Raw genomic sequence first — 56,123 nt, forward strand, 5'->3', positions numbered from 1 at the left:
CGAGCATTTGCTCGCCGCAGAACTGGCGCAGGTCGACATCGGAGGCGGACATATCGATCAGCAGGACGTCGCGGGCGCGAAATTCCGATACCCCGTTGACGTTAACAATCACTCGACGGAACCGCCGCCAGCGCTCAACGCCGATGACGTTGGCACAGTAGCGCTCACGCAGCTTTAAATCATCCAGCCGCTGACCGATCATCGGCGAACCGGGTCGGATCGCCAGCCGGCGGGCGCGGCCGGTGAGGTGATATTCGCGAATCAAATCGCGGAAGGTGCTTCTTTTTCGTCCATCGCGCGCGGATTCGCCATTATCCGTCTTCAGCATAAAGCGCACCGCCAGCATATAGACGATGCCCAGGATCAGCACCACCAGGCCAATCGGCGTGACGCTGAAAAAACTGAAGCCGTGCAGCCCTTCGCGCAGCAGTTCGCTGTTGACCACCAGGTTGGGCGGCGTCGCCACCAGGGTCATCATCCCGCTGATAAGCCCGGCGAAGCTCAGCGGCATCATCAGCCGCGAGGGGGAGGTATTCATCCGCGCCGAGACGCTAAGGACCACCGGAATGAAAATGGCGACCACGCCGGTGGAGCTCATAAACGCGCCCAGCCCGGCGACGGTGAGCATCAGGTAGATCAGCATTTTGGTTTCGCTGTTGCCTGCTACGCTCACCAGCCAGGCGCCCATCTTGGTGGCTACCCCGGTACGCACGAGGCCGTCGCCGATAATAAACAGGGCGGCAATCAGGATCACGTTAGGATCGCTGAACCCGGAAAAAGCTTCGGTCAGCGTCAGCGTGCCGCTGAGGACAAAGGCGACAATGACCATCAGGGCGATAGCATCCATGCGCACCTTGCCGGTAGCAAACAGCACAACCGCGATGGCCAGGAGGGATAAAACCCAAATCAATTCACCGTTCACAACGTTTCCTTGTCACAAGTGGGAGTCGACATAGTGGCATAAAAAAGCCCCGACGACGCGGGGCGAAATCATGGGTTTACGCTTTAAGACGCACATTCACCACGCCGTCGGCCTGGCGTTCAACCAGCAGATCTTCCAGGCTGCTCAGCACGAGGTCGGCTTCATCCAGACGGGGGGCATCGGCAGGCACCTTGACCGCGATGGTGCGACAGCCTGCCGTCAGCCCGGAGAGCAGCCCCGCCGGCGCATCTTCCACCACCGCGCACTCCCCGGCAGGCAGCCCCAACCGCTCGGCGCCCAGCAGATAGGCGTCCGGCGCCGGCTTGCCGTGCTTCACTTGCTCTGCGGTGACAAACACCTCCGGCATCGGCAGGCCCGCCGCGCGGTGACGCGCGTGCGCAACCGGAATCGAGCCGGAGGTGACAATCGCCCACGGGATCCCAGCCTCATTGAGCGAATTCAGCAGGGCTAACGCCCCCGGCAGGGCAACGATGCCTTCGATATCAGTGGCTTCCATCTGCTCGAGATAACGGAATTCGGCCTGGATATCCTCCTCGCTGCGACCCGGCATAAAATGGCGAATGGAGGTAATGGCCTGTTTGCCGTGAATAAAACTGAGAATTTCATCATGGTCGATGGCGAAACGATCCCCCCACTTGCACCATGAACGCTCCACCACCGGCAAGGAATCCACCAGCGTCCCGTCTAAATCGAACAGGAAACCTTTACACTGCACGGGCACCTCCCTCAGGCATTGATGATTTGGTTAATTTCGTTACTGCTCAGATGATACTGGCGCGGGCAGGCGTGCCAGACGCTCAGCATCCGCTGATATTTCTCCCACATCGGGGTCTGCGAGTTAAAGCCATGGGTGCCGGCGTCAAAGTGGCTGTAACGGCCTTCAACATTAACCATAAAGCGCACGTAGCCGAGAAAACGCGCTTCGGTGGCGGCATCAAAGCCGAGGAAGGTAACCCGACGCTCGTCGATACCCTCCGCGTCTTTCAGGTTGGTCCAGGAGACGTGTAGCGCGTGGTACATCTCCATGATGTCGATAACGGTACGGCAGGTTTCTTCCGTCAACTGGCCGAACTCGCGGTCCAGTTCACGCATCTGCAGCCCATACCCACGCTCAATGATGGTTTGCAGACGACGGTAGCGCTCCGCATTGTCCGGGTCTAGCATCGTCATCATTTTGTACTGATTGGATAAAATCAGACGCTGCGCATTGGTCATTTCCATGTTGTGACTCCTGTAGCACGGTAGGGCGTGAAATAAAGAAGGCGCATAAATCATGCGCCTTCTTTTATATGCGTTTTCCGTAGTGAATTACAAATCATCAAGGAAAGTTTTATCGAGTTGTTTGAAGGCGCGCTTAAGCGTGTCAGCCAGCGCCTGATAATCGGGCTTGCCTTCGACAGGCGCCAGCGCCTGCCCCGCCTCCTGCAGTTTGCCGCGTACTTCGTAGAACCAGTTAAGAATGGAAGGCGGCAGCGGCGTCACTGAACGTTTACCCAACCACCATAACCCCTGCATCGGCAGGCTCAATGCAAACAGCGCGGTGGCCACGGCGGGACCCAGCTGGCCGCCCAGCGCTATCTGCCAGCAGAGGGTGAAAATGGCGAGCGGCGGCATGATGCGGATGGCGTAGCGGGTGGCACGAATGATGCGGTTTTCGATAAATACCGGCGCGAGGCGCTTGTCGAGAGGCCAGGTCTTGGCGTAGTGCTGCCCGCGGTTGAACAAGCTAAAGAAGCTAACGGGGCGTTTCTCAGGGGTCGACATGGCTTTACCTCAACTTTACATATAAAACTTAAAAAATTCGTGCAAAACACCAACTATGCATGACATCGTTCAAAAGATTTTGGCAAAGGATGCCGCAATCAGGTATCCTGTGCCCGCCTGAAAGGGCGGATAGACTCTTTTGCCAGGCTAGTCAAATTATCGCATATTCTGCCATTGGCTGAAAATTATGCAAAATGGCATAAAATCAAATGTACTTATCTCATCGTGCCTGAAAACAGAACAAGGCATGATGTTAATCATAAATGTCGAGGTCATCCTGCGCTACGCTAATGACACACTGACGTTTTTTTAGCCACGTATCATAAAAAGGTACTTCCATGTCGAGTAAGTTAGTACTGGTTCTGAACTGCGGTAGCTCCTCTCTGAAATTTGCTATCCTTGACGCCGTGAACGGCGACGAATACCTGTCCGGTTTAGCGGAATGCTTCCACCTGCCGGAAGCCCGTATCAAATGGAAAATTGACGGCGGCAAACAAGAAGCCGAATTAGGCGCGGGCGCCGCGCACAGCGAAGCACTGAACTTTATCGTTAACACTATTCTGGCACAAAAACCAGAACTGTCTGCTCAGCTGACCGCAATCGGCCACCGTATCGTCCACGGCGGCGAAAAATACACCAGCTCCGTAGTCATCGACGAGTCCGTGATTCAGGGCATTAAAGACGCCGCGTCCTTCGCCCCGCTGCACAACCCGGCACACCTGATCGGCATCGCTGAAGCGCTGAAATCCTTCCCGCACCTGAAAGACAAAAACGTGGCAGTATTCGATACGGCGTTCCACCAGACCATGCCGGAAGAATCCTATCTCTACGCCCTGCCGTACAGCCTGTACAAAGAGCACGGCGTTCGTCGTTACGGCGCGCACGGCACCAGCCACTTCTACGTGACTCAGGAAGCCGCTAAGATCCTGAACAAGCCGGTTGAAGAGCTGAACATCATCACCTGCCACCTCGGCAACGGTGGTTCGGTTTCCGCTATTCGTAACGGCAAATGCGTTGACACCTCCATGGGTCTGACCCCGCTGGAAGGCCTGGTGATGGGTACCCGCTCCGGCGATATCGATCCGGCCATCATCTTCCATCTGCACGACACCCTGGGCATGAGCGTTGACGCCATCAACAAAATGCTGACCAAAGAGTCCGGCCTGCTGGGCCTGACCGAAGTCACCAGCGACTGCCGCTACGTGGAAGACAACTACCAGGAAAAAGCCGACGCTAAACGCGCGATGGACGTCTACTGCCACCGCCTGGCGAAATACATCGGCTCCTACACTGCGCTGATGGATGGCCGTCTCGACGCCGTGATCTTCACCGGTGGCATCGGTGAAAACGCCGCGATGGTGCGTGAGCTGTCGCTGGGCAAACTGGGCGTACTGGGCTTTGAAGTTGACCATGAGCGTAACCTGGCTGCCCGCTTCGGCAAGTCTGGCTTCATCAACAAAGAAGGCACCCGTCCTGCCGTGGTTATCCCGACCAACGAAGAGCTGGTCATCGCGCAAGACGCCAGCCGTCTGACCGCATAATTCCACACCGCCAGCCCTGACCCGCAATACTTCGAGCTGCAGGAAGGCGGCGACACAGCAGATCCCCGGCGCGTACAGCGCGTACGCGACCGGGGTGAGCAAGTAGAGCCAACGCACGTGCAACGTGGAGTATGACGGGTCGCTGGTGGTGCTGTTTTGTATCCCGCCTGATACTGGCGGTAACGAAAGAGGATATACCGTGTCCCGTACTATCATGTTAATTCCTACCGGTACCAGCGTAGGCCTGACCAGCGTCAGCCTCGGTGTGATCCGCGCTATGGAACGCAAAGGCGTTCGTCTGAGCGTCTTTAAACCTATCGCCCAGCCGCGCTCCGGCGGCGATGCCCCGGACCAGACCACCACCATCGTTCGCGCCAGCTCCTCCACCACCACCGCTGCTGAACCGCTGAAGATGAACCACGTTGAGTCTCTGCTCTCCAGCAATCAGAAAGATGTGCTGATGGAAGAGATCATCGCCAACTACCACGCGAACACTCAGGACGCGGAAGTAGTACTGGTGGAAGGCCTGGTGCCGACCCGTAAGCATCAGTTCGCCCAGGCGCTGAACTTTGAAATCGCCAAAACCCTGAACGCGGAAATCGTCTTCGTGATGTCGCAGGGCACCGATACGCCAGAACAGCTGAACGAGCGTATTGAACTGACCCGCAACAGCTTTGGCGGCGCGAAAAACACCAGCATCACCGGCGTTATCATCAACAAACTGAATGCGCCGGTCGACGAGCAGGGCCGTACCCGTCCTGACCTGTCAGAAATCTTCGACGACTCATCCAAAGCGAAAGTTGTGAAGATCGACCCGGCTCAGCTGCAAAACGGCAGCGCGCTGCCGGTGCTTGGCGCCGTACCGTGGAGCTTCGATCTGATCGCCACCCGCGCGATCGACATGGCCCATCACCTGAATGCGACCATCATCAATGAAGGCGACATCAACACCCGCCGCGTCAAATCCGTGACCTTCTGCGCGCGCAGCATCCCGCACATGCTGGAGCACTTCCGCGCGGGCTCGCTGCTGGTGACCTCCGCAGATCGTCCTGACGTGCTGGTTGCCGCCTGCCTGGCTGCGATGAACGGCGTGGAAATCGGCGCCATCCTGCTGACCGGCGGCTATGAAATGGACGCGCGCATCAGCAAGCTGTGCGAACGCGCCTTCGCCACCGGCCTGCCGGTATTCATGGTCAACACCAACACCTGGCAGACCTCCCTGAGCCTGCAGAGCTTCAACCTCGAAGTACCGGTTGACGATCACGAGCGCATTGAGAAAGTTCAGGAATACGTCGCCAACTACATCAACGCCGACTGGATCGAATCGCTGACCGCGACCTCCGAGCGCAGCCGTCGTCTCTCCCCGCCAGCCTTCCGCTACCAGCTGACCGAGCTGGCGCGCAAAGCCGGCAAACGCGTGGTTCTGCCGGAAGGCGACGAGCCGCGTACCGTGAAAGCCGCCGCTATCTGCGCCGAACGCGGGATCGCCACCTGTGTGCTGCTGGGTAACCCGGATGAGATCAACCGCGTTGCGGCAGCGCAGGGCGTTGAGCTGGGCGCCGGTATCGAAATCGTCGACCCGGAAGTGGTACGCGAAAGCTACGTGGCTCGCCTGGTCGAACTGCGTAAGAGCAAGGGCATGACCGAAGCGGTCGCCCGCGAGCAGCTGGAAGATAACGTGGTTCTCGGCACCCTGATGCTGGAACAAGACGAAGTCGACGGCCTGGTGTCCGGCGCGGTACACACCACCGCCAACACCATTCGTCCGCCGCTGCAGCTGATCAAAACCGCACCGGGCAGCTCGCTGGTCTCTTCGGTGTTCTTCATGCTGCTGCCGGAACAGGTTTACGTTTACGGCGACTGCGCGATCAACCCGGATCCGACCGCAGAGCAGCTGGCGGAAATCGCGATTCAGTCTGCTGACTCCGCGATTGCCTTCGGCATCGAACCGCGCGTGGCGATGCTCTCCTACTCCACCGGTACTTCCGGCGCGGGTAGCGATGTAGAAAAAGTCCGCGAAGCGACCCGCCTGGCGCAGGAAAAACGTCCTGACCTGATGATCGACGGTCCGCTGCAGTATGACGCCGCGGTGATGGCTGACGTCGCGAAATCCAAAGCGCCGAACTCGCCGGTAGCTGGCCGCGCGACCGTGTTCATCTTCCCGGATCTGAACACCGGTAACACCACTTACAAAGCGGTACAGCGCTCTGCCGACCTGATCTCCATCGGGCCGATGCTGCAGGGTATGCGCAAGCCGGTCAACGATCTGTCTCGTGGCGCGCTGGTAGACGATATCGTCTACACCATCGCACTGACCGCGATCCAGTCAGCTCAGCAGCAGAAGTAATCGCTCGCTGAGAGAAAAGCAAAAGGCAGCCAGATGGCTGCCTTTTTTTGTCAGGAGGCGAACAGCGTTTGCTGCCACGCGTTCGCGCGATTATTCGCGCTCGCTCTCTTCCGCGTCATCATACTCGTTACCGGCGTTGCGGGTCATCCACAGCGCCAGCGCTTTCAGGGAGTCGGGCGTGAACTCATCGCAGCGGGCGGTGATCTCTTCCGGCGTTAACCAGCACACCTCGCTTACCTCTTCTTCCTGCAGGGCAAACGGCCCGTGGGAAACGCAGCTGAACAGGCTTCCCCAGACGCGGCAGAATTTATCTTCGTAGTAGAACTGGCCGTGATCGGCGAACGGCACCCCGGCGATGCCTAACTCCTCTTCCGCCTCGCGGCGGGCCGACTCCAGCAATTGCTCATCAGCCTGCACGACGCCGCCGGCGGTGGCATCCAGCATGCCCGGATGAAAGTCTTTTGTCTCGGTGCGTCGCTGCACCAGAATTTTCCCCATTCCGTCGTGAACGACGATATAGGTCGCCCGGTGGCGCAGGCACTGCGCGCGCATCTGCTCGCGGCTGGACTGTGCTATCACCTCATTGTTTTCATTAACAATATCGACCCATTCTGTGCTTGCCAAATGATTCTGTTCCGCCATCAGGAAACCTTACTTTAAAAGCGCTCTTGCGGCGCGTCTTTATGATTGAGGGCTAAATTACGGGTAAACTGCGACCTCTGCAATAACCTGATTATCATTGAGTGCTAAAACCTGCAGACGCCCCTCATCCAGTAGCCCATAGCTGGCGGAATATCCCCCTTTCGGGATACTCACTGAGCCTGGATTAAACAGAGAGATCGCCCCGCCTTTTTCAGCAACCGGAATATGAGTATGGCCATACGCCAGGACATCGCCAGCGGCAAGTGGCGGCAAATTGTCCGGGCTGTAAAGATGACCGTGGGTCAGAAACAGGCGATAGCCTTCGCCAAGCACCTGCTGCCAGGGTGCGGTCATGGGAAAACGAAGCAGCATTTGATCCACTTCGCTGTCGCAGTTACCGCGGACGGCAATGATGCGCTCCGCCACGCTGTTCAGCCGCTCGGCCACCTCCGCCGGCGCATAGCCTTCCGGCAACGCGTTGCGCGGTCCGTGATTAAGCACATCGCCGAGGATGATCAGCCACCTGGCGCCACTTTGCGCGAAACGTTCAAGCACGCGTTCCGTGGCGGGCAGCGAACCATGAATATCGGAGGCAAACATCAGCTTCATAGGTTCCATCTCCACTGGTTACGATGCCTCTATGATAGCGGAAGCGCAGCGGGTTATCAGCCTCCGCGTTTGGCGGAAAGCGCCACGTAACGCTGGATTGAGGCACGCTGCCACTGGAACGCCGCATAATCCGCCAGCGCCTCCGGCACCTCATCGCCATTGAGAACAAGACGATTGAGCATCAGCGCCAGGTCGGCGTCGGCTATAGACCATTCGCCGAATAAATTTTGCCCGCCGTGGGCCAGCAGTGTGGTCGCGGTGGCAAACAGTTTTTCCGCCGATCGCTTGCCTGCCTCGCTGAGCGCCGGCATTTTCACTCCGCCAAACACCACGGCGGTGGATCGCTCTTCACGAATGGGCACCAGATCGCTGCGCAGCCAGGCCTGGATCTGCCGGGCGCGGGCCCGCTTTTGCAGATCGTGTGGATAAAGGCGCTCCCACTCAGGCGGCGCGAAACGCTCATCCAGATATTCGGTAATCGCCGAAGACTCGCTCAGCGCGAAATCGTCAACCTCCAGCAGCGGTACGCGACGGGTGGCGGTATAGCCCGTCCAGCCGGCCTGCAGATGTTCGCCGCGGTTCAGGTCGATGGTTTTAAGGCTAAAAGGCAGGCTCTTTTCCTGCAGCGCGACATAGACAGACATCACGTACGGTGAGAAAAAATCGGCATCGGACCACAGGGTAATCACAGGCTGGCTCATAGCTTCCTCAGGGTTGGTAGACAGGGCAATAAACCAACATAGCCTGTCTTACAGGCGATGTCACTGCTCGCCCGCTGCGTGGCTGGCGACAGACCGACGCGCCGCTCGCGGATTTTCTCCCGGGTCGCGCAGCTTCACCTATACTCGATCAGTTTGCGACCCACGACGGCGGGAAATATTATGATCGATCTCTACTATGCGCCCACCCCAAACGGCCACAAAATCACCCTCTTTCTCGAAGAGGCGCAGCTGGCCTATCGGCTAATCCGGGTCGATATCGGTAAAGGGGAGCAGTTTCATCCGCAGTTTCTGGCGATTTCGCCGAATAACAAAATTCCGGCTATCGTCGACCACATGCCTGCTGACGGCGGCGCGCCGTTGAGCGTCTTTGAGTCCGGCGCCATTCTGCTCTATCTGGCGGAAAAAAGCGGCAAGCTGCTGAGCGGGGAGCTGCGGGCGCGCTATACCACCCTGCAGTGGCTGTTCTGGCAGGTCGGCGGCCTGGGACCGATGCTGGGGCAAAATCAGCATTTTTCCCACTCAGCGCCGCAAACCGTGCCCTACGCGATTGAGCGTTTTCAGGTGGAAACCCAGCGACTCTACGGGGTACTGAATCACCGCCTGGGATCCAGCCCGTGGCTGGGCGGGGACCACTACAGCATCGCCGACATCGCCGCCTGGCCCTGGGTGAACTGCCATGTCCGCCAGCGGATCGATCTGGCGAACTATCCGGCGGTGCATAACTGGTATGAGCGCATTAAGCAGCGGCCGGCGACGGTGGAAGCGATGCTAAAAATTCAGTCTTATTAACCCCCTGCTCGCCCGTCGCGCTTTGTTGTATGATTGCAGGACTTACACCACGGAGGAAGCCTGCAATGTCTCAACCAGACGCCATTATTCGTATTAAGAACCTGCGCCTGCGGACTTTTATTGGTATTAAAGAGGAAGAGATCGCCAACCGCCAGGACGTGGTGGTGAATGTGGCCATTCACTACCCTGCCGATAAAGCGCGCGACAGCGAGGACATTAATGATGCGTTGAACTACCGCACCATTACCAAACGCATCATCAGCCATCTTGAGAATGGTCGTTTTTCACTGCTGGAAAAATTAACTCAGGATGTGCTGAATATCGCATGCGAACATCACTGGGTCACATATGCTGAAGTGGAGATCGATAAACTTCACGCGCTGCGCTATGCCGACTCGGTATCCATGACCATGAGCTGGCGGCGCTAACCATGTCAGGGAGGTGGTATGAAGATCCTGCTTACTGGTGGTACCGGCCTGATTGGCCGACATCTGATACCCAGATTGCTGGAGCTCGGGCATAGCGTCACGGTCTCCACCCGGCATCCGGATACCGCCCGCGCCCGTCTCGATCCGCGCGTCACGCTGTGGCGCGATTTCGAGGGCCATCACCACCTCAATGACATCGATGCCGTCATCAATCTGGCGGGCGAGCCCATCGCCGATAAACGCTGGACCGCCGAACAGAAACACCGCTTATGCCATAGTCGCTGGGATCTCACTCAGCGGTTGGTGGGCCTGATCCACGCCAGCGACACCCCTCCCTCCGTGCTGATCAGCGGGTCAGCCACCGGCTATTACGGCGACCTCGGCGAAGTGGTGGTGACCGAAGAAGAGCCGCCGCACAATGAGTTTACCCATAAGCTCTGCGCCCGCTGGGAGCAAATTGCCTGCGAAGCGCAAAGCGAGCGCACTCGCGTCTGTCTGCTGCGCACCGGCGTGGTACTGGCGCCGCGGGGCGGTATTCTCGGCAAAATGACCCCAGCCTTTAAGCTCGGCCTCGGCGGGCCTATCGGCAGCGGCAGACAGTACCTGGCCTGGATCCATATCGACGATATGGTTAACGGCATTCTGTGGCTGCTGGATAACGATCTGCGCGGCCCGTTCAATATGGTTTCGCCCTATCCCGTGCATAACGAGCAGTTCGCCCACGCGCTGGGTCATGCGCTCAATCGACCGGCGATTTTCCGCGTCCCCGCCGCCGCCATCCGCCTGCTGATGGGCGAATCGGCCGTCCTGGTGCTCGGCGGTCAGCGCGCGCTGCCTAAGCGGCTGGAAGCCGCCGGCTTCGCCTTCCGCTGGTACGATCTCGACGAAGCGCTAAAGGATGTGCTGAGTTAATGGCTGACACGGGGGAGCATTGGCTCCCCTGATTCCATTCTGCTGGCTAATGCCCCACGCCAGGATGGTCTCAGCCTGGCGCTGCAGCGTCGCCCTATCCCGGACAACCCGCGCCCTGAAGCGCCTGAGTTCATCGCCAGCGGGCCGGTTCGCCGGTGTTAACAGGCGGAGTAAAGTGCTAAGGTAGGCCTTTCCTTCTTTGTATTGACTGCTTTATGACGACCATCACCACGCCTCGCCTTTCGCTTACCCGCTTTGTTACCGATGACTGGCCCTTTTTTCTGCGCCTGCGCCAGGATCCGCAGGTGATGCGTTTTATGGGCGAAATGTTAAGCGAGGAGGCGTTGCGCAGCGTGTTCGCCAGTCGCTGCGCCGATCCCGGCGTGTATGTTCTGCGTAATCAGCGCGGCGATGCGCTGGGCGATATTGGGCTTCGCGTCAGCCCTAAAAATCCGCACGAGGCCGACGTCGGCTATGCGCTGCTGCCCGAGGCTCAGGGAAAAGGGTATGCCAGCGAAGCGCTGCGGGCGATCTGCGATTATGGTTTCAGTACGCTGGGGGTGCGGGCTATCAATGCCTGGGTTTTGGCAGAGAATCGTGGCTCATCGCGCCTGCTGGAGAAGCAGGGCTTTGTACGCACGCAGGTGCTGGAGAAAGCCTATCATCTGAACGGCGTCGATTACGATGACTGGATCTACCGGCTGGAGCGTGGATCCCACCCGGCGCCCGCGGACGCCGGGTGAGCCGTTTATTTTAGCGAACCTTTCAGAAACTGCTGCAGGCGCGGGCTTTTCGGCGCGCCGAATAACGCGTCCGGATGCCCTTCTTCTTCAATTTTTCCCTGATGCAGGAAAATGACATGCGAAGAGACGTGGCGGGCAAAGCCCATTTCGTGGGTCACCACCACCATGGTTTTCCCCTCTTCCGCCAGCTGCTGCATAATGCGTAACACTTCGCCCACCAGCTCCGGATCCAGCGCGGAGGTCGGCTCATCAAACAGCAGCACCTCCGGCTCCATCGCCAGCGCGCGGGCAATAGAGACACGCTGCTGCTGGCCGCCGGAAAGATGCACCGGGTATTTCGCCTGCTGACGTTCGTCTATCCCGACCTTGGCCAGGTATTTTACCGCCCGTTCGCGCGCTTCCTGTTTGCTTAAGCCCAGCACCTGAATCGGCGCCTCCATGACGTTCTCCAGCACCGTCATATGGCTCCACAGATTGAAATGCTGAAACACCATGGTCAACCGGGTGCGCAGCAGGCGCAACTGGTTCTTGTCGGCTACCTTCAGCTGGCCGTCTTTATCCCGTACCAGGCCAATATTCTGGCCGCTGACGACGATCGTGCCTTCGCTCGGTTTTTCAAGGAAGTTAATACAACGCAAAAAGGTACTTTTCCCGGAACCCGATGAACCGATGATACTGATAACGTCCCCGGCTTTCGCCTGCAGCGAGACGCCCTTCAGCACCTCGTGTTCCCCATAGCGTTTATGCAGATCGATAACGTTTAATTTATTGTCGGACATGGCGTTCTCAATGCGTTGAAGAAGGTTTGATATGCTGCAACCAGCGCTTTTCCGCTTTGCGGAACAAGCTAATCAGCACATACGAGATAATTAAATAGAGCACCGCGGCGATGCCGAAGGCGGTGAACGGTTGATAGGTGGCCGAGTTGATATCGCGGGCGATTTTCAGCAGATCCGGCACCGTGGCGGTAAACGCCAGCGCCGTTGAGTGCAGCATCAGGATCACTTCGTTACTGTAGGCCGGCAGCGCAATCCGCAGCGCGGAAGGCAGGATGATGCAGCGGTACAGTTTGACCGAAGAGAAGCCGTAGGCCCGCGCCGCTTCAATTTCGCCCGCCGGTACCGAGCGGATCGCGCCGGCGAAAATTTCGGTGGTATAGGCGCAGGTGTTCAGGGTCAGCGCCAGCACCGTACAGTTTAACCCGCTGCGGAAAAAGGCGTTCAGCAGTTCAGTGCCTTTGACGATTTCCAGGGTGTACATGCCGGAGTAAAAGACCAATAGCTGCACGTACAGCGGCGTGCCGCGAAATATGTAAGTAAACAGCCAGATGGGAAACTGGATGAACTTATTGCTCGAAACGCGGCCGATTGCCAGAAAGACCGCCAGGATGCCCCCCATGACCACCGAAGAGATCAGCAACCATAAGGTAATCGCCACGCCGGTAAAGCGATACCCGTCGGTCCACAGCAGTGATTTCCAGTACTCCTGAATAATTTCAATCACAGGTCAGCCCTCTTCACGCCAACGGTATAGCGGCGTTCGAGCAGCAGCAGTACGCCATTAGACAGGGTGGTAAACACCAGATAAATCAGACCGCAGACGATGGCGAAGTAGAACGGCTGCCAGGTGCTTTTGCCCGCCAGCTGCGTGGCTTTGACCACATCCTCCAGCCCCAGCAGCGAGACCAGCGCCGTCGCCTTGAGGATAACCTGCCAGTTGTTGCCGATCCCCGGCAGCGCGTAGCGCATCATCGCCGGGAACAGGATGCGCCGGAACGTCTGCCCGCCGCTGAAGCCAAAGGCGGTGGCCGCTTCGATATGCCCCTTCGGCACCGCCAGGTAGGCGCCGCGGAAGGTTTCCGTAAAATAGGCGCCATAGATAAAGCCAAGGGTAATTATCCCGGCGATCATCGGGTCAATATCAAACTGCGACATGCCCAACGCGTCGGTGACGCTGTTGAGCGCAATCTGCAGGCCGTAGAAAATCAACAGCATCAGCACCAGGTCGGGGACGCCGCGGATCAGTGTGGTATAGCCTTCAAACACCAGCGCCAGAGGACGGTTGCTCGATAGCTTTGCGCCCGCGCCCGCCAGCCCGATCAGGACGGCGAGAACGACCGAGCTGAGCGCAAGCTCCAGGGTGACGAGCGCACCCTGCAAAATAACCTGTGAAAACCCATACAGCATGCTGCCTACCCTGTCTGTCATCCACCACTGCGCGTGAATCGGACGCGCAGTTGTGAGGCGTGAGAATTATTCGCCGTATACGTTAAAATCGAAATATTTTTTCGCCAGCTTGTCGTAGGTGCCGTCCTTACGCATCTCTGCAAACGCCTTATTCAGCGCTTCACGCAGTTCGTTGTCTTCCTTACGCAGCCCCATACCGGTGCCGACGCCGAACAGCTTTTCGTCTTTAATCGACGGACCGCCAAACTGGTAATCTTTACCGATAGGCTGTTTCAGGAACCCTTCGCTGGCCGCGACCTCATCCTGGAAAGCGGCATCAATACGGCCGGCGGTCAGGTCGGAATAGATATTGTCCTGTCCCTGATAGGAGACAATCTCGATACCTTTCGGCGCCCAGTGCTCATTACCATAAGTTTCCTGCGTCGTGCCCTGCAGCACGCCCACGCGCTTCCCCTTCAGGGTGGCGAGGTCCGGCGTCACGGGGCTGCCCTTTTTCACCACCAGACGCGAATCAGCCGCATACAGTTTGTCGGTGAAAGCGATTTCCTGCTGACGCTTTTCGGTAATCGACAGCGAAGACATAATCGCGTCGATTTTCTTCGCTTTTAAAGAGGGGATCAGCGCATCCAGCGGGTTTTCCACAAAGGTACATTGGGTATTAATACGCTTACACAGCTCTTTTGCCAGATCGATATCAAAACCCACCAATTCCCCCTGCGCATTCTTCGATTCGAAGGGAGCATAAGTCGGATCGGTACCGATACGAATTTTTTGCGGAATAGCGGCAAAGACCGTGGAAACGCTGGAAAGGGCCAGCGCTAAAGAGAGAGACAACGCCAGTTTTTTCATAACTATCCTCGACAGACTGTCATTCTAACGGGTTTATTAGAACTATTAACACCAGTTATCGTGCCATTATTCGCCCCTTGAGGGCAAAGATTTATGCACCAGAAAGGCCATTTTTTTGCATCACAAACGCTTAACTATGCATTTTTTAGCCACAAAAGCGGCCGCCTTTGCACTAATATGATCCACAGCGTCTGGCGATGCACCTTTTCAGGGCTTTTACACGAACATGGCGGCAGGCCCACCCGATAGCGCGGGCCTGCGGCAGTCTTAGTCGCCGTAGACGTTAAAATCGAAGTATTTCTTCGCCATTTTGTCGTAGGTGCCGTCTTTGCGCATCTCGCCCAGCGCTTTATCAAACGCGGCTTTCAGCTCGACGTCGTCCTTACGCAGGCCGATACCGGTGCCGTCGCCAAAGTACTTTTTGTCTTTAACCGACGGACCGGCGAAGGCGAAATCTTTCCCGGCGGGCTGTTTGAGGAAGCCTTCGCTGGCGGCGACTTCATCCTGCAGCGCCGCATCCAGACGACCCGCGGAGAGGTCGGAATAGATCAGGTCCTGGTTTTGATAGGCCACCACGTCAACGCCCTGGCTGCGCCAGCGATCGTTAGCATAGGCTTCCTGCGTGGAGCCCTGCAGCACGCCGACGTGTTTACCTTTCAGCGCTTCCAGCGTCGGCTGGATCGGCGAGCCTTTGGCCGCGATCAGACGGGAGTCGGCGGCATAAAGCTTGTCAGAGAAGGCGATCTCTTGCTGGCGCTTCTCGGTGATGGAGAGCGAGGAGATGATGGCGTCAATTTTCTTCGCCTTGAGGGAGGGGATCAGGGAGTCAAAATCACTGCCGACCCAGGTACATTTCACCTTAATACGGGAGCACAGTTCATTGCCTAAATCGATATCAAAGCCAACAAAGTCCCCTTTCGCGTCTTTCGACGAAAACGGCGCATAGGTCGCGTCAGTGCCAATGCGAATGCTCTGCGGCAGAGCAGCGAACACGCTGGCCGTGCTGCTCATTCCCACGAGTAAAGAGAGAGCCAGAATCGTCTTCTTCATACAGTACCCTTAAGTGTCGTGATGTGGTGTGTTGCTTGTTATGGTGATTGCCGAGCAATCCTGCAGTTTTTGTGCCATCTTCCCGGTGCGTGCCGGGAACAGGGTTAAATTTGTTAAAATAAAGTTGCAGGATTGTCTTAAAAGGGAAGATACCAGCATTACTGGCGAAACCGCAGCGCCTGAGCGCAAAAAGACGAAATAAATGTCGAGGATTTGATCGGGGCGACAAATTTGCACCACCGCAGCGCAAGCGTACATTTCACGCACCTATTTAGTGCAATCCTGTGCCCCTTGCCAGCGAGTAAACAAGTCTTGTTCCAGGCTAATGTCGAACTGATCGAGCACCCGGTTGACGGTCTGGTTGATAACATCATCCAGGCTTTGCGGCCGATGGTAGAAGGCCGGCACCGGCGGCATAATCACCGCCCCCAGCTCCGCGGCCTGCACCAGCAGACGCAGATGGCCAAGATGGAACGGGGTCTCCCGCACGCAGAGCACAAGCGGACGACGCTCCTTCAGCACCACATCCGCCGCCCGCGTCAGCAGACCATCCGTGTAGCTATGGACAATACCCGAGAGCGTTTTCATTGAGCAGGGTAAAATCACCATCCCGGCGGTTTTAAACGAGCCGGAGGAGATGCTGGCGGCGATGTCGCGGGCATCATGCACCACATCAGCCAGCGCCTGTACTTCACGCACGGTAAAGTCGGTCTCCATCGCCAGCGTCTGGCGCGCCGCCTGGCTGAGGATCAAATGGGTTTCAATATCCGGCACATCCCGTAGCACCTGCAGCATCCGCACGCCATAGATGGCGCCGCTGGCGCCGGAAATGCCAATAATCAGTCGTTTCACGTTCAGTTACCCCTTGCGCGTCGTGCCGCAGACTTTGCCGGATTATAGCCGTTGGCGCAACCATTGACGCACGGTTGCCGGGCGAAAAAAAGGCCCGCCGTCCATCAGAAACGGCGGGCCCGCGACGCGCGAACGGCTTAACCCTCGTTGTGCATCTCGAGGTTTTCGACTTCGTTCTGCAGCTGGACCGCTTTGGCATCATCGTTACGCAGGGAATCGAGGTAATCGAGGTACTGCTGGTCGACATCCCGGGTGACGTATACGCCGTTGAACACTGAGCATTCAAACTGCTGAATATCCGGATTTTCCGCGCGCACCGCTTCGATCAGATCGTTGAGATCCTGGAAAATCAGGCCATCGGCGCCGATGATCTGGCGGATCTCATCCACTTCGCGGCCATGGGCGATGAGTTCGTTGGCGGTCGGCATATCGATACCGTACACGTTCGGGAAACGAATTTCCGGCGCGGCTGAGGCCAGATACACTTTTTTCGCCCCTGCTTCGCGCGCCATCTCGATGATCTGCTCCGAGGTGGTGCCGCGGACGATGGAATCGTCCACCAGCAGCACGTTCTTATCGCGGAACTCCGCACGGTTGGCGTTGAGCTTGCGGCGCACAGACTTACGACGCAACTGCTGACCCGGCATGATAAATGTGCGGCCGACGTAGCGGTTCTTCACGAAGCCCTGACGATAAGGCTTGTCAAGGATGCGGGCGATCTCCAGCGCGATATCGCAGGAGGTCTCCGGGATCGGGATAACGACGTCAATATCCAGATCTTCCCACTCGCGGGCAATCTTTTCGCCAAGCTTAGTCCCCATATTGACGCGGGCGCTGTAGACGGAAATTTTGTCGATAAACGAGTCCGGACGGGCAAAATAGACATACTCGAACAGGCACGGGTTGCTGACCGGGTTATCGGCGCACTGACGGGTAAACAGCTGGCCCTTCTCGGTAATATAAACCGCTTCGCCCGGCGCCACATCGCGCAGGAATTCAAAGCCAAGGGTGTCAAGCGCCACGCTTTCCGAGGCCACCATATACTCGGTGCGGCCATCGCCTACGTCACGTTTGCCCAGCACCAGCGGACGAATGCCGTTCGGGTCGCGGAAGGCCACCATGCCATGACCGATGATCATCGCCACGCAAGCGTACGCGCCGCGGATCAGGCGGTTGGTCGCCGCAATCGCGGCAAAGATGTTGTCCGCTTCCAGTGGGTAGTGACGGAAGTTATCCAGCTCACTGGCGAAAATATTGAGGAGGATTTCGGAATCTGAGGTGGTATTGATATGGCGGCGTTTTTCTTCAAACAGCTTTTTACGCAGCTCATGGGCGTTGGTCAGGTTGCCGTTATGCGCCAACGTGATGCCATACGGCGAGTTGACGTAAAACGGCTGCGCTTCGGAGGCGCTGGAGCTGCCCGCCGTGGGGTAACGCACGTGGCCAATCCCCATATTGCCCTGCATACGCTGCATATGGCGGGCTTCGAATACGTCGCTTACCAGCCCGTTAGCCTTACGCAACCGGAAGCAGTTGTTGGCATCAATGGTGATGATGCCAGCGGCATCCTGTCCACGGTGCTGGAGCACCGTTAGCGCATCATAAATCGACTGGTTAACCGGCATAACACCGGCGATACCGACAATACCGCACATACGTCTTTTCCTCGTTCAGCAACGACCCAAAGTCTATACTTTAGGCAAGAAACTTGACGAGCTTTGCAGGTATTCAAAAAACCATCTGATGACGGGGGTAAAATAGGGAATAAACTGCGACTGCTGCCAGTCATCGCTCTTCGCCATCCCGGTAAAGGTGTCAAGGAAGAACAGGATAGCGGCGATGATCAGCACCCCACGTAGCGCGCCGAAGCAGATCCCCAATACCCTGTCGGTACCTGACAAACCGGTCTTCTCCACCAGCTGGCCTATCACATAGTTCACGATAGCGCCAACGATGAGCGTCACGATAAACAGCGCCGCAATAGCAATCCCATTTCGAACCCGTTCATCCTCAAAGCCCGTAAACCAGACAGACAGGTCAGCGTAGTAGTGGCTGGCGACATAAAACGCGCAACCCCACGTGACTAACGATAAAGCTTCGCGAACGAAGCCGCGGATCAGGCTGACCAGGCAAGAAAGACCCAGCACCGCCATAATGGCGTAATCAATCCAGACCATATACGTCCCACGATTTTACGCCCTGTCGTCCAGTTCGGGGCGCATTCTAACAGAAAAAGAAAACGTTTGCGTAGGGATTTCCTTGCCCTACAGAAATAAAAATGGCGCTGAAAAAACATTCAACGCCAGACTGCCTTTCGCCTCTTCAGGGCGGCTGAGACAGGGTTTGCGGGGCGTTTAGCCCCGCCGCGTTCTCTCCGCATGGCGGAAAAAAACCATCAGTTCGGGGTGAAGCCCATCACCACCCCGCTGAGCCCGGAGATCTGTTGCAGATCGCCCAACTGGCCCTTCAGCTTGTCTTTTGACGCATCCGGGCCGACGAGGATACGGGTAATTTTACCCTGTACCGGCGTCGAAGGCGACGTATAGACTTTGAAGCCCGATGCCCGTAGCTTACCGACGATCTCGTTCACCTTATCGGCGTTCTTCAACGCGCCCAGCTGGACCACATAGGCCTTGCCGGTCGGCGCCGGCAGGGCCGCCTGCTGCTGCGGTGGTTGCTGCTGCTGAGGCTTAGCCGGCGGAGGGGTAGGCGTCGCAGCCTGCTGTTGCGGCTTCGGCTGCGGCTTCGGCTGGGGTTTAGGCTGCGGTTTCGCGGCAACCACCGGCTCCTGAACGTCATCGAAGCTGTTGCTGTTCACCGGGATACGCGACGGATCTAACGATGGCGCAGCGGCATCGCCAGCCCGCACCTCCTCCGCCGCCCCTTCCGGCGGCTGCGAAGGCAGCGCCTGAGTCGCCGCCGGCAGCATATCCGGTTCATCGCGATCGCCGGGTTTCGGCACCAGCGGGATCGCGGCAAACTCATCCTGATAATGCTTTTTCTGCCCGTCCAGCAGCCCTGGCAGGATAATCACCCCCAGCGCCACCAGCACGATTGTCCCGACTAAACGGTTCTGAAACTTACTCGCCACCGATTCTCCCCGCGTCAATCTCTTCCATTACCTGCGCTACCGTGTGAAATGAACCACACACCAGCACTGTATCTTCCGCTTGAGCGTCAGCCATGGCCGCGCGCCATGCCTGCGCCACGCTGCTATAGACTGTGCCGCCACGCAAATGTTCCACCAGCTGCTCCGCCGTCGCCCCGCGCGGACCCTCCAGCGGCGCGCAGTACCAGACGTCAACTTCCGGCGTCAGATTGGCCAGCGTACCGGCGATGTCCTTATCATGCAGCATACCAATAACCGCCAGCACGCGTCCCGTTTTCGCTAACGTTTTGAGACGCCCGGCGAGATAAGCCGCCGCGTGCGGGTTATGCGCCACATCGAGGATCACCCGCGGGGCGTCGCTGATTATCTGAAAGCGTCCCGGCAGCATCGCGTCGCGGATCCCCGCGCGCAGGATAGCGTCATCCACGGCAAGGCCGCTGGCGCGCAGCGCCGCCACGGCCGTGGCGGCATTCGGCAACGGCACCTGAGGCAGAGGCAGGCGGCTTAACGCCCCGCCCGCGTCGCGGAAGGACCATGTCTCGCCTTCCACCTCATAGCGCCAGTCGACGCCGCGGCGCTGGAGCAGCGCGCCCTTCTCGCGCGCCACTTCAGCAATGGTGTGCGGCATATCCGGCTCCCCTACCACCGCCGGTTTACCGGCACGGAAGATGCCGGCTTTCTCCCGGCCGATACTGTCGCGATCCGGTCCCAGCCAGTCGGTATGATCGAGGGCGATGCTGGTGACCACGGCGACGTCGGCATCCACGATATTGGTGGCGTCGAGACGGCCGCCGAGGCCCACCTCCAGGATCACCACATCCAGCTGCGCCTGCTTAAACAACCATAGCGCAGAGAGCGTGCCGTACTCAAAATAGGTCAGCGAGATGTCGCCCCGCGCCGCTTCAATCTCCGCAAACGAGGCCGTATGCGCTGCCTCCGGCAGTTCCGCGCCCTGAATGCGCACGCGTTCGGTGTAGCGCACCAGATGCGGAGAGCTGTAAACCCCCACTTTATAGCCGGCCGCCATCAGGACCGTTTCCAGCGTGCGGCAGGTGGTGCCTTTGCCATTGGTGCCCGCGACCGTAAAGACGAACGGCGCCGGTTTGACGATATCCATCTGCCGCGCGACCTCGCTGACGCGCGCCAGCCCCAGGTCGATGGTTTTACTGTGCAGATGTTCCAGATAAGAAAGCCACGTAGCCAGGGGCGACGTGGCCTGAGGAATAGGATCTTTTTCCATGATGCCCGCAAGAATTGACGGTTAACGCGTTTGAATAAAAAAGGGCAGCGCCGCCAGGCCCTGCCCTCTGCTTTATCAGGCCTCGGGTTCCTGATCCGGTGCCGGCGGCACCACCACGCCTTCATGAGGCGTTTCCGAAGCGGCAACCGGCGCCGGCAGGTTCATCAGCTTCGCCAGAATGCTGGCCAGCTTGAGACGCATTTCCGGACGGCGAACGATCATATCGATCGCCCCTTTTTCAATCAGGAACTCACTGCGCTGGAATCCCGGCGGCAGCTTCTCACGTACGGTCTGCTCAATGACGCGAGGACCGGCAAAGCCGATCAGCGCTTTCGGCTCGGCAATGTTCAGGTCGCCCAGCATCGCAAAGCTCGCCGATACGCCGCCCATGGTCGGGTCGGTCAGCACAGAGATGTACGGTAATCCGCGCTCCTGCATTTTTGCCAGCGCCGCGGAGGTTTTCGCCATCTGCATCAGCGACATCAGCGCTTCCTGCATACGGGCGCCACCGGAGGCGGAGAAGCAGATCAACGGGCAGTTATCTTCCAGCGCCTGCTCCACCGCGCGCACAAAGCGTGCGCCAACGACGGAACCCATCGATCCCCCCATAAAGGAGAATTCAAAGGCCGCGGCCACCACCGGCATCGCGTAGAGCGTACCTTTCATCACCACCAGCGCGTCTTTTTCGCCCGTCTCTTTTTGAGCGGACGCCAGGCGGTCTTTGTATTTTTTTGAATCGCGGAACTTCAGCACATCTTTTGGCTCAAGTTCGCTACCCAGTTCCACCAGGGAACCTTCATCCAACAGGCTATGCAGGCGATTACGCGCCGACATGCGCATATGGTGATCGCACTTAGGACAAACCTCCAGGTTGCGCTCCAGCTCGGCGCGGTAGAGTACCTGACCGCAGCTGTCGCACTTGGTCCATACACCCTCAGGAATGCTCGCCTTGCGGGTGGGAGTGATGTTGCTTTTAATTCGTTCAATCCAGCTCATTGATAACCTTTCTGCCTGAACCTGGTCGATGCCAGTTTTGTCGTAAGGGGCGCATAATGCCATTTTTGCCTCTTACAGACCATGAATGTTGCACATTAAATCATATCATCCCGGAACATGGGATAAAAAAGTGGTCAAACCGCTGCGCGTGACGCTCGTGCACCGTCACGCGCAACGCAGGCTAAACTACTTCGCCTGCTTCGCCGCCGCCCGCTTATGGCGAATAATCTCAATCACGCCCGGCAGGACGGAAAGCACGATGATCGCCACGATCAGCAGCTTCAGGTTCTCCTGCACCACCGGCAGATCGCCAAACAGATAGCCGGCGTAGGTGAACAGCAGCACCCACAGCAGCGCCCCGACGACGTTATAGGCCGCAAAATGACGATAGGACATATGCCCCATTCCCGCCACAAACGGCGCGAAGGTTCGGACTATCGGCACAAAGCGCGCCAGGATAATGGTTTTTCCGCCGTGACGTTCGTAGAAGCTATGGGTTTTATCCAGATAGCTGCGACGGAAAATCTTCGAGTTCGGGTTGCTGAACAGCTTTTCGCCGAACAGCCGGCCAATGGTGTAGTTGACCGCATCGCCGACGATAGCCGCGATGACCATCAGCAATACCATCAGGTGGACATTCAGATCGTTGGTGGGCAGGGCCGAGAGCGCGCCCGCGACGAACAGCAGGGAATCCCCCGGCAGGAACGGCGTTACCACCAGCCCGGTTTCGCAGAACAGAATCAAAAACAGAATGGCATAAACCCAGACGCCATACTGGGCGACCAGCTCGGCCAGGTGCACATCAATATGCAGGATGAAATCAATTAAAAAGTGAATCAAGTCCATGTTTGTCTTTACCCTTAATGACCCTATTAGTCCGCCAGAAACAGCGGGCCCATTGGCAGCACCGGTAAATCATAATGGGCCGGGTAATCCACCGACACCAGATACAACCCTTCCGCTTTTGCCGTTGCCGCAGCGAGCGTCCTGTCTTTTGCTGCCAGCAGTTCTGCCATCCAGCTCTCCGGCTGGTTTCCGGCCCCGATTTCCATCAGGCTGCCCACAATATTCCTGACCATATGATGTACAAAGGCATTCGCTTTGATATCCACCACCACATAAGCGCCGTAGCGGGTAACGTTAATGTGCATTACGTTGCGCCACGGGGTACGCGACTGGCACTGCACCGCGCGAAACGAGGTAAAGTCATTCTCCCCCAGCAGACACTGTGCGGCACGCTGCATGCGCGCGGCGTCGAGCGGCTGGTGAAAATGCGTGACGCCCTGACTTAGTACCGCCGGACGCAGGCGATGATTATAGATGACGTAACGATAGCGGCGCGCCGTGGCGCTGAACCGGGCGTGAAAATCCGCCGGGACATGTTTGACCCAACGCACCGCGATGTCACCAGGTAAATTCGCATTTACCCCCAGCGTCCAGGCGGCATCTTTACGCTGCGCCCGGGTTTCGAAATGCACCACCTGGCCGGTGCCATGGACACCGGCGTCGGTGCGGCCAGCGCAAAAGACGGTAATGGATTCGTTCGCCACCTGCGAGAGCGCCTTTTCCAGCTTCTCCTGCACGCTGCGTACTTCGTTTTGCCGCTGCCAGCCGTAATATTTGCTACCGTCGTACTCGATGCCCAGCGCGATTTTACAGACCGGCTGTTGCTCCATCTCAGACATCAGTACAGGTACTCCTCAATCAACTTCTCGGCGATCTTCACCGCCATCAGCGCGCCGCCGAAGCGGACGTTATCCGCCACCGACCAGAACTGGACTTGCTCCGGCATGCCGTAATCATTATGCACGCAGCCGATGGAGAGACGGGCGTTGCCGGAAGCGTCGCCAACCTGAGTGGGGAATTCGCCCTCTTCAGAAAGTTCGATCTCCTCGCCGCGGGTAAAGGCGTCACGCGCCTCTTCCGCCGCCAGCGGACGCATCGCTTCAAAGTTCACCATCTGCGCATGGCCGTAGAAGACCGGCGACTGGACGACGCTGGCGGAGATCATCAGCCCGTCATCCTGAAGAATTTTGCGCGCTTCATCGACGATACGGCGCTCTTCGCGCACGCTACCTTCACGATCCGGCAGCAGCGGCAGCATGTTGAAGGCCAGCTGGCGGCCAAAGAAATCGTCTTCATCGATGGGGATGCCGTTCAGCAGCTTGGCGCTCTGCCCTGCCAGCGCATCCACCGCTTTTTTCCCCTGCCCAGAGGCGGAGAGCAGGTTAGTGACGCTAATGCGCGACAGTCCACCCTGATCGATAAGCGGCTTCAGCGCCGTCAGCAGCTGGCTGGTCAAACTATTGGGCACCGCAATCAGATTGCGGTTGCGGTAATCGCCTAACACGAACGGGTTCACGTCCGGCACCACCAGCGGTACGTCCGGCTCCAGCGCAAACAGGCCGCTGAGATCGATAACCAGACATCCGGCGTTTGTCGCATCTTCGACATACGCTGCGCTGGCTTCGACGCCTGCGGCAAAGAAAGCCAGCTGGGCCTGGGTCCAGTCAAACTCGGCGGCGTCCTTGACGATCACCGACTTGCCACCAAAACGCAGATGTTCGCCCGCGCTTTCGTTGCGCGCCAGAGCAAAAATCTCCCCCACCGGGAACTGGCGTTCAGCGAGAGTTTCGAGCAGGGCTTCGCCTACGGCGCCCGTTGCGCCCAGTACGGCAATATTCCAGCCTTCAGACATGGTGGTTTACTCCAGAAATAAAGCGGCCCTGCCGGAGTATCCGGCAGGGGCATTAAGAAGACATTAACGAACAGGATGATGCACGGCGTTAAAACCGAGCTGGCGCAACAGCGTCGCCGCCTGCTCATCGCTGCACTGCACGTACAGCGAAGACCATTCGCGACGTTCCTGATAATTTTTACGCAGCTTGTCGAATTCACCGGCGACGCCCGCCACCTTCCGCAGCGGCGCATCATCGCGGCGCACATCATACACCAAATGAACCAGTCTTTTCAGCGTCGGCTGATCGAGCGGGCCATGCAGGGTGATGCGGCCAAACTCCGGGGCCGGCAGCAGGGTATCCAGCGCCACCTGCTGCGGATGACCGATAAAGGCGCTATAGGCTTCGAATACCTGCGTCGTCCCGCGCGCCTTCCCTTCAAGGGTATAGCCGGCGATATGCGCCGTGCCGATATCCACCCGCTTGAGAAGCGCTATGTTGAGATCCGGCTCCGGCTCCCAAACGTCCAGCACCACGCTCAGGGACTGACCGGCTTCCAGGCGTTTCAGCAACGCGGCGTTATCCACCACCGGCCCGCGGCAGGCGTTGATCAAAATCGTTCCGGGCTTCAGGCGGCTAATCAGCGCCTCATCCGCCAGATGTAACGTTTTATATTGTCCTTCTTTATACAGCGGGGTATGGAAGGTGAGGACATCGGCCTGCTGGACCAGATCGTCAAGGGAGCGGAAGTCGCCTTCGTCGCCGCGGTCAGCGCGCGGCGGATCGCAGAGCAGAGTTTTGATGCCCAGCGCCTCCAGACGCTTTTGCAGTCGCCCGCCGACGTTACCGACGCCGACAATCCCGACGGTGCGATCGCGCAGCGAGAAGCCGTCACGTTCGGCCAGCATCAGCAGCGATGAAAAGACATACTCCACCACCGCAATGGCGTTGCAGCCTGGCGCCGCGGAGAAACCAATCCCCGCCTGCTGCAGCCACGCCTGATCGACATGATCGGTGCCTGCGGTCGCGGTGCCGACGAACCTGATGGCCTTGCCGGCAAGCAATGCTTCATTGACCCGGGTGACCGAGCGCACCATTAAGGCATCCGCATCGGTCAGGGCATCGGCCGGGACCGGGCGGCCCGGGATCGCCTGCACGTCGCCTAAACGGCTAAAAAGCTCACGGGCATAGGGCATATTTTCATCAACGAGGATTTTCACAGTTCAGTACCTGTCTGAGAACGAGAGTTAACCGGGGAAGTGTGCCATAATCTGGCCGCCAGGCATACTCATCACCTGGTTCCAGCACCGCGATATCGAAAGGATGAATCATGACGCACCCCCTTGCAGATATGCCAGACCGTCCTCCAGGGCGAGGCCCATCAGGCACTGCCGCCACCGGCGAACCTTCGCTTTCCATGCAGCAACGCACCGTCCTGGAGCGACTGATCACGCGCCTGGTGGCGCTGACCTCGCAGCAGAATGCGGAAGTGTGGGCCTGCGTCAAACATGACCTCGGACTGAAAGGCGACACGCCCCTGCTGGCCCGCCATTTCAGCGCCGCCGAGGCCAGTCTCAACCAGCGCCTGGCCGCCGCGCAGGACAATCATCATCATCGCCAGACCCTGGCGCAGCTCAGCGATCTGCTCGGCCAGGGCAATAACCGCCAGGCGGTGAGCGATTATATTCGTCAGCATTATGGGCAAACGGCGCTGCATGCCCTCAGCCAGTCGCAACTGGAGAACATTCTGCATCTGCTGCAGCGCGGTCAGCTGTCGATCCCGCAGCCGCAGCAGCGCCCGCCGACCCTTCGTCCACTGCTGCCGGCCGAGCACAACACGCTCAATCAGCTGGTGACTAAGCTGGCGGCCGCCACCGGCGAACCGAGCAAACTGATTTGGCAGTCCATGCTGGAACTTTGCGGCGTCAAGTCCGGGGAGCTGATCCCGGCGACGCACTTCACGCCGCTTTCGTACTGGCTGCAGGCGCGGCAGACGCTCAGCGCGCAAAGCGCGCCCACGCTTACCTCGCTGCAGGGGGCGCTCAAGCAGCCGCTGGAGGCCGCGGAGTGGCAGAAGATTGTCGACTTTGCCCGTCGCAACTGGCAGGTCACGCCGCAGACCGCACTGAGCCCGGCGCAGATCCTGGCGCTGCTGAATAAGGTGTTTGTGCTGCGGGTAGCCCGCGCCCAGGAGACGCTGGCGATCCCGCAGGAGGAGCCCGCGACCCGGCGGACATGGGCCGCTAAGCCTTGGCAGCTGGCGCTGGGCGCGGTTGTCCTGCTCCTGGTGCTGTGGCTCCTGCTGTAGCCCAGCAGGCACTGGCGGCGTTCACGGCACCCTTTGATGCCAAACGCCGCAGTGTTTACTACGGCGGTTTCTGGTCTGACAACAACCTAGCGGCGAAATGAGATGAGGGTGACGAGGATCCCCAGCGCCGCGCAGAGGGCGCCGGCAAGGAAAACCGACGAGTAGCCCAGCGAAGTGGCCAGCAGACCGGTCAGCGGCCCGGTCAGGCCATAAGAGATATCCTGAAAGGCCGCATAGCCGCCGAGCGCAGTGCCGCGCACCTGCGCCGGGACGCGCTTCACCACCTCAACGCCAAGCGAGGGGAAAATAAGCGAACAGCCGCATCCGGTCAGCGCCGCGCCGGCCAGCGCCACCCAGACGCCGGGCGCCAGCCCCAGCAGCGTCAGACCGACCGCCTCTATCAGCAGCGAGACCATCGCCACTTTAACGCCGCCAAACCGATCCGGCATCCAGCCAAACAGCACCCGCATCAGCACAAAGGCGCCGCCAAACGCCGTCAGGGTAAATCCGGCCATCGGCCAGTTCTGACTGGCAAAATAGAGAGAGACGAAGGTGCCGATCGCCGCAAAGCCGACGCCCTGCAGGCCCAGGCCAATACCCGGCCGCCAGATCATGCCGATGACGCTCCACAGTGAAGGCCGCTCGCCGCCGTGCGCCGCCACTTTGCGCACCGTGCCGTTGATGAGCAAGGCGACAAGCGGTAGTCCCATGGTGACGCAGGCCAGGACCGCCACGCCAAAGTGGCTGTAAATTAACAATCCCAGCGGGGCGCCCACCGCCAGCGAGCCGTACATCGCCATGCCGTTCCATGACATCACTTTGCCGGAGCGGGCCGGCCCCACCAGCCCCATCCCCCAGCTCAGGTTGCCGGTCAGCAGCTGGCTTTCGCCAAACCCGAGGATCAGGCGGCCCAGCAGCAACAGGCCCAGCTTCGCGAACACCGGCAGCGGCAGCAGCGCAGCGGCCAGCCAGGCCGCGCCGGCCAGGGCGCAGGCCAGCATCCCTTGCAGGACGGAGCGTTTGGCGCCGTACTGGTCTGCCAGACGCCCGGCGTAGCCGCGGGTAAGAACGGTGGCGAGGAACTGGATCCCCACCGCTACGCCGACCATGGTGTTACCCAATCCCAGCTCCTGATGGACAAACAGCGGGATCACCGGCAGCGGCAAACCGACGGTCATATAGGTCAAAAAGACGGCGAGCGTAATGCGAAAAAGCGACAAATTCGCGGAAGAATGAGATGTTGTTTCAGTGACTGCGGACATGCATTACTCCAGATTCGCAGAGTAAGGCGAGCAAAGCGACACGCCCCCTCCACCTGACTATCAGGGTTAAGGCGCGTTGGTTGACGTTAAACGCTTACGCATTAGTGGAGAGACTAATGGATCCGCCAGCAGTGTGCCTGCGGGCTCTTACCCTGTCAAGATGACAAAAAAGGGGAGCCGGTGGCTCCCCTCAGTGCATCGCGTGCCGATTAGGCGTTGTATTTACGCATCACCAGCGTGGCGTTGGTGCCGCCAAAGCCGAAGCTGTTGGACATCACGGTGGTCAGCTTAGCGTCAGTCGGTTTGGTGACGATGTTCAGGCCGGCAGCCTGCTCATCCAGCTCTTCGACGTTGATGCTCGGCGCGATAAAGCCGTGCTCCAGCATCAGCAGGGAGTAGATAGCTTCCTGCACGCCAGCAGCGCCCAGCGAGTGACCGGTCATTGCTTTGGTCGCCGAGATAGCCGGGCTGTTGTCGCCGAACACTTCGCGGATCGCGCCCAGCTCTTTCACGTCGCCGACCGGCGTGGAAGTACCGTGGGAGTTCAGGTAGTCGATCGGGGTATCAACGCCGTGCATCGCCATCTGCATGCAGCGCACTGCGCCTTCACCGGATGGGGCTACCATGTCTGCGCCATCGGAGGTTGCGCCGTAGCCGACGATTTCCGCATAGATGTGCGCGCCGCGCGCCAGGGCGTGTTCCAGCTCTTCCACCACGACCATACCGCCGCCGCCGGCGATAACGAAGCCGTCACGGTTGGCGTCATAGGTGCGGGAGGCTTTTTCCGGCGTGTCGTTGTATTTGGTGGACAGCGCGCCCATGGCGTCGAACTCGCAGGCCATTTCCCAGCACAGCTCTTCGCCGCCGCCGGCAAAGACGATATCCTGTTTGCCCAGCTGGATCTGCTCTACCGCGTTACCGATGCAGTGTGCGGAAGTGGCGCAGGCGGAGCTGATGGAGTAGTTAACGCCGTGGATTTTAAACGGCGTGGCGAGGCAGGCGGAAACGCCGGAAGCCATCGCTTTGGTGACCACATACGGACCCACGGCTTTCAGACCACGCGGGCTGCGCATGGCATCGGCGCCGAAGACCTGGAATTTCGGGGAGCCGCCGCCGGAGCCTGCGATCAGGCCGACACGCGGGTTATTCTGGTATGCTTCCGGCGCCAGACCTGCGTCGGCAACGGCCTGTTCCATGGACAGGTAAGCATAGATGGAGGCGTCGCTCATGAAGCGCACTACTTTGCGGTCAATGAGGCCAGTGGTATCCAGTTTGACGTTGCCCCATACGTGGCTGCGCATCCCTGAATCTTTCAGCTCCTGAGAGAAAGTGATCCCTGAACGTCCTTCACGCAGAGATGCCAGGACTTCCTGCTGGTTATTACCGATGCTGGAAACGATGCCCAAGCCAGTAATCACTGCACGTTTCATTAAATACCTCTGTAAGTCGCACTATTTTAAGTTTCGTGTCGCACGATAGCGTACACTTGTACGCCGAACAAGTCCGATCAGACATTTTGTGTATAAATTTGCGCCCTCAGGCACACATCGCTAAGATCGCGCTACGCCTTGTGATTCGAGTAACTTACGTGAAACAAAACGCTATACAACCCGCCAACCTGGAATTCAATGCTGAGGGTACACCTGTTTCCCGAGATTTTGACGATGTTTACTTTTCCAATGACAACGGTCTGGAAGAGACACGCTACGTCTTTCTCGGCGGAAATCGCCTGCCGGAGCGCTTCTCCAGCCACCCTCGCCCGCTGTTGATCGTCGCGGAGAGCGGCTTCGGCACCGGGCTCAATTTCCTCACCCTCTGGCAGGCGTTTGACGTTTTTGTTCGCGATAACCCGGACGTTACCCTGCAAAGGTTACATTTCATCAGTTTTGAGAAATATCCGCTGAAGGCGGAAGATCTCCGCCTGGCGCACCAGCGCTGGCCAGAGCTGGCTCCATGGGCGGAACAGCTGCAGGCGCAATGGCCTTCGGCCTTCGCCGGATGCCATCGTCTGCTGCTCGACGGCGGACGGGTCACGCTCGATCTGTGGTTTGGCGATATCAACGAGCTGACCAGAGAACTGGATGATTCGCTGAATCAGCAGGTGGACGCCTGGTTTCTCGACGGCTTTGCCCCGGCGAAAAATCCCGACATGTGGACCCAGGATCTGTTCAATGCCATGGCGCGCCTGGCGCGTCCCGGCGGGACGCTGGCCACTTTTACCTCCGCCGGTTTTGTCCGCCGCGGCCTGCAGGAAGCCGGGTTTACCCTGCGTAAAACCAAAGGCTTCGGCCGCAAACGGGAGATGCTGACCGGCGAGATGGCGCAAACGCTGACCTTGCCGGCGCGCGGGCCCTGGTTCGCCCGCCCCGGGAGCGAGGCCCGCGAGGCGGCCATCGTCGGCGGCGGTATCGCCAGCGCCCTGCTCTCCCTGGCGCTGCTGCGTCGCGGCTGGCAGGTGACCCTTTACTGTGCGGACGACGCCCCGGCGCAGGGCGCCTCCGGTAATCGCCAGGGCGCGCTCTACCCGCTGTTAAGCCAGCACGATCCGGCGCTGGCGCGCTTTTTCCCAGCCGCCTTTACCTTCGCCCGCCGCACCTACGACGCGCTGCCGGTGCTGTTCGATCATCAATGGTGCGGGGTCACCCAGCTTGGCTGGGATGAAAAAAGCGCACACAAAATCAATCAGATGCTGGCCCTGGAGCTGCCCCCTGATATCGCCTGCGCGGTGACGGCGGAGCAGGCTGCGGAGCTGACCGGCGTCGAGACCGGCTGCGGCGGCATAACCTATCCGGCCGGCGGTTGGCTGTGCCCGCAGCAGCTCACCGCCGAGCTGCTGGCGCTGGCGGCGACTCGCGGACTGCACGTGCATTATGGTTATCAGGTCGAGACGTTGAGCGCGGAGGGCGATGGCTGGCTGCTCAACCGGCAGCGCTATCATCAGGCGGTCGTGCTGGCCAACGGCCACCGCATATCGGATTTTGCGCAAACCGCGCCGTTGCCGGTCTACCCCGTTGGCGGCCAGGTCAGCCATATACCCACCACCCCGCGGCTTTCCGACCTGCGCCAGGTGCTGTGCTACGACGGCTACCTGACGCCGCAGAATCCGCAAAATCAGCAGCACTGCATTGGCGCCAGCTACCATCGCGGCAAAACCGACACCACCTTCAGCGAAGAAGATCAGCAGCACAACCGGCAACGGCTGATCGACTGCTTCCCGGGCGCGGAGTGGCCGCAGGACGTGGATATTAGCGCCAGTGACGCCCGCTGCGGCGTGCGCTGCGCCACCCGCGATCATCTGCCGATGGTCGGCAACGTGCCGGACTATGCGGCGACATTGACGCAATACGCCAGCCTCCACGAACGGCAGGATAACGCCGGTAGCGCGCCGGTCTTCCATAACCTGTTTATGCTTGGCGCCCTCGGATCGCGAGGCATTTGCACCGCGCCGTTAAGCGCTGAGCTGCTGGCGGCGCAGATGAGCGCTGAACCGCTACCGCTGGATAGCGGCACCCTGGCGGCGCTGAATCCGAATCGGCTATGGGTGAGAAAACTGCTGAAGGGAAAAGCGGTGAAGTAACAGCGCAAGGGGAGAAAAATCCCTGGGAAGCGCGACATTCCCGGCCTCGTCCGGGGGACCAACGCGGTAGCCCGGAGAAGCACAGCGCAAACAGGGTAAATCCTGGTTGCGCCGTTAGCGTGTCGGATGGCGCTACGCTTATCCGACCTACATCATGGATCAGGCCTGATTTTTCGCCTGCTGATACAGGTTTTCCCACATGCCCTGCACCAGAATTTGGTCCGGCGGCGACAGTTCGCCAGCGCCGATGGCTTTCTCCAGGCTATGGCTGACTTTGCTGTGTACCGCTTCCGCTGAATGTTCGCCCTCACCTTCCAGCTCAGCCACCGCCAGCGTCAGGTGGCCGCGCAGATAACCGCCGGCAAACAGTTCATCATCACTGGCGTGGTCTACCATGTTGTCAATCAGCGCCAGAATGCGTGATTCAAACTCCGCGATCATCATCTTACCTCTTGTCATGTAATGTGTGGCCTTAGTGCAGGTCTTCCGGCCACGGAAAGTGTTCTGCCGTCAATGGCGGCGTTTGATAATAGTGTTGTAATGCGCGAATAAGACGCGCCGGACGTTCGGGGATCCCTTGCTCAAGCAGAGTCATCACCCGGGCATGTACCCGGCGCTGAAAGGCGATGCGATCGGGTTCAACGTCACCTTCCAGATTGTCGCAGCTGACGTTAAACGGAAATCCCGCCGCCACGCAGAACAGCCACTCCAGGGCCTGCGGTTTCACCTCTACGTCCTCAAACTGGCTTTGGGTCATCGCATCGCGGCCGTCCGGACAGTACCAGTAGCCAAAATCCACCAGCTCGCGGCGGGCTTTGCCGGCGATGCACCAATGGGAGATCTCATGCAGAGCGCTGGCAAAAAAACCGTGCGCGAAGACGATACGGTGATATGGCGTGTCATCGTCCGCCGGGAGGTAAATCGGCTCATCGTCGCCTTTCACCAGGCGAGTATTAAAATCTGCGGCAAAGCAGCTGTCGAAGAGGTCAATAAGCTGCTGATAATGGTGTTGCTGTTGCATTAATGAATTCCCAACCACTGCAAAATCTCAGCCCCGTGGCTGTCGTAGAGAAGTTTCGCGCTCATCACCGCCGAAACGATAACGATCATCGGTCGGATCAGCGATTGCCCTTTGCTCAGCACCAGCCGGGAGCCGGCGCGGGCGCCAATAAACTGGCCGGCCATCATCACAAAGCCGGTGGCCCAGATAACCTTTCCGCCGATAATAAACAGCAGCAGGCCGCCGACGTTCGAGGTGGCGTTGAGCAATTTGGCGTGGGCCGTCGACTTCGCCAGGTTAAACCCGGCCAGGGTGACAAACGCCAGCGCATAAAACGAACCGGCGCCGGGGCCGAAAAAGCCATCGTAAAACCCGACGCTGCCGCCGGCGACCAGCGCAAACGGCAGGCCGTAGAGCCGACGCTGTCGGTCCGCTTCGCCCAGTTTCGGCATCAGCAGAAAATAGAGACCGATGCCGATCACCAGCAACGGCAGGATCTGCTTAAGAATATCGGACTGCACGTGCTGGACCAGCAGCGCGCCGGCGGTTGAACCGATAAAGGTCATCAGAATATTCAGCTTCTGATCGGCGAGATTGACCACCTTGCGGCGGACAAAATAGAGGGTCGCCGACAGCGATCCGCCGCAGGCCTGCAGCTTATTGGTCGCCAGCGCCTGGGCCGGCGGCATACCGGCGGCCATTAGCGCCGGCACGGTCAGTAAGCCCCCGCCCCCGGCCAGTGAGTCAATAAAACCGGCCAGGATGGCGACAAAGAAAAGCACCACCAGCACCAGCGGCGATACGGAAAACAACTCAATAAAACTATCCATTACAGCACATGCTCATCCAGTAGCGCCTGGCAGGAAGGCGGCAACGGCGGCGGCGTCTTCTTCACAGGTGGGGTAGACCCGGGTTTAGGTGGCTCGAACCAGCTCTGCAGCTCCGCACCGCAGCCATCGCCGGCCGGCGGCGGCGCCTGATCTTCGCACTCCAGGCTGCCCGCCGGGCAGCGCAGACGGACGTGCATATGGGCGCGATGCTGGAACCAGGGACGAACTTTGCGCAGCCACTGGCGGTCGTTGCCCGCATCCAGACACAGCTGCTGTTTAATCGCCGGGTTGACGAAGATGCGGGTCACTTCGCTATCTTCCGCCGCCAGCTTGATCAGCTGGCTGATTTGCGGACTCCACAGCGACGGCACCACGCGTTTGCCATCGCTGGCGACCAGATCCAGGGCCTGCGGCTTCAGCAACTGGGACGAAGTCCAGCGCGTCTGCGGCAGCTGGAGGAAGATATCGACATCGAGGCCCGTCTGATGGCTGGCGTGGCCGCCGTTAAAGCGGCCGCCTGCCGGCATCCCCATGTCGCCAATCAGCACGGTCCCCATGCCTTTATTGTGCACCTGATTGCTCAGGCGCTGAATAAACTGAACCAGATCCGGATGACCGAAGTAGCGACGCTGATCGGTACGCATCACCTGATAGCCGGCGGCGTTCAGCGGCAGCGCCTCGGCGCCAACGATACAGCCATTGGAGAACGCGCCAATCGACTGCGCGCTGCCGCCGATTGGCTGGGATATCTTCTGCCATGGCGTGGCGGCCAGGCTGCCGGCGCTGGCCAGCAGCGCCAGCAGGGCGATAACGGTGTTTTTCATGGTTACCAGCGTGGAATTGTCGTCGTCACGTCGCCATTCTGCGCGCGCTGACGCATAAAGTGATCCATTAAGACAATCGCCAGCATCGCCTCAGCGATCGGTACGGCGCGTATGCCGACGCACGGATCGTGACGCCCTTTGGTGATCATCTCCACCTCTTCGCCAAAGCGGTTAATGGTATGACCGGGAACGGTAATACTGGAGGTCGGCTTCAGCGCGATGTTGGCAACGATCTGCTGACCGCTGCTGATGCCGCCAAGAATGCCGCCGGCGTGGTTGCTCTGGAATCCGGTTTTGGTGATCTCATCGCGGTTTTCGCTGCCGCGCAGCTTCACCACGTCGAAACCGTCGCCAATCTCCACGCCTTTCACGGCGTTGATGCTCATCAGCGCGTGGGCGATATCGGCGTCAAGGCGGTCAAAGACCGGCTCGCCAAGGCCCGGCGGTACGCCGTCGGCGACGACGGTCACTTTGGCGCCAATGGAGTCGCCCTCTTTTTTCAGACCGCGCATCAGTTCATCGAGAGCGTCGATTTTCTCCGGGTCCGGGCAGAAGAAAGGATTCTGTTCAACCTGATCCCAGTCTTTAATAGCCAGCGGAATGTCGCCCATCTGCGTCAGGCAGCCGCGAATGACGATGCCGAACTTCGCGGCGAGGAATTTTTTGGCAATCGCCCCGGCCGCCACGCGCATCGCGGTTTCGCGGGCGGAGGAGCGACCGCCGCCGCGATAGTCGCGCAGACCATACTTTTGTTCGTAGGTGTAATCCGCATGGCCAGGACGGAACAGATCTTTGATCGCGCCGTAATCCTGCGAGCGCTGATCGGTGTTCTCAATCAGCAGCCCGATACTGGTCCCGGTGGTGACGCCTTCGAAGACGCCGGAGAGGATTTTGACCTGATCCGGCTCGCGACGCTGCGTGGTGTAACGCGAGGTACCCGGGCGACGACGATCGAGGTCGTGCTGCAGATCGGCTTCGGTCAGCGGAATGCCCGGCGGCACGCCGTCAACGATGCAGCCCAGCGCCAGGCCGTGCGACTCGCCGAAGGTGGTGACGCGAAAGAGTTGTCCAATTGTATTTCCTGCCATCACGGCTCCATTCTTTGTCGTTATGTTGGCGTGTTGTTTTTTTTAGTCTTTATAAATACCGAAGTGCGCGCGAGCGTCAATCAGCTGCTGTTTGGTCAGCATAAAGACGCCGTCGCCGCCGTTATCAAACTCAAGCCAGGTAAACGGCACGTCCGGATACTGCTCCATCAGATGTACCATGCTGTTACCGACTTCACAAATCAGAATCCCGTCGTCGCTGAGATAATCCGGCGCATTGCCGAGGATGCGGCGCGTCAGCTTCAGGCCATCGCTTCCGGAGGCCAGACCCAGAACCGGCTCATGCTCATACTCTTCCGGCAGATCGGCCATGTCCTCTTCATCGACATACGGCGGATTAGTGACGATCAGATCGTATTGTAGCTTCGGCAGGTCGCGGAACAGGTCGGAACGGATCGGCGTCACATGATGGATCAGGCCATGGGATTCCACATTGTGCTCGGCGACGGCCAGCGCGTCCGGGGAGATATCCACGGCGTCGACTTCAGCTTCCGGGAAGGCATAGGCGCAGGCAATGGCGATGCAGCCGCTGCCGGTGCACATATCAAGGATATGCTGCGGCTTATGGGTAATCAGCCCGGCAAACTGGTTATTGATCAGTTCGCCGATCGGGGAGCGCGGCACCAGCACTCGCTCATCGACGTAAAACTCATGGCCGCAGAACCACGCTTTGTTGGTCAGATAGGCGACGGGAATACGCTCGTTCACGCGGCGAATCACCCGCTCTACAATGCGGTGTTTCTCGCTGGAGGTCAGGCGCGCAGTGCGCATATCTTCCGGAATATCCAGCGGCAGATACAGCGAAGGCAGCACCAGCTGTACCGCCTCGTCCCATGGGTTGTCAGTCCCGTGACCGTACCAGATATTAGCAGCGCTGAAACGGCTTACCGCCCAGCGCAGCATGTCCTGAATGGTATGCAGCTCATTGACTGCCTCATCAACAAAAATTTTATCCACGACATCCTCCAGGGCACACTCTGCTATAAATTCGGCGGCTAGTGTGCCATGAAGACGGCGATAAATCAGCATTCTTGCGTGGGGTGGCGGGGGAAAAAACAGGTTTTCCTTGCCCGAAGGGATATTGAGTCGGGTAAACTAGCGCAAAGTATTAATGAGAGCGGACAATGAAAAAGAAGACATTGCTTAGCGAGGAGGATCAGGCGCTGTTCCGTCAGCTGATGACCGGCACGCGGAAGATCAAACAGGACACCATCGTTCACCGCCCGCAGCGCAAGAAAATCACCGAGGTTGCCCCTAAGCGTCTGCTGCAGGAGCAGGCCGACAACAGCCACTATTTTTCCGATGAGTTTCAGCCGTTACTGAATACCGAAGGCTCGACAAAATATGTCCGCGCCGACGTCAGCCATTTTGAGCTGAAAAAGCTGCGCCGTGGGGATTATTCCCCGGAACTGTTTCTCGATCTGCATGGGCTCACCCAGCAGCAGGCCAAACAGGAACTGGGCGCGCTGATTGCCGCCTGCCGCCGCGAGCATGTGTTTTGCGCCTGCGTGATGCACGGGCACGGGAAGCACATTCTCAAACAGCAAACCCCGCTGTGGCTGGCGCAGCATCCGCACATCATGGCTTTTCATCAGGCGCCAAAAGAGTACGGCGGTGACGCCGCACTGCTGATTCTGATTGAGGTCGAGGAGTGGCAACCGCCGGAGCTGCCTTGACGGCGAGCTCCGGGGTCGTCAGATGGCGTTGGCCATCTTGAGATTGCAGGGGCTTTTCTGCCAGAGGTATTCACCCTTGCCGTCGGCGTCCAGATTAACGCAGGCGATAGCCGAGGTGGTGAACATCGGGGGCGTTTCCCCCGGGCACAGCTCTGAGACCAGGTACCCCACCAGCGGCAGGTGGGAGACGACCAGCGCCGTCGCCACGCCTTCATTTGCCAGCGCCTGCAGATAAGCGCTCACCATTCCCACATCGCCGCACGGCGTGAGTTCCGGCATCACGTCGACATGTTTCGGCAGGTTCATGCACTCCCCAACAATATCCAGCGTCTGTTCCGCACGCAGATAGGGACTGACAAGAACGCGCTCAATATCCACTTTTTGACCTTTCAGCCAGGTTGCCATCTGACGAGACTCATCACAACCGCATACGGTTAATGGACGAACCGAGTCGCTGGCTGCATCGAGGGCAGCGTCGCCGTGACGCATAATAAAAACTTGCATATTGCACCGCTTTTGTTAACCAGAAGCACCGTAGTTTGGCCTGCGAAGACAATACGCAGGTGACCCGGTGGCCGGGCATTGTGCCTGATCCATTCAACGAATGAAACGCTGTTTTTTACCTCAATGGCGTAAGTATAGTCAATGATTGTTTACAAAACAGCCAATCAACAGCGTCATCCGCAGCCGGATTTACCTTCTTTGACCATAACTTAGGTCATCCGTTCATCCGCTGGCCAAAAGGTGGTCCCCTGTTCGGCCATGCGTAATAAAGTGTCACAGGGTGTAAAACGTGGGCCGTACTGGGCGGCCAGGCGCTGCAGGATCGCGGCAACTTCACCCGCGCCGATAGTATCCATATACCGGAACGGGCCGCCAAGAAATGGCGGAAACCCTATACCAAATACGGCGCCGATATCACCATCGCGCGCGCTACGGATAATCTGCTCATCAAAGCAGCGCGCCGCCTCGTTAAGCATCATCATCACACAGCGCTCCGCCACCTGCTGCGTGGACAACCGCGACTGGGGGCGGTCGATGCCCAGCAGCGGATAGACTGCCGGGTCGGGCCGTTTTTTGCTTTTACGCCCTTTTGTCTCATAAAGATAGAAACCACGATTATTTTTTCTACCTTTGCGATCGTCCTTCAAAATCGCGTCAATGATGTTTGCAGGTGGGCTGAAACGCTCTCCAAAGGCATTCTCCAGCACGGGAATAATTTTGGTGCCGGTATCAATACCTACTTCATCCAGCAGTTGAACCGGTCCCACCGGGAAGCCGAATTTCACCAGCGCCTTATCAATCACCTCAACCGGTTCTCCCTCCACCAGCAGGCGCATCGCTTCATTTATATACGGCGCGAGGATGCGGTTCACATAGAAGCCCGCTTTGTCCGCCACCACGATCGGCGTTTTCCCCTGACGTTTAGCCAGTTGCACCACAGTGGCGATGGTCTGCGGATCGGTTCCCTTATGCGGGATCACCTCAACCAGCGGCATTTTCTCCACCGGACTGAAAAAGTGCAGGCCGATCACCCGCTCAGGGTGGCTGGCATGGGCGGCTATATCGCCTATCGGTAACGACGAGGTATTCGAGGCAAAGATAGTCTGCGGCCCGCCGTTTTGCTCCACTTCACTGACCATCCGCTGTTTCAGCGCCAGGTCCTCGAATACCGCCTCAATCACCACGTCGCGATGGGTAAAGCCCTGATAGTCGGTAGTGCCTGTGATCAGCGCCAGTTGACGATCGCGCTCGCTGGGGCGCAGTCGACGCTGGCGAACCTGTTTGTTCAGCAGATCCCAGCTGTACTTTAAGGCGTGGTTGATCCCGCCCGGCTGAATATCTTTGATTCGCACCGGCAGTCCGCCTTTACAGGCAGTCACATAGGCGATCCCCCCGCCCATCAGGCCGCCGCCCAGGACGGCAACGCTTCTCAGCGGAGCGGGTTCCGCCTCGGCGCCACGGTCTTTTTTCAGATCGGTACTGGCAAAGAAGATCGATCGCAGCGCCTGCGACTGCGGGGTCATCGCCAGTTCGCCAAACGCGCGGGCCTCTTCGGCGTAACCGCTGCTGCAGCCATGGGCCAGACCATTCTCGACGACCTGCAAAATTCGCTTCACCGCCGGGTAGTTGCCCTGGGTCTTGCGCTGCGTTTGCTTGCCGACGTACTGGAATAACAGATGGCGACCCAGGGGGCCCGCCAGCACGCGTTCGCGAACAGGTACCTCGCGGCTGGCCGGGCGCCCCTTCAGCGCCAGCTCCACCGCCGCCTGCAGTAAAATTGTCTGCGGCACCACCTCGTCCACCAGACCGGCCTTCAGCGCCTGGCGCGGCCGTAACTGCCTGCCGGTGAGCATCATATCCAGCGCCGTGCTGACGCCGATCAGCCGCGGTAAACGCTGCGTCCCGCCGGAACCCGGCAGCAGGCCAAGCTGTACCTCCGGCAACCCGAGTCGGGTTTTTTCGTCATCGCTACAAATGCGGCCATGGCAGGCCAGCGCCAGCTCCAGTCCGCCGCCCAGACAAGCGCCATGGATGGCGGCAATGACCGGAATCGACAAGCCATGGATCTCGGCCATAATCTGCTGCCCCTGGCGCGCCAGCGCTTCCGCCTCCTGCGCGCTGCGGCAGCGGGCAATCATGTTGATATCTGCGCCGGCGATAAAGTTATCGGCTTTGGCGGAGATAAATACCACGCCGCGCACCGACTTATCGTCGCGTATCTGGCGTATCAGTCCCCGCAACTGATTGCCGAACTCGGCCTTCAGGGTATTCATTTTTTCACCCGGGGCATCGATGGTAATCACCGCGATGTTGTCCGCACGGACCTCAAGCTTAAAAGCGGAAACCGTATCCATTATTCAGCCTCCACAATCATCGCCGCGCCCAGACCGCCTGCCGCGCAGGCCGTCACCAGACCAAATCCCCCTCCCCGTCGCCGCAGCTCATGCAGCGTCTGGGTGATCATCCGCGCGCCAGTGGCGGCAAAGGGATGACCGTAGGCGATAGAGCCGCCGAGGACGTTAAATTTACTCTCATCCACCTCACCGGTGGCTTGCGCACGCCCCAGCACCTCGCGGGCAAAGCGGTCGCTTGCCAGACACTGAAGATTGGCCAGCGTCTGCGCGGCGAAAGCTTCATGCATATCGATAAGCGTGAGATCCGCCAGCGTCAGGCCAGCGCGCTCCAGCGCCAGCGGCGTGGACCATGCGGGCCCCAGCAGCATATCCTGCCAGACGTCGATGGCGGTAAAGGCATAGCTGCGCAGATAACCCAGCGGCGTCAGCCCCAGCTCTTTGGCCCGCGATTCGGTCATCAGGATCACCGCCGCCGCGCCATCCGTCAGCGGCGTGCTGTTGGCGGCGGTAACGGTGCCATGTTTACGGTCGAAGGCCGGGCGTAACTTTTGGTAATCTGCGAGGGTTGAATTTTTACGGATGTTGTTGTCCTGCTCCAGCGGCTGGCGGAAGGGGGGCGCATAGGCGGTCATCACCTCCGCGGACAACTTTCCCTCTTCCCAGGCTTTAGCCGCCAGCTGATGTGAACGATGCGCCAGCGCATCCTGTTGTTCCCGGCTGATCCCCCAGCTTTTCGCCATCTGTTCGGCGGTATCGCCCATCCGTAAGCCGGTTGAATATTCCGCCACCGCCGGGGGGACCGGTAGCAGGTCGCGCGGCCGCAGGCGGGAAAACAGCTTCAGTTTCTGGCTCAGCGTGCGGGCTTTGTTCGCATCGACCAGCGCGCGGGCCAGCGTTTTGCTGACGCCGACAGGCAGCACAGAGGAGGAATCGGCACCGCCGGCGATACCGGCGCGGATGGTGCCGGCCATCAGGCTTTCAGCGACATTCGCCACGGCCTGGAAGCTGGTGGCGCAGGCGCGACTGACGCTGTAGGCGTCGGTGTGCACGCTCATTCCGGTACCGAGCACAATTTCCCGGGCGATATTCGGCGCCTCCGGCATCTGCACGACCTGACCGAAGACCAGTTGCTCAATGGCTTCCACAGGAATGTCGCTGCGCGCCAGCATTTCGCCAACCACCATTTTTCCTAAATCAACGGCAGGAACGCCATGAAATGCCGTCGCCTGACGCGCAAACGGCGTGCGTAACCCTGTGACAATGGCAATGCGATCGCCCTGACGGGTGATAAGCGGTAATGCCTGACTCATAACTCTCCCCTGTTAACCAAGACAACCAAGTGGTCTGACCTGATAACATTGTTAACTAATTTTTTACATTAAGCCAATCGGGGAAGCGAAAAATTGCGAGCCAAAACACATTGAACAGAAAAGATAACGCCCCGTTCACGGGGCGCTAAGCGGAGGGATTAACGCAGACCCAGCTGGAAGATGAGGGATTCGGCTTCACAGCTAAACACAAAATCGATATCCAGCTTTACGCCGCCGTCAACGTCGGCGAAGACGGGATTAATTTTGCACGGTTCAGATTCCACACTGCGGGCTTTTTCGCTCAGCGAGGCGAGCATTTGCTCTGCTTCCGCGCGGTTGGCGAATACGCGGCTGTATGAGGCGGTGCAGTCGGTGTTGTCGACAATGGTCCCAACATCCATACAGCAGCAAACCGGGGTTTCATCAGCGCTACATTTACTCATCGTAGATTTCCTCTGGATATGCACCTGCGGTGCCAGACAATTAATGTGCCTATTTTACGCCCGCCCTCCGGTTTGCCTCCAGCCGATAATCGCTATCACGGCGTTAAGTGACAGAAATCACACTTAAAAATGATCTAAAACAAAAATCATCTTTTCTCCGTCGCCTTCCCCCCGACAATTTTGCCAGCTGGATCGCGTTTCTGTTATCACAATTGAAAAACTTCATAAACAAACTTGCAACAACTCATCTGGTCAGACCTATACTCAGCGCACTGGTCTGATTTCTCTGTTGTACCGCAGACCCTACACTTCCGCGCTTCTGTTACGGCATGTAACATAGTTTAAAAAAAAATAACTCAATGAGGTTATGGGCATGAGCCAGAAAACCCGCTTTACCCAATCTGCCCTTGCAGTGGCTGTCGCACTTGTTTCCACCCAGGCCTGGTCAGCAGGCTTCCAGCTCAACGAATTCTCTTCATCAGGGCTGGGTCGGGCCTATTCCGGTGAAGGGGCTATCGCAGACGATGCAGGCAATGCCAGTCGTAACCCGGCATTAATTATGATGTTTGACCGTCCGACTATGTCGGCGGGCGCCGTTTTTGTCGACCCGGGCGTCAATGTCTCCGGCACTTCCCCCACCGGCAAAAGCCTGAATGCGGACAATATCGCCCCGACGGCGTGGGTACCCAACTTCCACTTTGTCGCGCCGATTAACGATCAGTTCGGCTGGGGGGCGTCCATCACCTCCAACTACGGCCTGGCAACAGAGTATAACGATGATTATGCGGCCGGCAGCATGGGCGGTAAAACCGACCTGACTACGGCTAACTTCAACCTGAGCGGCGCCTATCGCCTCGACAGCAACTGGAGCTTTGGCTTAGGTTTCGATGCGGTCTACGCTAAGGCGAAGATCGAGCGCTATGCAGGCGATCTGGGTCAGATTGTCGCTGGCTCTGGCGCGCTGCCGCCGGCGCTGGCAGGCCAGGTGGCGAAGATCCCAGCCGACACGCAGATCGCCCATCTTAACGGCAATGCATGGGGCTTTGGCTGGAACGCCGGTATCCTCTATGAGCTGGATAAGAATAACCGCTACGGTTTAACCTACCGTTCCGAGGTCAAGATCGATTTCGACGGTAACTATCGCAGCAGTCTGCCAGCGGCCTATAACCAGATCCTTGGCAACTTCGGTCTGCCGGCGGGTACTAACGGCCAGACCACCGGCGGTTCACTGACCCTTAACCTGCCGGAAATGTGGGAACTGTCGGGCTATAACCGCGTGGCGCCGCAGTGGGCGGTCCACTATAGTCTGACCTACACCAGCTGGAGCCAGTTCCAGGAGCTGAAAGCCACCGGCAGCAACGGCCAGACGCTGTTCTATAAAGAGGAAGGCTTTAAGGACGCCTACCGCGTAGCACTGGGGACGACCTATTATTACGACGATAACTGGACCTTCCGCACCGGTATCGCCTTCGACGACAGCCCGGTACCGGCCAACAATCGCTCCATTTCCATTCCGGACCAGGATCGCCTGTGGCTGAGCGCGGGTACCACCTACGCGTTCAACAAGGATGCGTCGGTTGACGTCGGGATTTCCTATATGCACGGGCAGCATGTGGAAATCAAGGAAGGCCCGTATACCTTCCGCTCCGAAGGGACCGCCTGGCTGTACGGCGCCAACTTCAACTACCGCTTCTGATAAGCAGCGCGCAACAAAAAAGGGTGAACATCATGTTCACCCTTTTTTTATTCGCAGATTACTGTGAATCGATATCTTTCAGTTCATCCTGAATGGCCTGGGCGTTCGGATTGTCCGCCGGGGTCAGCTTACCGCCGTTGGCGATAAAGTCATGACGCTGGAAGTAAGCCTCACGCACCAGAATGTAAGGATCGGAAGACTGACGCAGCAGGCCGTCGGAATCCAGCAGCTGAGCGCGTGTCTCAATCCCTTCTACCGCCCATTTGCCGATCGACATCGGCCAGGTCAGCCAGGAGAGCACCGGATAGAGGCCATCGGCCATATCGCCGCCTTCGTCACGCAGGGTAAAGCTGCCGTAGAATGGCAGTTGCACATACGGACCATAGCCGACGCCATAGTGGCCGAGCGTACTGCCGAAACGATGCGGTTCAACGCGCTGCAGCTGCGGATTAGCCATCCCGGCGACATCGATCAGACCCCCCATCCCGAGGATGGTGTTCAGGAAGAAGCGGGTAAAGTGGACCATACCTTTATACGGGTCGCCCTGCAGGAAGGAGTTCACCATCACCGCCGGCTCTTCCAGGTTGCTGGTGAAGTTGCTTAAGCCATTGCGCGCCGGCTGCGGAACATAGTCACGCCATGCCACCGCGACGGGACGAAGCACGTAAGGATCAACCACGTTAAAGTTGAAGTCAAACATCGTGCGGTTAAACCCTTCTAACGGGTCTGAGCGCCCCTGCGGCCGATCGCCAGAGCTGGAACTGGCACATCCCACCAGCAATGTGGCGCCAAGCGCAAGCGCCGACAGGCGATAATTCATAGATGTCTCCCTGGTTTTTATGGCTATCGCGAGTTGCCATCCATGACGGAAAGACAACGTTTCCGCCCGTACAGATGTGAGCGATTGTAACAGCACGTTGAACGATGTCTATATCACCCAAGTTGTTGATTTGATCATAGCCTGGGAATAACGAGATCGCGGGGCTCCTATTCTAGCGGAGCGACAAAAATCTGACGTTACCATTTTTGCGATTTCAGAGTATGCCCAGCCAGACGCCAGGTAAAGCCGCTACGCTATTACTATACAGAGTGATAGCGAGGGCCACGAAATGGATGAACTTGATGATAACAAATTAAAGCCAGCGGACGACGAACGTGAGGTTGAAAGTGAAGAAAAGCAGCGCGGGGAGGAGATAGAAGTGGATGAAGACCGTCTTCCCTCGCGGGCGATGGCGATCCATGAACATATTCGTCAGGAAGGGGAAAAAGAGATGGAGCGCGATGCGCTGGCCCTGCTGTGGTCTGCGATTGCGGCCGGTCTGTCGATGGGCGCCTCGTTGCTGGCGAAAGGGATTTTTCACGTCAAGCTGGAGGGGATCCCGGGAGGGTTTTTACTCGAGAACCTCGGGTATACCTTCGGCTTTATTATCGTAATTATGGCCCGCCAGCAGCTGTTCACGGAAAATACGGTCACCGCCGTACTGCCGGTGATGCACAATCCCACCCCCGGAAACGTCGGTTTACTCATGCGGCTATGGTCTGTGGTGCTGGCGGGCAATCTCATCGGCACCGCGGTGGCCGCATGGGCCTTCAATTATATGCCTGTTTTTGATGAGCCGACCCGCCAGGCCTTCGTCAGCATCGCCGAAGATGTGATGAAAAACAGCCCGACGGAGATGTTCGCCAATGCGATTATTTCCGGCTGGCTGGTCGCCACCATGGTCTGGATGTTTCCCCTCGCCGGCGCCGCCAAGATCGTGGTGATCATTCTGATGACCTGGCTTATCGCCCTGGCGGATACTACCCATATCGTGGTGGGCTCGGTGGAGATCCTTTATCTGGTGTTTAATGGAAGCCTGCCCTGGAGCGACTTCATCTGGCCTTTCGCCCTTCCGACGCTGGCGGGTAATATCTGCGGCGGGACCTTCATCTTCGCACTGCTGAGCCATGCGCAGATCCGTAACGACATGAGCAACAAGCGAAAAGCGGAAGCCCGCGCGCAGGCCGCTGCAAAAGCCAAAATGCCGACCGGGCATAAAAAAAGCGCTTAGAATGGCGAGGGTTTAAGCAGTCAGACGGTATAGCTCTTACTCAGGCGGGCGAAAAACGCTATACTCGTGCCGCCTTGTCCCCTTAGTTAAATAGGTATAGCAAATAAAAAATATAAGCAACTGTATTTTTTTACAAAAGAAGAGAAATAACGCTTCTTTTTGTACTCATATATATACACATATTTTGAAGGCTTTATATAACCGGGCATTCGTCATCATTACGACTAGTGCGGTTGATGACGAATGTCACTATTCCTATCACTATCACATCATCCAGTGCCTCATCTTCTAATGCTTCTTCGTCATCAGTTACCAGCGCGCCACCGAACAGTTTTGCGAACTCAGCGCGTTCGTCATAGCGAATTAGCACGGCGTCGCCGTGCTGCGGACATCTGGCCACTTAACCATCTGTCGTTTCTACAATACGCTTATTCGTGTCTATGTTGCAGATGTGATTCAATAACCAGCGAATGATTATCAATCTTAACAGTATTTAGCTATCTTTTCTATACTTACAGAATTTATAAAAACAACATCTTTTACTATAAAAATCATATTAACAGGATAGCTATCTAAAATCATCCATAAGATTAAAATTTATATCAATATTTTTTATAAGACATTACAAGTTCGTCACAATAAGCTAAATTTTAATTACGATAGCCATTAAGTGCGTTATATGGATAAATCACAATGCAAATTCAATATCACATCGTGAGCATAAAACTAAAACCACTCCTTATTTAATAGCGGCAGACAGTAGGAGGAAACATGTTACTTCGCTATTTATTTTTAATCATATTAATCACTTCTTCAGGACTCGGGCACACTGAAGTGAAACGGATAACGATTTATAATGATGGAAATGCATGCCCTGGAAACTGCGACGCACATGTAGTATTTCCAGACGTAATGAATGGCACAGAATATGCTCATGATCCTTTACGTAGTAGTAATGGTAAATACGAAAAATGTATAAATGGACATGAGTGCACAATTTGTTTAGAATCAGGTGAGAAACAATGTTTAGGCACTATATACAGAGGCACTGGCCCTCATGCTAATACTTTTGATTTTACTCCAGCATTTTACCAAATGGCTTGCAATACTGTTCCAAAACAATCAATATTGGCGAAACAATGTAATGTCATTAATAAAAATCAAAACTATCTCAAGAGAAAAACCAATTGCATTACCAATCCCAAAGACCAGAAATGCATCCTAATAATGAAAGAGGCTAATGCAGCCAAAGAACTTGATAATATCAAATACCAAAAATGCCTCAGTGAAGGTGAAAAAAAATACAACCCCACTGTCTCTAAAGATCAAAGACGGGATGATAATTGCAATTATGAATTGATGAGCACTGGTAGAAACAGCCGGGGTAAAACTTGGCAGAAGCTGTTACCGGCTGCTTGCGGAAACATGGCTTTCATGGGAAAAGGTGCGACAGATTGCTGCACCGGAAATACCTTTACAGATGGAGGTTTATTTACAGAATGCAGTCCTTTTTATCCATAAATAACCCCAATACAACATACCACATTAAATAACACACAGCCCGAAAAAAGAAGCTTTCAAATCCGCAGGTGGTTACCATGAGAGGCAAAGTAATAAAGGTTACATTTTTAATTGAATATCCAGACGGTAGCCAGAAAGAAGCATCCTTTAATGATGCCTCTGAAATTCAAGCTATCTATCTATCAGAAGATGTAATGGATGATAAAATGAAAAATGTATTCAACAGATCCACTAACTGGCATGACAATCCTACAATGTTAATACAAAAGGAAAATGAAATTTCCCCTCGATGTCACATTGATTATTGTAGGATACCATAATCAATGTATTTATTTCATACTTAAAAATACAAAAGGCTATCAGTAAGCGCTCATAGCCTTTTGTTCTATTTAAAGAGCATCCTGAACTTCGCCAACACCTTTAAACCGGTTATACATCAGATTCATTTCTGCATCCGTTAACTAGCGGTCTTAAAAAGCAGACCACATAAATGCCAGCGATTTTTTGGGGTAACGCGAGGACCTCACCAACCCTAATAGTAGACGCCCCGTGCATATTACTAACCACACCCGTCAGTGAGGAACCTGATTTCCCGTAAGTTTTATCCATAACTCGCTTGAGTCTCGGTGAGCCATTAATGCCAGTACCGTCATAGCAGCCAATAAAACAGTGCAAGAAGGTTGTAGCTTGCCTGAGGTCGGGAACAGACTACGATATAAAAGACTAAAAATTTCCCTGAGCAGGTATGTAAGCGCACCCGTTTTAGTTCCACGCACTTTTTGAGATTTCCGGGGTTTCAGCCATCAGCCGGTATTCTTCCGGCGTCAGGTTATTCAGGGATTCGTGGGGGCGCTCGCCGTTATATTCAGCCAGCCAGCGCTCTGTAATTTCCCGTGCTTCATTCAGTGTTCTGAACAGATAAAAATCCAGTATTTCTGTTCTGTATGTCCGGTTGAACCGTTCGATAAAGGCATTCTGCGTTGGCTTGCCGGGCCTGATAAACTCCAGCATCACACCATGCTCTTCTGCCCATTGTGCCAGCGTCAGCGAGACCAGTTCCGGACCGTTATCCATCCGCATCTTTAGCGGATATCCGCGGTTTGCCACGATCCTGTCCAGCACTCTCACGACTCGCTGCGCCGGGATATTCAGGTCAATTTCGATCGCCAGTGCTTCGCGGTTAAAATCATCCACCACGTTAAAGGTCCGGAAGCGTCTGCCGCACACCAGCGCATCATGCATAAAATCGATGGACCAGCTCTGGTTCATCGCCTCTGGCGTCGCCAGCGGAGCCGGATTACGCACTGGCAGGCGCTGTTTTCCCTTACGGCGAAAATTCAGTTTCAGCAGGCAGTAAATCCGGTGAACGCGCTTATGGTTCCAGCTTTTGCCCTGCCTGCGCAGCACCTGAAAAAGCTTTTTAAATCCGTATCGCGGATAGTGTTCAGCCGCCACGGTCAGCGCCATAATGACTGGCTCATCACGTTGCGTATCCGGCTGATAACGAAATACCGTCCTGCTCAGCGACAATATCCTGCATGCCTGACGTAAGCTCATGGCAAACTGCGCGGTCAGATAGCTGACCAGATCACGCTTTATCGCTGGTTTTAAAGCTTTTTTTCAATAACGTCTTTCAATGCGCGGCACTCGAGGCTCAGGTCCGCAAACATCTGTTTCAACCGGCGGTTTTCATCTTCGAGGTCCTTCATCTTTTTGATATCAGAGGCTTCCATACCGCCGAACTTCGCTTTCCAGTTGTAGTACGAGGCCTCAGAAATCCCGGCTTCGCGGCACACATCTTTGACGGTGCGTCCGGCTTCGACGGACTTCAGAACGGCAATGATCTGGTGTTCGGTGAATCGGGCTTTGCGCATGGCGATCTCCTCCAGGAACATAATCAGTATGCAGGAAGATCTCTAAATGTGAATGGTCCGCTTTACCGGGATACTTACAAAAGACGGGGAACCAAGGTTGCACATCAAAGAACGACCTCGTAAAAAAGTAGACCGCTGTGATGTTTGTACTGAAGGGGTTCGCGGTGGGTGTGGAACGTGTATTTTTAACGGTAATTTTGAATGAGGTGCTTATGACTTCTACAGACTTTATGGAAGAAAAAGAAGTATTCGAATTACTGGGGAAGAAAAAAACAGCTGTATGGCGTTTACGTAAAGATCATGATTTCCCAAATCCAGTTCTCACCTATCCTACGCGATATAGCAGGAAAGCCGTATTTAATTGGATAGAGGAAGGTAGTATTAACAGAATCAAAAAATAACATAAAAAATAAATAAAAAATCAAACAAAAATTCAAAGCCTTTTATAAAGAAGGCTTTGAATATCAAAAGCGAACTCGACCGGCTTTTATTCAACTCTATCTCTTTTACCAAACATATATCCTAAAGATAGAGTTAAAATCGGTGAGTATGTAGCCCATGTGTCTTTGATAATATTAACGCAATTAATACCACCGTACCTATATATATCATTCGCCATCATTATTGCAATAACTCCAGAATACATATAAAGTGTGTATGTTATTATTTTCCATACCACACTATTTTTTGCATTATCCCCCTCACCGATCACCTTAGCAATTGAATTAGAAAGTGCAGAACCTCTATTTGCATCACTAAAGGAAGCCTTATCTTTAGCTATCTCATTTTTTATAGTTCCGTTAAATTCCGACATGATAACTAATCCTTCACAATCGTATAGATAAGTGATCTGCTCTTATCTCCATTTGTCATCACCAATAGTGAGATATAATATTGAATGCCATTACTTTTATAAAAAGGAAATGGCTCCATAATCCCTTCACCTAATACATTATTAAAATTAATCAGTGTCATCGTGTATATTGCACCTGAATCATCTGCAGAGCCTGTATATCTTACTGTTTTATCTTCATTATCATAAGAAAAGATAATGATGATTTTTTTTGACGCATCAAGATGCAATTCAACCTTTGTAGTCTGTGGCGGAATTAAAATTGTTGTAGATTCTACTGCTGTCCGCTCTCCAATTTTAATCTCTTTTATTATTCCATTTTGATTTATACTCATCTCTACTCCTTACATCACCAAAAAAAATATTATTAACTCTTACCTAAACATGAATAACATGAATTATACACCAAAAAAAGGTTACCTACATCTTATCCTTTCCTGACTTTGCTTTAGATTTTATAAAGGTATCTAGATAAGGCGCTTAATATGCCAGAAAATCTTATCAGCATATAACTCATACGCATCTTTCTGTTCAACTAACCAATCGTGTTTGTTATACACCGCCATAACTCCTCCCAGTTCGTGCCCCAACATCTTTTCGGTGACGTGTGGCATAACCCCTTCCCCTGATAAATTCGTCACCAGCGAGCGCCTGAAGTCATGTGTTCGCCATTCTGGTATATCAATTTTATCCCTTAACTTTTTCATATAGAGGTTCGCTGAAGAACGATCTATAGGTTTGTCCAGTTCCTGGCCAGGAAACAGAACATCATTTCCAGCACTGAGGAGCCTCTCAACAAAAGGTTTCACCTGGTCAAACACCGGGCGACGGATAACGTTACCCATCTTGGAATGCTCTCCTGGCGTCGTCCAGATAAGATCATCCATATTGAATTCGCTGGCGGTAGCCAGACGCAGCTCTGATAGCCTGGCTCCCCAAAGCAAAAGCAGCTGATGAAGCACCTTGTTGGAGGTAACGATCTTGTTGTTCTCCAGCGCCAGCCAGATTTTTGCCAACTCGGTATACGTGAGAACACGGCTACCCACATCAGGTTTTTTGCCAATGGTCTTAACGCTAAGCTTCAGGACCTGGCACGATGGGATCAACTGGCGGCTGATACACCAGTTCATTACAGAACGTAGCTGTAGAAGAAGGACCCTGGCCTTTTTGCTGTTCTTCTTTTCCTGCTTATCAAAGAAACGTACCCATGCAGAAACAGGAATGTTTACTACCGGAGCGTCCGGGAATTCTGTGTACATCGTGTTGTACACAACTGACTTGTACAGCGTCTGAGTGTTCGGCTTCAGCGTTTCAACATACTTGCCCCACCACTGATCCAGGCACTCTTTGAGAGTCAGCTCGCCATCTTCTTTGGCAAAATAATTTTTCGGGTTTAGTCCCTTGAGGTACAATTCGCGCATCTCACCTACGACTACGCGCGCCTCCTTGAGAGACATAGCGGGATAGCGGGCAATGGAGAGGCGAACGGGCTTACCGTTCCAGCGATAACGAAACTGGAATGTGATCGTGCCTGTGGGAGTAATGCGTACACTCAGCCCGTCACCATCTGTGACCTCAGCTGCGCCGCTGTATGGCTTAGCATTGATGCTACGGAGTTTGGTATCACTAAGGGCCACGGCTCTGTATCCTGTACACACTGAAATCCTGCATTCTGTACTCAATGTGTACGCAATGGCAAGTGAACGAAGTGATTTTCTAAGCGAATTGATGCGAACGGAAGGAAATAAAAGGAATGAAATGCTTGATGATACGGGGAATGATAGGATAACATGCAACACAAGCTGAACGCTTAAAAATCAGTAAGTTCTATGTCCCCTTAGTTAAATGGATATAACGAGCCCCTCCTAAGGGCTAGTTGCAGGTTCGATTCCTGCAGGGGACACCATAACCCTCCTGCTTTATGTCGGATCCACGCCGACTTTTGATGGTTTTTCTGCAGCTCCTGTAGACTGTCTACTCAAGGTGGTACCAACCTGATCATCAATGCCCCCTTCCTGTTAACGCACAAAGTGATTTATTTATAGATATAAAACCCGTGGCGCCATTCCTCTTTTTAAAAAGAGGAAAACACCAGTTATAATTTTGCGACTAAAATGAACAACTCACAGGAAAAGACGAGTTGTAAAACGTAATGACATCGTCAGCAGCGACCGCACGAAAAGCATACTGCTCACTCCCGACAGACATTCAAAATATTGATATTCACGATCATAAAAACATAGTTTTCTTGCCCTGACAGGTATGACCTAATGAACAGGCCATCAGACTCATCTATTTTTACCGCAACGCGTTAACACTCACCTAAATCATCACCGCGGCATTAGTATTCAAGTTTCGTTCGCATCGCCTGCTGGCCTCCCATAATCACATTATTATTACCTTTGCCTGTGTAAGCCTGACCTTAGCTATCGTCCTGATTGTTGGATTTTCCTCAATACACCTGTATGAACCAACGATTCGCTTAGCCAGTAATATAATGGTTTACATATGGACGTTCTTTTTTTTCACGACGATGGCATTAACCCGCTTCAGAAATATATTCTGGACAGGAATCTATTTTTACTACTTCGTTTATATCTTAACCTTCTCTTTCTTAACAACCGCAGATGTCGCTAGCGAGAACATAGGGTATAAAGCGAGGCTTTTCGAAACGCTGGGCACTCTGATCTTTATTATCATTATCTTCCTTAATGCGTTTAATCTTTATCAATTATCCAACAATAAATATGAGAATGCCTATCAGAACTCGATTCGTGATTATCTGACGCAGCTGTATAACCGCCGTTATTTTTACCTTGTGCTGATAAAAAAAATGCAACGGGTCTCTGCGCAAAACCATTGTCTAAATTGTTATGCGACATCGATCATTTCAAGCGCATCAATGACAAATATGGTCACTTTCAGGGAGATCTTGTTATTCAGTATGTGGCCGGGGTACTTCAGGATCAGGTTCGCAGAGATGATATTGTGGCCAGAACAGGCGGCGAGGAATTTGCGCTATTACTGTCTGACGTGGGCCAACAGCAGGCGCAACTCATCGCCGAGCGGACCCGCCAGACCATTATCAACCCAGGCGACGTCAGCAGCAGGGTTAAACTGCCCGAAAGCGTCACGATCAGTATCGGTCTTGCCACAACGGAGGATCCTAAAACGGTATAGAATGAATGACTTAACCGTGCCGACGGCGCCCTGTACCAGGCAAAAAAAGCAGGTAGGAATTGCGTGGTTGCCTGGCAGAAGCCCTCCTGCACTCTATAGCCTCGACAATTAACCGACAGCAACACGCTTTATGCGTACAATATCGCGTGGCCTGGTCGTCAACCTGCCGCCCAGCCGACGCAACACTCTCTGGACAACAAAGGAGCCAGGCGTTGATATGAAACAGATCACCCTTAGCGATATGCAGCAGCAGAGCGAAGCGGCGGCCAGTTCCCCGCGCTTACGTGCCCATCGCAATTTTCACCCTGAGCTGAGCGACCCGGTGCAGCGTCTGGCTATCGCTATGGAACCCGGCACCTATATCCGCCCGCACCGGCACCGACATACCTTTGAACTTTTGCTGCCGCTGAAAGGTCGCTTTGTGGTGCTAAATTTTGATGATCATGGCGCGATCACTAACCGGGTGGTGCTGGGTGAAACCTGCACGGCGCTGGAAATGGAGCCTGGCACCTGGCATACGGTGCTCTCACTCGACGCTGGTGGGATGGTATTTGAAGTCAAACAAGGCGCTTATCAACCGCTTGCTGAAATCGACACTATGGACTGGGCGCCAGCAGAAGGTCAGCCGGGTACCGCGGAGATGATGGCCTGGTATGCCATCGCGCAGTCAGGAGATCGCTTTCCCTCTGTAACCCGGTAAGCTTGGCCGCCGCAAACGGATGCCGCGAGCATCCGTTTGCGTTATCCCTGTCGTCCAGGCATTGATCTCAAGAGCCACATTCTCTTCATGATGCGTTTCCTCTCGTCGAGGTCGTTAATAAAAAAACAAAAAAGTGTTGTATTCAGGCGCTAAGCAAACTATTTTTCTCGAGCGAAATAAATGATAGGATTACACAATCAAGTGAATGGCTGACGTAACAATAAGAATAATCATCTTATTGATATAATATTCTCAACATGAATGAATTTCATCAATCAGACCAGCGACGTTAACAAAAAAAAGCACATGACCATCAGATTTTCATTGCTAATACTGACCGCTATTTTTCTGCAATAAACAATCCTTATGAATATAACAGAACGGAATATCTGGAAATTAAATAATTTACCGCCAATGGAGTATTGTTCCCTTTCCCGGGCGCAAAAATTATTAAACTGTGAAATTGAAGACATTCTTCACTGGCATGATATCGGTGCGATCAATCTATGCCTGAAGCTTAACCCGACGCGGGGAACACTAAAACTCGCCGTCCTTTCTCATCAGGAAAAAGAGGTAACCAACACATTTAATCCACTCAATTCATCTGAGACGCTGGAAACCTACTGGTCGCCACACTCCCATATCCATAGCATTTTGCGGATTGATGGCGATATTCCCGTCATGGAAACCCAGAGCGGGAATACCGTCACACAGTTCAACGTCAAGGTCACAGCTTCAGGACTCTGGCATCCGCACAGCCGGAATTTAATGGCGTTGCTGGAGGCGCCTAACGATATTCATCGTGAAAACAGGTTCAGCATGATGCTGCCTGAGAAACCGTTTGTTTATTGTCACTTCATTCCGCAGGAAGCCGAAAACCCCATCCTGTCATTGAATCGGCTCTATATTACCAGTCAGGCAATTGAGAAAATATTTGCCCATAGCATTAGCGCCCGACCGATGGATGTCACAAAAAATCCGCTACGGCAACAAACCGGTTATATCCATCAGGAATTAACCTCACTTCCGCAAAGTGAGGTACTGCTGGAATTTATCCACGATCTTATTCTGTCCCATACTTTATTTAATGTGAAATTGCAGACCATGGCTGAGCCAGACAGGACCCAGCTCTTTCATCACGTGCTGGAAAGGCTTAAGGAGGAAGTCATGCTTAGAGAGAATGCCCTGCCCGACGAGGCCGACACCAGCAACGCAGCCCATCGTTAATCCTGGCTCGCCGCCGAGCGACGCACGCCTTCAGGCAGGAGGCAGGCGGTTTTCCTGCTCAAGCGTTAGCGCAATCTCCCGCGCCAGGGCGATAAATTCGCGTGCCGCGGCGCTCTGCCACGCATCCCTGCGCTGGAGCAAACAGGCCGTTCGCTGCAGCAGCGCGGGTTCCAGCTCAATCGCCACCACATCATCATACTGCCCGGCGATCGCCGCCGGCAGCAGTGTCGCAAGGGGCGTTCGCCGAATGACCGACAGAACGGCGCCGATAGAGTTGGCCTCCATCTGCACGTCAGGTTCGAGCCGATGACGACGACAATAACGATCGATCTGCTCCCGGGTGGCAAACTCGCTGCTCAGTAAAATCAGCGGCTGCGCGTCGAGCGCCTGCAGCCTGAGCGCGTTCTCTCTGGCCAGAGGATGCGTGCGGCTCACCACCAGCGCGAGGGTTTCCGTCAGCAGCGGCTGAACGACAATATCCGGGGAACGACTGTCGTCAAAGGCGATGCCGACATCCAGTTCATCCTGCAGCAACATCATTTCCATGCGCTCCTGGTTCATCTCCTGGATCAGCAATTTCACGCCGGGGTAGCGTCGATAGTAGTTTTCCACCAGCGGTCCCAGCATATAGGTGGTGAAGGTCGGCGTCATGGCAATGCGGAGTTTGCCGCGCTGCAGATCCTCAGCGTCATGCAGAGCGCGCCGCCCCTCCTCAAGATCGCGTAACGCCCGGCGGGCATACTCCAGCCAGATCTCTCCGGCATCGGTTAACCGGATATAACGGCCAGAGCGGTCGAAAAGCTGAACCTCCAGCATGGCTTCCAGCTGGCGGATCTGCTGTGACAGCGCCGGCTGGGAGACGTGCAGCGCCGCGGCGGCGCGGGTAAAGCTACGGTGTTCTGCCACAGCGATAAAGTAGGAAAGATGGCGCAGGAGCATCCGCTTACCTATAAGTAATTCAACTAGGGTTCATCATAAATAAGTCTTTTAACTTATGAAACAAGTTACGTACCCTCTACGCACGACCCGTTGCCTCTTTTACCTTGAACATCATCTTATGCAGGAGTGACTATGTCCGCTCACGATCGCTATCTCCAGCGCGCCTTAGCGCTGGCAAAACACAACACAACCCACGGTGGTCGCCCCTTTGGCGCCGTGATGGTGCGCCATAACGAGGTTGTCGCCGAAGCCGTCAACACCTTTCATCTGAGCGGCGACCCAACGGCGCATGCCGAACTGAATGCCGTTCGCGATATTGCCGCCAGGCTGGGAAGCGAAGTTCTGCGCGAATGCGTTATTTACGCCAGCGGACAGCCTTGTCCGATGTGTCTTAGCGCACTCTATTTAACCGGCGTGCGGGAAGTATTTTTCGCCAACAGCAATCAGGACGGAGAGCCTTTTCAGCTATCTACCGCCGCGATTTATCA

General features: G+C 56.1%; 61 protein-coding genes and 1 tRNA gene (2 of these 62 cut by a window edge). 20 read left to right on the forward strand and 42 right to left on the reverse strand.

From position 1 onward, the window contains the following. The 4 genes from QLG03_RS09205 to yfbV all read right to left on the reverse strand — a co-directional run. Positions 1-922 carry the 5' portion of an SLC13 family permease gene (locus QLG03_RS09205; protein WP_044524269.1) on the reverse strand. 911 nt of this gene lie to the left of the window's left edge, so 922 of the gene's 1,833 nt are visible here — the first part of the coding sequence; its start codon is at positions 920-922; its stop codon lies beyond the left edge, outside the window. A 76-nt stretch (positions 923-998) separates the two neighbouring features. Continuing rightward, positions 999-1,658 (reverse strand): sugar phosphatase, encoded by a 660-nt coding sequence (locus tag QLG03_RS09210; protein WP_023290514.1) that lies wholly within the window; start codon positions 1,656-1,658, stop codon positions 999-1,001. An 11-nt stretch (positions 1,659-1,669) separates the two neighbouring features. Further along, positions 1,670-2,164, reverse strand: a complete 495-nt coding sequence (locus tag QLG03_RS09215) for a YfbU family protein (protein WP_023290515.1) — start codon at positions 2,162-2,164, stop codon at positions 1,670-1,672. An 87-nt stretch (positions 2,165-2,251) separates the two neighbouring features. Next, positions 2,252-2,707, reverse strand: coding sequence for a terminus macrodomain insulation protein YfbV (gene yfbV, locus QLG03_RS09220; RefSeq protein ID WP_048297932.1), 456 nt, complete (start codon positions 2,705-2,707; stop codon positions 2,252-2,254). A 338-nt stretch (positions 2,708-3,045) separates the two neighbouring features. Here yfbV and ackA point away from each other — a divergent pair, with 338 nt between their 5' ends. After that, a complete protein-coding gene (gene ackA, locus QLG03_RS09225) occupies positions 3,046-4,248 on the forward strand; it encodes an acetate kinase (RefSeq protein ID WP_008803940.1) in 1,203 nt (400 codons plus the stop codon). 199 nt (positions 4,249-4,447) lie between these two features. Then, on the forward strand, positions 4,448-6,595 hold the full coding sequence (gene pta, locus QLG03_RS09230) for a phosphate acetyltransferase (protein ID WP_032453599.1): 2,148 nt from the start codon (positions 4,448-4,450) through the stop codon (positions 6,593-6,595). A 90-nt stretch (positions 6,596-6,685) separates the two neighbouring features. Here pta and yfcD read toward each other — a convergent pair whose 3' ends face one another. Genes yfcD through yfcF form a run of 3 tightly spaced genes read right to left on the reverse strand, consistent with a single transcriptional unit; the run spans position 6,686 to position 8,547 of the window. Then, a complete protein-coding gene (gene yfcD, locus QLG03_RS09235; protein ID WP_002913197.1) occupies positions 6,686-7,237 on the reverse strand; it encodes an NUDIX hydrolase YfcD in 552 nt (183 codons plus the stop codon). A gap of 57 nt (positions 7,238-7,294) precedes the next feature. Beyond that, positions 7,295-7,846, reverse strand: coding sequence for a phosphodiesterase (gene yfcE, locus QLG03_RS09240; protein ID WP_282473620.1), 552 nt, complete (start codon positions 7,844-7,846; stop codon positions 7,295-7,297). 56 nt (positions 7,847-7,902) lie between these two features. After that, positions 7,903-8,547, reverse strand: coding sequence for a glutathione transferase (yfcF, locus tag QLG03_RS09245; RefSeq protein ID WP_048336248.1), 645 nt, complete (start codon positions 8,545-8,547; stop codon positions 7,903-7,905). A 180-nt stretch (positions 8,548-8,727) separates the two neighbouring features. On the opposite strand from yfcF, the gene yfcG reads away from it, so the two are divergent. The 3 genes from yfcG (at position 8,728) to QLG03_RS09260 (ending at position 10,697) form a co-directional block, all read left to right on the forward strand. After that, positions 8,728-9,357 carry a GSH-dependent disulfide bond oxidoreductase gene (gene yfcG / locus QLG03_RS09250; protein WP_023290519.1) on the forward strand — a complete coding sequence of 210 codons (630 nt, stop codon included), beginning with the start codon at positions 8,728-8,730 and terminating at the stop codon, positions 9,355-9,357. A 65-nt stretch (positions 9,358-9,422) separates the two neighbouring features. Beyond that, positions 9,423-9,785 (forward strand): dihydroneopterin triphosphate 2'-epimerase, encoded by a 363-nt coding sequence (gene folX / locus QLG03_RS09255; RefSeq protein ID WP_002913200.1) that lies wholly within the window; start codon positions 9,423-9,425, stop codon positions 9,783-9,785. 18 nt (positions 9,786-9,803) lie between these two features. Continuing rightward, complete coding sequence (locus QLG03_RS09260) at positions 9,804-10,697, forward strand: TIGR01777 family oxidoreductase (RefSeq protein WP_255988986.1); 894 nt, start codon at positions 9,804-9,806, stop codon at positions 10,695-10,697. On the opposite strand, the gene QLG03_RS09265 is transcribed toward QLG03_RS09260, so the two are convergent. Further along, the gene (locus tag QLG03_RS09265) at positions 10,677-10,784 is read right to left on the reverse strand and encodes a hypothetical protein (protein WP_032429195.1); all 108 of its coding nucleotides are present in this window, start codon (positions 10,782-10,784) and stop codon (positions 10,677-10,679) included. The two genes, QLG03_RS09260 and QLG03_RS09265, sit on opposite strands and share 21 nt — an antisense overlap. 128 nt (positions 10,785-10,912) lie before the next feature. On the opposite strand from QLG03_RS09265, the gene QLG03_RS09270 reads away from it, so the two are divergent. Then, a complete protein-coding gene (locus QLG03_RS09270; protein ID WP_023290520.1) occupies positions 10,913-11,440 on the forward strand; it encodes a GNAT family N-acetyltransferase in 528 nt (175 codons plus the stop codon). A 5-nt stretch (positions 11,441-11,445) separates the two neighbouring features. Here QLG03_RS09270 and hisP read toward each other — a convergent pair whose 3' ends face one another. From hisP to argT, 5 genes are all read right to left on the reverse strand, one after another. Then, positions 11,446-12,219: a histidine ABC transporter ATP-binding protein HisP gene (gene hisP / locus QLG03_RS09275; RefSeq protein ID WP_002913206.1), complete on the reverse strand. Its 774-nt coding sequence runs from the start codon at positions 12,217-12,219 to the stop codon at positions 11,446-11,448. Between the two features lie 7 nt (positions 12,220-12,226). Then, positions 12,227-12,943 (reverse strand): histidine ABC transporter permease HisM, encoded by a 717-nt coding sequence (hisM, locus tag QLG03_RS09280; protein ID WP_002913207.1) that lies wholly within the window; start codon positions 12,941-12,943, stop codon positions 12,227-12,229. Then, positions 12,940-13,626 (reverse strand): histidine ABC transporter permease HisQ, encoded by a 687-nt coding sequence (locus QLG03_RS09285; protein WP_023290521.1) that lies wholly within the window; start codon positions 13,624-13,626, stop codon positions 12,940-12,942. The genes hisM and QLG03_RS09285 overlap by 4 nt, the downstream gene beginning before the upstream one ends. A gap of 66 nt (positions 13,627-13,692) precedes the next feature. Further along, a complete protein-coding gene (hisJ, locus tag QLG03_RS09290) occupies positions 13,693-14,475 on the reverse strand; it encodes a histidine ABC transporter substrate-binding protein HisJ (protein WP_002913209.1) in 783 nt (260 codons plus the stop codon). Between the two features lie 267 nt (positions 14,476-14,742). Then, a complete protein-coding gene (gene argT, locus QLG03_RS09295; protein WP_048336249.1) occupies positions 14,743-15,525 on the reverse strand; it encodes a lysine/arginine/ornithine ABC transporter substrate-binding protein ArgT in 783 nt (260 codons plus the stop codon). Between the two features lie 40 nt (positions 15,526-15,565). On the opposite strand from argT, the gene QLG03_RS09300 reads away from it, so the two are divergent. Continuing rightward, positions 15,566-15,727, forward strand: a complete 162-nt coding sequence (locus tag QLG03_RS09300; RefSeq protein WP_032424512.1) for a hypothetical protein — start codon at positions 15,566-15,568, stop codon at positions 15,725-15,727. Positions 15,728-15,792: 65 nt separating this feature from the next. Here QLG03_RS09300 and QLG03_RS09305 read toward each other — a convergent pair whose 3' ends face one another. The 10 genes from QLG03_RS09305 to pdxB form a co-directional block, all read right to left on the reverse strand. After that, entirely contained in the window at positions 15,793-16,377 is a 585-nt protein-coding gene (locus tag QLG03_RS09305; RefSeq protein ID WP_023290522.1) for a UbiX family flavin prenyltransferase, read from the reverse strand. 137 nt (positions 16,378-16,514) lie between these two features. Beyond that, positions 16,515-18,032, reverse strand: coding sequence for an amidophosphoribosyltransferase (gene purF / locus QLG03_RS09310; protein WP_004180758.1), 1,518 nt, complete (start codon positions 18,030-18,032; stop codon positions 16,515-16,517). Between the two features lie 33 nt (positions 18,033-18,065). After that, a complete protein-coding gene (gene cvpA, locus QLG03_RS09315; protein ID WP_023290523.1) occupies positions 18,066-18,554 on the reverse strand; it encodes a colicin V production protein in 489 nt (162 codons plus the stop codon). A gap of 218 nt (positions 18,555-18,772) precedes the next feature. Then, positions 18,773-19,468, reverse strand: a complete 696-nt coding sequence (dedD, locus tag QLG03_RS09320) for a cell division protein DedD (RefSeq protein WP_023290524.1) — start codon at positions 19,466-19,468, stop codon at positions 18,773-18,775. Next, complete coding sequence (gene folC, locus QLG03_RS09325) at positions 19,458-20,726, reverse strand: bifunctional tetrahydrofolate synthase/dihydrofolate synthase (RefSeq protein WP_023290525.1); 1,269 nt, start codon at positions 20,724-20,726, stop codon at positions 19,458-19,460. The genes dedD and folC overlap by 11 nt, the downstream gene beginning before the upstream one ends. Before the next feature lie 75 nt (positions 20,727-20,801). Continuing rightward, positions 20,802-21,722 (reverse strand): acetyl-CoA carboxylase, carboxyltransferase subunit beta, encoded by a 921-nt coding sequence (gene accD / locus QLG03_RS09330; RefSeq protein ID WP_004201773.1) that lies wholly within the window; start codon positions 21,720-21,722, stop codon positions 20,802-20,804. A 186-nt stretch (positions 21,723-21,908) separates the two neighbouring features. Continuing rightward, positions 21,909-22,568: a DedA family protein gene (locus tag QLG03_RS09335; protein ID WP_002913221.1), complete on the reverse strand. Its 660-nt coding sequence runs from the start codon at positions 22,566-22,568 to the stop codon at positions 21,909-21,911. Positions 22,569-22,594: 26 nt separating this feature from the next. Next, on the reverse strand, positions 22,595-23,407 hold the full coding sequence (truA, locus tag QLG03_RS09340) for a tRNA pseudouridine(38-40) synthase TruA (protein WP_023290528.1): 813 nt from the start codon (positions 23,405-23,407) through the stop codon (positions 22,595-22,597). After that, positions 23,407-24,420: an aspartate-semialdehyde dehydrogenase gene (locus QLG03_RS09345; RefSeq protein ID WP_023290529.1), complete on the reverse strand. Its 1,014-nt coding sequence runs from the start codon at positions 24,418-24,420 to the stop codon at positions 23,407-23,409. The genes truA and QLG03_RS09345 overlap by 1 nt, the downstream gene beginning before the upstream one ends. Before the next feature lie 63 nt (positions 24,421-24,483). Then, on the reverse strand, positions 24,484-25,620 hold the full coding sequence (pdxB, locus tag QLG03_RS09350; protein WP_048297940.1) for a 4-phosphoerythronate dehydrogenase PdxB: 1,137 nt from the start codon (positions 25,618-25,620) through the stop codon (positions 24,484-24,486). Positions 25,621-25,730: 110 nt separating this feature from the next. On the opposite strand from pdxB, the gene flk reads away from it, so the two are divergent. After that, positions 25,731-26,708, forward strand: coding sequence for a flagella biosynthesis regulator Flk (gene flk, locus QLG03_RS09355; protein ID WP_117129348.1), 978 nt, complete (start codon positions 25,731-25,733; stop codon positions 26,706-26,708). Positions 26,709-26,794: 86 nt separating this feature from the next. On the opposite strand, the gene QLG03_RS09360 is transcribed toward flk, so the two are convergent. Further along, on the reverse strand, positions 26,795-27,970 hold the full coding sequence (locus tag QLG03_RS09360) for an MFS transporter (RefSeq protein WP_048297943.1): 1,176 nt from the start codon (positions 27,968-27,970) through the stop codon (positions 26,795-26,797). A gap of 209 nt (positions 27,971-28,179) precedes the next feature. Next, positions 28,180-29,400, reverse strand: a complete 1,221-nt coding sequence (gene fabB / locus QLG03_RS09365) for a beta-ketoacyl-ACP synthase I (protein WP_002913291.1) — start codon at positions 29,398-29,400, stop codon at positions 28,180-28,182. 158 nt (positions 29,401-29,558) lie between these two features. Here fabB and mnmC point away from each other — a divergent pair, with 158 nt between their 5' ends. Next, positions 29,559-31,547 (forward strand): bifunctional tRNA (5-methylaminomethyl-2-thiouridine)(34)-methyltransferase MnmD/FAD-dependent 5-carboxymethylaminomethyl-2-thiouridine(34) oxidoreductase MnmC, encoded by a 1,989-nt coding sequence (mnmC, locus tag QLG03_RS09370; RefSeq protein ID WP_255988978.1) that lies wholly within the window; start codon positions 29,559-29,561, stop codon positions 31,545-31,547. Between the two features lie 159 nt (positions 31,548-31,706). Here the strand turns inward: mnmC and QLG03_RS09375 are convergent, their stop codons facing one another. The 6 genes from QLG03_RS09375 to prmB are packed head-to-tail and all read right to left on the reverse strand — an operon-like array spanning position 31,707 to position 36,264. Then, complete coding sequence (locus QLG03_RS09375; RefSeq protein ID WP_023290534.1) at positions 31,707-31,988, reverse strand: YfcL family protein; 282 nt, start codon at positions 31,986-31,988, stop codon at positions 31,707-31,709. 31 nt (positions 31,989-32,019) lie between these two features. Beyond that, the gene (locus tag QLG03_RS09380) at positions 32,020-32,568 is read right to left on the reverse strand and encodes an elongation factor P hydroxylase (protein WP_032453614.1); all 549 of its coding nucleotides are present in this window, start codon (positions 32,566-32,568) and stop codon (positions 32,020-32,022) included. Beyond that, the gene (locus QLG03_RS09385; protein ID WP_004201787.1) at positions 32,568-33,377 is read right to left on the reverse strand and encodes a sulfite exporter TauE/SafE family protein; all 810 of its coding nucleotides are present in this window, start codon (positions 33,375-33,377) and stop codon (positions 32,568-32,570) included. Before QLG03_RS09385 ends, QLG03_RS09380 begins: the two co-directional genes overlap by 1 nt. Beyond that, positions 33,377-34,201, reverse strand: a complete 825-nt coding sequence (mepA, locus tag QLG03_RS09390; RefSeq protein WP_023290536.1) for a penicillin-insensitive murein endopeptidase — start codon at positions 34,199-34,201, stop codon at positions 33,377-33,379. The genes QLG03_RS09385 and mepA overlap by 1 nt, the downstream gene beginning before the upstream one ends. A gap of 2 nt (positions 34,202-34,203) precedes the next feature. Next, complete coding sequence (gene aroC, locus QLG03_RS09395; RefSeq protein ID WP_023290537.1) at positions 34,204-35,289, reverse strand: chorismate synthase; 1,086 nt, start codon at positions 35,287-35,289, stop codon at positions 34,204-34,206. Positions 35,290-35,331: 42 nt separating this feature from the next. Next, on the reverse strand, positions 35,332-36,264 hold the full coding sequence (gene prmB / locus QLG03_RS09400; RefSeq protein ID WP_023290538.1) for a 50S ribosomal protein L3 N(5)-glutamine methyltransferase: 933 nt from the start codon (positions 36,262-36,264) through the stop codon (positions 35,332-35,334). 167 nt (positions 36,265-36,431) lie between these two features. Here prmB and smrB point away from each other — a divergent pair, with 167 nt between their 5' ends. Continuing rightward, on the forward strand, positions 36,432-36,983 hold the full coding sequence (smrB, locus tag QLG03_RS09405; protein ID WP_255988976.1) for an endonuclease SmrB: 552 nt from the start codon (positions 36,432-36,434) through the stop codon (positions 36,981-36,983). Between the two features lie 18 nt (positions 36,984-37,001). Here smrB and sixA read toward each other — a convergent pair whose 3' ends face one another. The 4 genes from sixA to QLG03_RS09425 form a co-directional block, all read right to left on the reverse strand. Further along, positions 37,002-37,487 (reverse strand): phosphohistidine phosphatase SixA, encoded by a 486-nt coding sequence (gene sixA / locus QLG03_RS09410; protein WP_004201794.1) that lies wholly within the window; start codon positions 37,485-37,487, stop codon positions 37,002-37,004. 209 nt (positions 37,488-37,696) lie between these two features. After that, on the reverse strand, positions 37,697-39,841 hold the full coding sequence (gene fadJ / locus QLG03_RS09415; RefSeq protein ID WP_255988975.1) for a fatty acid oxidation complex subunit alpha FadJ: 2,145 nt from the start codon (positions 39,839-39,841) through the stop codon (positions 37,697-37,699). Then, on the reverse strand, positions 39,841-41,151 hold the full coding sequence (gene fadI / locus QLG03_RS09420) for an acetyl-CoA C-acyltransferase FadI (protein ID WP_048336257.1): 1,311 nt from the start codon (positions 41,149-41,151) through the stop codon (positions 39,841-39,843). Before fadI ends, fadJ begins: the two co-directional genes overlap by 1 nt. A 158-nt stretch (positions 41,152-41,309) precedes the next feature. Further along, positions 41,310-41,594 carry a YfcZ/YiiS family protein gene (locus QLG03_RS09425; RefSeq protein ID WP_101862067.1) on the reverse strand — a complete coding sequence of 95 codons (285 nt, stop codon included), beginning with the start codon at positions 41,592-41,594 and terminating at the stop codon, positions 41,310-41,312. Between the two features lie 373 nt (positions 41,595-41,967). Between QLG03_RS09425 and fadL the strand changes: the two genes are divergently transcribed. After that, positions 41,968-43,290: a long-chain fatty acid transporter FadL gene (fadL, locus tag QLG03_RS09430; protein ID WP_023290543.1), complete on the forward strand. Its 1,323-nt coding sequence runs from the start codon at positions 41,968-41,970 to the stop codon at positions 43,288-43,290. 58 nt (positions 43,291-43,348) lie between these two features. On the opposite strand, the gene mlaA is transcribed toward fadL, so the two are convergent. Beyond that, on the reverse strand, positions 43,349-44,110 hold the full coding sequence (gene mlaA, locus QLG03_RS09435; RefSeq protein WP_032453618.1) for a phospholipid-binding lipoprotein MlaA: 762 nt from the start codon (positions 44,108-44,110) through the stop codon (positions 43,349-43,351). Between the two features lie 289 nt (positions 44,111-44,399). Between mlaA and QLG03_RS09440 the strand changes: the two genes are divergently transcribed. After that, the gene (locus QLG03_RS09440) at positions 44,400-45,341 is read left to right on the forward strand and encodes a formate/nitrite transporter family protein (RefSeq protein WP_060590099.1); all 942 of its coding nucleotides are present in this window, start codon (positions 44,400-44,402) and stop codon (positions 45,339-45,341) included. A gap of 193 nt (positions 45,342-45,534) precedes the next feature. Here QLG03_RS09440 and QLG03_RS09445 read toward each other — a convergent pair whose 3' ends face one another. Beyond that, positions 45,535-45,711 carry a hypothetical protein gene (locus QLG03_RS09445; RefSeq protein ID WP_227524246.1) on the reverse strand — a complete coding sequence of 59 codons (177 nt, stop codon included), beginning with the start codon at positions 45,709-45,711 and terminating at the stop codon, positions 45,535-45,537. Between the two features lie 401 nt (positions 45,712-46,112). Here QLG03_RS09445 and QLG03_RS09450 point away from each other — a divergent pair, with 401 nt between their 5' ends. Both QLG03_RS09450 and QLG03_RS09455 read left to right on the forward strand, forming a co-directional pair. Beyond that, the gene (locus tag QLG03_RS09450) at positions 46,113-46,862 is read left to right on the forward strand and encodes a hypothetical protein (protein ID WP_178944620.1); all 750 of its coding nucleotides are present in this window, start codon (positions 46,113-46,115) and stop codon (positions 46,860-46,862) included. A 77-nt stretch (positions 46,863-46,939) separates the two neighbouring features. Next, positions 46,940-47,182, forward strand: a complete 243-nt coding sequence (locus tag QLG03_RS09455) for a hypothetical protein (protein WP_178944621.1) — start codon at positions 46,940-46,942, stop codon at positions 47,180-47,182. Between the two features lie 442 nt (positions 47,183-47,624). On the opposite strand, the gene QLG03_RS09460 is transcribed toward QLG03_RS09455, so the two are convergent. Then, positions 47,625-48,736 (reverse strand): IS3 family transposase gene (locus tag QLG03_RS09460; protein WP_282473622.1). Its coding sequence is split into 2 segments (ribosomal slippage): positions 47,625-48,484 and positions 48,484-48,736, totalling 1,113 coding nucleotides; the frame shifts between segments, so codons are not numbered across the junction. A gap of 212 nt (positions 48,737-48,948) precedes the next feature. Between QLG03_RS09460 and QLG03_RS09465 the strand changes: the two genes are divergently transcribed. Beyond that, the gene (locus QLG03_RS09465) at positions 48,949-49,137 is read left to right on the forward strand and encodes a hypothetical protein (protein ID WP_102004364.1); all 189 of its coding nucleotides are present in this window, start codon (positions 48,949-48,951) and stop codon (positions 49,135-49,137) included. 86 nt (positions 49,138-49,223) lie between these two features. Here QLG03_RS09465 and QLG03_RS09470 read toward each other — a convergent pair whose 3' ends face one another. The 3 genes from QLG03_RS09470 to QLG03_RS09480 form a co-directional block, all read right to left on the reverse strand. Then, entirely contained in the window at positions 49,224-49,550 is a 327-nt protein-coding gene (locus tag QLG03_RS09470; protein ID WP_102004363.1) for a hypothetical protein, read from the reverse strand. Positions 49,551-49,555: 5 nt separating this feature from the next. Further along, on the reverse strand, positions 49,556-49,924 hold the full coding sequence (locus QLG03_RS09475; protein ID WP_057951000.1) for a DUF6864 domain-containing function: 369 nt from the start codon (positions 49,922-49,924) through the stop codon (positions 49,556-49,558). Between the two features lie 132 nt (positions 49,925-50,056). Beyond that, positions 50,057-51,226, reverse strand: a complete 1,170-nt coding sequence (locus tag QLG03_RS09480; protein ID WP_282473621.1) for a site-specific integrase — start codon at positions 51,224-51,226, stop codon at positions 50,057-50,059. A 194-nt stretch (positions 51,227-51,420) separates the two neighbouring features. Between QLG03_RS09480 and QLG03_RS09485 the strand changes: the two genes are divergently transcribed. The 4 genes from QLG03_RS09485 (at position 51,421) to QLG03_RS09500 (ending at position 54,696) form a co-directional block, all read left to right on the forward strand. Continuing rightward, positions 51,421-51,495: transfer RNA gene (locus QLG03_RS09485), tRNA-Arg, on the forward strand. 953 nt (positions 51,496-52,448) lie between these two features. Continuing rightward, a complete protein-coding gene (locus QLG03_RS09490; RefSeq protein ID WP_065812255.1) occupies positions 52,449-52,769 on the forward strand; it encodes a GGDEF domain-containing protein in 321 nt (106 codons plus the stop codon). A 217-nt stretch (positions 52,770-52,986) separates the two neighbouring features. Next, the gene (locus QLG03_RS09495) at positions 52,987-53,469 is read left to right on the forward strand and encodes a WbuC family cupin fold metalloprotein (RefSeq protein ID WP_064157284.1); all 483 of its coding nucleotides are present in this window, start codon (positions 52,987-52,989) and stop codon (positions 53,467-53,469) included. Positions 53,470-53,835: 366 nt separating this feature from the next. Beyond that, positions 53,836-54,696, forward strand: coding sequence for a hypothetical protein (locus tag QLG03_RS09500; protein ID WP_101862069.1), 861 nt, complete (start codon positions 53,836-53,838; stop codon positions 54,694-54,696). A gap of 30 nt (positions 54,697-54,726) precedes the next feature. Here QLG03_RS09500 and cynR read toward each other — a convergent pair whose 3' ends face one another. Then, positions 54,727-55,635: a transcriptional regulator CynR gene (gene cynR / locus QLG03_RS09505; RefSeq protein ID WP_101862070.1), complete on the reverse strand. Its 909-nt coding sequence runs from the start codon at positions 55,633-55,635 to the stop codon at positions 54,727-54,729. 132 nt (positions 55,636-55,767) lie between these two features. On the opposite strand from cynR, the gene QLG03_RS09510 reads away from it, so the two are divergent. After that, on the forward strand, positions 55,768-56,123 hold the 5' portion of the coding sequence (locus QLG03_RS09510) for a nucleoside deaminase (protein WP_023290577.1). It continues 103 nt past the right edge of the window; the window shows 356 of its 459 coding nt (coding positions 1-356); it begins with the start codon at positions 55,768-55,770; the stop codon falls past the right edge of the window.

Origin of the sequence: Klebsiella sp. V115_8, from assembly GCF_029967715.1 — a bacterium.
Classification (GTDB): Bacteria; Pseudomonadota; Gammaproteobacteria; order Enterobacterales; family Enterobacteriaceae; genus Klebsiella; species Klebsiella quasipneumoniae.

What these genes read in the sequence shown, in the direction of transcription:
- QLG03_RS09215 (WP_023290515.1), bottom strand. Translation starts at nt 2,164, where the DNA reads ATGGAAATGACCAATGCGCAGCGTCTGATTTTATCCAATCAGTACAAA.
- yfbV (WP_048297932.1), bottom strand. Translation starts at nt 2,707, where the DNA reads ATGTCGACCCCTGAGAAACGCCCCGTTAGCTTCTTTAGCTTGTTCAAC.
- ackA (WP_008803940.1), top strand. Translation starts at nt 3,046, where the DNA reads ATGTCGAGTAAGTTAGTACTGGTTCTGAACTGCGGTAGCTCCTCTCTG.
- yfcD (WP_002913197.1), bottom strand. Translation starts at nt 7,237, where the DNA reads ATGGCGGAACAGAATCATTTGGCAAGCACAGAATGGGTCGATATTGTT.
- yfcE (WP_282473620.1), bottom strand. Translation starts at nt 7,846, where the DNA reads ATGAAGCTGATGTTTGCCTCCGATATTCATGGTTCGCTGCCCGCCACG.
- yfcF (WP_048336248.1), bottom strand. Translation starts at nt 8,547, where the DNA reads ATGAGCCAGCCTGTGATTACCCTGTGGTCCGATGCCGATTTTTTCTCA.
- yfcG (WP_023290519.1), top strand. Translation starts at nt 8,728, where the DNA reads ATGATCGATCTCTACTATGCGCCCACCCCAAACGGCCACAAAATCACC.
- folX (WP_002913200.1), top strand. Translation starts at nt 9,423, where the DNA reads ATGTCTCAACCAGACGCCATTATTCGTATTAAGAACCTGCGCCTGCGG.
- QLG03_RS09260 (WP_255988986.1), top strand. Translation starts at nt 9,804, where the DNA reads ATGAAGATCCTGCTTACTGGTGGTACCGGCCTGATTGGCCGACATCTG.
- QLG03_RS09270 (WP_023290520.1), top strand. Translation starts at nt 10,913, where the DNA reads ATGACGACCATCACCACGCCTCGCCTTTCGCTTACCCGCTTTGTTACC.
- hisP (WP_002913206.1), bottom strand. Translation starts at nt 12,219, where the DNA reads ATGTCCGACAATAAATTAAACGTTATCGATCTGCATAAACGCTATGGG.
- QLG03_RS09285 (WP_023290521.1), bottom strand. Translation starts at nt 13,626, where the DNA reads ATGCTGTATGGGTTTTCACAGGTTATTTTGCAGGGTGCGCTCGTCACC.
- hisJ (WP_002913209.1), bottom strand. Translation starts at nt 14,475, where the DNA reads ATGAAAAAACTGGCGTTGTCTCTCTCTTTAGCGCTGGCCCTTTCCAGC.
- argT (WP_048336249.1), bottom strand. Translation starts at nt 15,525, where the DNA reads ATGAAGAAGACGATTCTGGCTCTCTCTTTACTCGTGGGAATGAGCAGC.
- QLG03_RS09300 (WP_032424512.1), top strand. Translation starts at nt 15,566, where the DNA reads ATGGTGATTGCCGAGCAATCCTGCAGTTTTTGTGCCATCTTCCCGGTG.
- purF (WP_004180758.1), bottom strand. Translation starts at nt 18,032, where the DNA reads ATGTGCGGTATTGTCGGTATCGCCGGTGTTATGCCGGTTAACCAGTCG.
- cvpA (WP_023290523.1), bottom strand. Translation starts at nt 18,554, where the DNA reads ATGGTCTGGATTGATTACGCCATTATGGCGGTGCTGGGTCTTTCTTGC.
- folC (WP_023290525.1), bottom strand. Translation starts at nt 20,726, where the DNA reads ATGGAAAAAGATCCTATTCCTCAGGCCACGTCGCCCCTGGCTACGTGG.
- accD (WP_004201773.1), bottom strand. Translation starts at nt 21,722, where the DNA reads ATGAGCTGGATTGAACGAATTAAAAGCAACATCACTCCCACCCGCAAG.
- QLG03_RS09335 (WP_002913221.1), bottom strand. Translation starts at nt 22,568, where the DNA reads ATGGACTTGATTCACTTTTTAATTGATTTCATCCTGCATATTGATGTG.
- truA (WP_023290528.1), bottom strand. Translation starts at nt 23,407, where the DNA reads ATGTCTGAGATGGAGCAACAGCCGGTCTGTAAAATCGCGCTGGGCATC.
- QLG03_RS09345 (WP_023290529.1), bottom strand. Translation starts at nt 24,420, where the DNA reads ATGTCTGAAGGCTGGAATATTGCCGTACTGGGCGCAACGGGCGCCGTA.
- flk (WP_117129348.1), top strand. Translation starts at nt 25,731, where the DNA reads ATGACGCACCCCCTTGCAGATATGCCAGACCGTCCTCCAGGGCGAGGC.
- QLG03_RS09360 (WP_048297943.1), bottom strand. Translation starts at nt 27,970, where the DNA reads ATGTCCGCAGTCACTGAAACAACATCTCATTCTTCCGCGAATTTGTCG.
- fabB (WP_002913291.1), bottom strand. Translation starts at nt 29,400, where the DNA reads ATGAAACGTGCAGTGATTACTGGCTTGGGCATCGTTTCCAGCATCGGT.
- QLG03_RS09375 (WP_023290534.1), bottom strand. Translation starts at nt 31,988, where the DNA reads ATGATCGCGGAGTTTGAATCACGCATTCTGGCGCTGATTGACAACATG.
- QLG03_RS09380 (WP_032453614.1), bottom strand. Translation starts at nt 32,568, where the DNA reads ATGCAACAGCAACACCATTATCAGCAGCTTATTGACCTCTTCGACAGC.
- QLG03_RS09385 (WP_004201787.1), bottom strand. Translation starts at nt 33,377, where the DNA reads ATGGATAGTTTTATTGAGTTGTTTTCCGTATCGCCGCTGGTGCTGGTG.
- mepA (WP_023290536.1), bottom strand. Translation starts at nt 34,201, where the DNA reads ATGAAAAACACCGTTATCGCCCTGCTGGCGCTGCTGGCCAGCGCCGGC.
- aroC (WP_023290537.1), bottom strand. Translation starts at nt 35,289, where the DNA reads ATGGCAGGAAATACAATTGGACAACTCTTTCGCGTCACCACCTTCGGC.
- smrB (WP_255988976.1), top strand. Translation starts at nt 36,432, where the DNA reads ATGAAAAAGAAGACATTGCTTAGCGAGGAGGATCAGGCGCTGTTCCGT.
- sixA (WP_004201794.1), bottom strand. Translation starts at nt 37,487, where the DNA reads ATGCAAGTTTTTATTATGCGTCACGGCGACGCTGCCCTCGATGCAGCC.
- fadJ (WP_255988975.1), bottom strand. Translation starts at nt 39,841, where the DNA reads ATGGATACGGTTTCCGCTTTTAAGCTTGAGGTCCGTGCGGACAACATC.
- fadI (WP_048336257.1), bottom strand. Translation starts at nt 41,151, where the DNA reads ATGAGTCAGGCATTACCGCTTATCACCCGTCAGGGCGATCGCATTGCC.
- QLG03_RS09425 (WP_101862067.1), bottom strand. Translation starts at nt 41,594, where the DNA reads ATGAGTAAATGTAGCGCTGATGAAACCCCGGTTTGCTGCTGTATGGAT.
- fadL (WP_023290543.1), top strand. Translation starts at nt 41,968, where the DNA reads ATGAGCCAGAAAACCCGCTTTACCCAATCTGCCCTTGCAGTGGCTGTC.
- mlaA (WP_032453618.1), bottom strand. Translation starts at nt 44,110, where the DNA reads ATGAATTATCGCCTGTCGGCGCTTGCGCTTGGCGCCACATTGCTGGTG.
- QLG03_RS09440 (WP_060590099.1), top strand. Translation starts at nt 44,400, where the DNA reads ATGGATGAACTTGATGATAACAAATTAAAGCCAGCGGACGACGAACGT.
- QLG03_RS09450 (WP_178944620.1), top strand. Translation starts at nt 46,113, where the DNA reads ATGTTACTTCGCTATTTATTTTTAATCATATTAATCACTTCTTCAGGA.
- QLG03_RS09455 (WP_178944621.1), top strand. Translation starts at nt 46,940, where the DNA reads ATGAGAGGCAAAGTAATAAAGGTTACATTTTTAATTGAATATCCAGAC.
- QLG03_RS09465 (WP_102004364.1), top strand. Translation starts at nt 48,949, where the DNA reads ATGACTTCTACAGACTTTATGGAAGAAAAAGAAGTATTCGAATTACTG.
- QLG03_RS09470 (WP_102004363.1), bottom strand. Translation starts at nt 49,550, where the DNA reads ATGTCGGAATTTAACGGAACTATAAAAAATGAGATAGCTAAAGATAAG.
- QLG03_RS09475 (WP_057951000.1), bottom strand. Translation starts at nt 49,924, where the DNA reads ATGAGTATAAATCAAAATGGAATAATAAAAGAGATTAAAATTGGAGAG.
- QLG03_RS09495 (WP_064157284.1), top strand. Translation starts at nt 52,987, where the DNA reads ATGAAACAGATCACCCTTAGCGATATGCAGCAGCAGAGCGAAGCGGCG.
- QLG03_RS09500 (WP_101862069.1), top strand. Translation starts at nt 53,836, where the DNA reads ATGAATATAACAGAACGGAATATCTGGAAATTAAATAATTTACCGCCA.
- cynR (WP_101862070.1), bottom strand. Translation starts at nt 55,635, where the DNA reads ATGCTCCTGCGCCATCTTTCCTACTTTATCGCTGTGGCAGAACACCGT.